Source organism: Chryseobacterium sp. BLS98, from assembly GCF_001045445.1.
Classification (GTDB): Bacteria; Bacteroidota; Bacteroidia; order Flavobacteriales; family Weeksellaceae; genus Chryseobacterium.
This window is the reverse complement of the sequence record NZ_LFNF01000001.1, coordinates 57,672-115,342: the sequence shown is the minus strand read 5'-3', so window position 1 is coordinate 115,342 and position 57,671 is coordinate 57,672. Positions and strand designations below refer to the sequence as shown.

The 57,671-nt window shown below is 38.9% G+C and carries 49 protein-coding genes and 2 riboswitches (2 of these 51 cut by a window edge); of the genes, 31 read left to right on the top strand and 18 right to left on the bottom strand.

Annotated elements, in window-relative coordinates:
• From ccoN to ACM40_RS00480, 3 genes are all read right to left on the bottom strand, one after another.
• Window positions 1-2,227 carry the 5' portion of a cytochrome-c oxidase, cbb3-type subunit I gene (gene ccoN / locus ACM40_RS00490; RefSeq protein WP_048500920.1) on the bottom strand. It extends 35 nt beyond the left edge of the window, so the window shows 2,227 of its 2,262 coding nt (coding positions 1-2,227); the start codon lies at window positions 2,225-2,227; its stop codon lies beyond the left edge, outside the window.
• Between the two features lie 5 nt (window positions 2,228-2,232).
• Window positions 2,233-2,460 carry a cbb3-type cytochrome oxidase assembly protein CcoS gene (gene ccoS, locus ACM40_RS00485; protein ID WP_040999303.1) on the bottom strand — a complete coding sequence of 76 codons (228 nt, stop codon included), beginning with the start codon at window positions 2,458-2,460 and terminating at the stop codon, window positions 2,233-2,235.
• A gap of 109 nt (window positions 2,461-2,569) precedes the next feature.
• The gene (locus ACM40_RS00480; protein ID WP_048501670.1) at window positions 2,570-4,945 is read right to left on the bottom strand and encodes a heavy metal translocating P-type ATPase; all 2,376 of its coding nucleotides are present in this window, start codon (window positions 4,943-4,945) and stop codon (window positions 2,570-2,572) included.
• A gap of 89 nt (window positions 4,946-5,034) precedes the next feature.
• Between ACM40_RS00480 and ACM40_RS00475 the strand changes: the two genes are divergently transcribed.
• The 12 genes from ACM40_RS00475 (at window position 5,035) to ACM40_RS00420 (ending at window position 14,610) form a co-directional block, all read left to right on the top strand.
• The gene (locus ACM40_RS00475; protein ID WP_048500919.1) at window positions 5,035-5,748 is read left to right on the top strand and encodes a Crp/Fnr family transcriptional regulator; all 714 of its coding nucleotides are present in this window, start codon (window positions 5,035-5,037) and stop codon (window positions 5,746-5,748) included.
• Window positions 5,749-5,810: 62 nt separating this feature from the next.
• Window positions 5,811-6,626, top strand: coding sequence for a 3-methyl-2-oxobutanoate hydroxymethyltransferase (gene panB, locus ACM40_RS00470; RefSeq protein WP_040999307.1), 816 nt, complete (start codon window positions 5,811-5,813; stop codon window positions 6,624-6,626).
• Between the two features lie 3 nt (window positions 6,627-6,629).
• Window positions 6,630-6,950 carry a hypothetical protein gene (locus tag ACM40_RS00465; protein ID WP_048500918.1) on the top strand — a complete coding sequence of 107 codons (321 nt, stop codon included), beginning with the start codon at window positions 6,630-6,632 and terminating at the stop codon, window positions 6,948-6,950.
• Window positions 6,951-6,953: 3 nt separating this feature from the next.
• Entirely contained in the window at window positions 6,954-7,631 is a 678-nt protein-coding gene (locus tag ACM40_RS00460; RefSeq protein WP_048500917.1) for an RluA family pseudouridine synthase, read from the top strand.
• Between the two features lie 111 nt (window positions 7,632-7,742).
• Window positions 7,743-7,840: riboswitch (TPP riboswitch) on the top strand.
• 55 nt (window positions 7,841-7,895) lie between these two features.
• Entirely contained in the window at window positions 7,896-8,102 is a 207-nt protein-coding gene (gene thiS, locus ACM40_RS00455) for a sulfur carrier protein ThiS (RefSeq protein ID WP_048500916.1), read from the top strand.
• 24 nt (window positions 8,103-8,126) lie between these two features.
• Window positions 8,127-9,938, top strand: a complete 1,812-nt coding sequence (gene thiC / locus ACM40_RS00450; protein WP_048500915.1) for a phosphomethylpyrimidine synthase ThiC — start codon at window positions 8,127-8,129, stop codon at window positions 9,936-9,938.
• On the top strand, window positions 9,935-10,522 hold the full coding sequence (locus ACM40_RS00445) for a thiamine phosphate synthase (protein WP_048500914.1): 588 nt from the start codon (window positions 9,935-9,937) through the stop codon (window positions 10,520-10,522). The genes thiC and ACM40_RS00445 overlap by 4 nt, the downstream gene beginning before the upstream one ends.
• On the top strand, window positions 10,498-11,247 hold the full coding sequence (locus ACM40_RS00440; protein ID WP_083996756.1) for a hydroxymethylpyrimidine/phosphomethylpyrimidine kinase: 750 nt from the start codon (window positions 10,498-10,500) through the stop codon (window positions 11,245-11,247). The genes ACM40_RS00445 and ACM40_RS00440 overlap by 25 nt, the downstream gene beginning before the upstream one ends.
• A gap of 2 nt (window positions 11,248-11,249) precedes the next feature.
• Window positions 11,250-11,864: a thiamine phosphate synthase gene (locus ACM40_RS00435; protein WP_083996755.1), complete on the top strand. Its 615-nt coding sequence runs from the start codon at window positions 11,250-11,252 to the stop codon at window positions 11,862-11,864.
• Window positions 11,861-12,640, top strand: coding sequence for a thiazole synthase (locus tag ACM40_RS00430; protein ID WP_048500911.1), 780 nt, complete (start codon window positions 11,861-11,863; stop codon window positions 12,638-12,640). Before ACM40_RS00435 ends, ACM40_RS00430 begins: the two co-directional genes overlap by 4 nt.
• A 10-nt stretch (window positions 12,641-12,650) precedes the next feature.
• A complete protein-coding gene (gene thiH / locus ACM40_RS00425) occupies window positions 12,651-13,769 on the top strand; it encodes a 2-iminoacetate synthase ThiH (RefSeq protein ID WP_048501669.1) in 1,119 nt (372 codons plus the stop codon).
• A gap of 133 nt (window positions 13,770-13,902) precedes the next feature.
• Window positions 13,903-14,610 carry a HesA/MoeB/ThiF family protein gene (locus ACM40_RS00420; protein WP_048500910.1) on the top strand — a complete coding sequence of 236 codons (708 nt, stop codon included), beginning with the start codon at window positions 13,903-13,905 and terminating at the stop codon, window positions 14,608-14,610.
• A gap of 75 nt (window positions 14,611-14,685) precedes the next feature.
• Here ACM40_RS00420 and ACM40_RS00415 read toward each other — a convergent pair whose 3' ends face one another.
• The gene (locus ACM40_RS00415) at window positions 14,686-16,902 is read right to left on the bottom strand and encodes an outer membrane beta-barrel protein (protein ID WP_048500909.1); all 2,217 of its coding nucleotides are present in this window, start codon (window positions 16,900-16,902) and stop codon (window positions 14,686-14,688) included.
• Window positions 16,903-17,023: 121 nt separating this feature from the next.
• Window positions 17,024-17,122: riboswitch (SAM-I-IV-variant riboswitch) on the top strand.
• A 288-nt stretch (window positions 17,123-17,410) separates the two neighbouring features.
• Between ACM40_RS00415 and ACM40_RS00410 the strand changes: the two genes are divergently transcribed.
• On the top strand, window positions 17,411-20,149 hold the full coding sequence (locus tag ACM40_RS00410) for a TonB-dependent receptor plug domain-containing protein (RefSeq protein ID WP_048500908.1): 2,739 nt from the start codon (window positions 17,411-17,413) through the stop codon (window positions 20,147-20,149).
• Between the two features lie 66 nt (window positions 20,150-20,215).
• On the opposite strand, the gene ACM40_RS00405 is transcribed toward ACM40_RS00410, so the two are convergent.
• Both ACM40_RS00405 and ACM40_RS00400 read right to left on the bottom strand, forming a co-directional pair.
• Complete coding sequence (locus ACM40_RS00405; RefSeq protein ID WP_048500907.1) at window positions 20,216-22,483, bottom strand: aconitate hydratase; 2,268 nt, start codon at window positions 22,481-22,483, stop codon at window positions 20,216-20,218.
• A 309-nt stretch (window positions 22,484-22,792) separates the two neighbouring features.
• A complete protein-coding gene (locus ACM40_RS00400; protein WP_048500906.1) occupies window positions 22,793-25,573 on the bottom strand; it encodes a bifunctional aconitate hydratase 2/2-methylisocitrate dehydratase in 2,781 nt (926 codons plus the stop codon).
• 369 nt (window positions 25,574-25,942) lie between these two features.
• On the opposite strand from ACM40_RS00400, the gene ACM40_RS00395 reads away from it, so the two are divergent.
• The 8 genes from ACM40_RS00395 to ACM40_RS00360 all read left to right on the top strand — a co-directional run bounded on the left by ACM40_RS00395 (window position 25,943) and on the right by ACM40_RS00360 (window position 35,460).
• On the top strand, window positions 25,943-26,647 hold the full coding sequence (locus ACM40_RS00395; protein ID WP_228376111.1) for a WG repeat-containing protein: 705 nt from the start codon (window positions 25,943-25,945) through the stop codon (window positions 26,645-26,647).
• Window positions 26,648-26,996: 349 nt separating this feature from the next.
• Complete coding sequence (locus tag ACM40_RS00390) at window positions 26,997-29,135, top strand: TonB-dependent receptor (protein ID WP_048500905.1); 2,139 nt, start codon at window positions 26,997-26,999, stop codon at window positions 29,133-29,135.
• 260 nt (window positions 29,136-29,395) lie between these two features.
• Window positions 29,396-30,148: a hypothetical protein gene (locus ACM40_RS00385; RefSeq protein ID WP_048500904.1), complete on the top strand. Its 753-nt coding sequence runs from the start codon at window positions 29,396-29,398 to the stop codon at window positions 30,146-30,148.
• Window positions 30,136-30,687, top strand: coding sequence for an acyl-CoA thioesterase (locus tag ACM40_RS00380; protein WP_048500903.1), 552 nt, complete (start codon window positions 30,136-30,138; stop codon window positions 30,685-30,687). The genes ACM40_RS00385 and ACM40_RS00380 overlap by 13 nt, the downstream gene beginning before the upstream one ends.
• A gap of 120 nt (window positions 30,688-30,807) precedes the next feature.
• Entirely contained in the window at window positions 30,808-31,737 is a 930-nt protein-coding gene (locus tag ACM40_RS00375; protein ID WP_048501667.1) for a 2-hydroxyacid dehydrogenase, read from the top strand.
• A gap of 213 nt (window positions 31,738-31,950) precedes the next feature.
• Complete coding sequence (locus tag ACM40_RS00370) at window positions 31,951-33,213, top strand: serine hydrolase domain-containing protein (protein WP_048500902.1); 1,263 nt, start codon at window positions 31,951-31,953, stop codon at window positions 33,211-33,213.
• A 23-nt stretch (window positions 33,214-33,236) separates the two neighbouring features.
• Window positions 33,237-34,997, top strand: coding sequence for an Ig-like domain-containing protein (locus ACM40_RS00365; RefSeq protein WP_048500901.1), 1,761 nt, complete (start codon window positions 33,237-33,239; stop codon window positions 34,995-34,997).
• Between the two features lie 4 nt (window positions 34,998-35,001).
• Window positions 35,002-35,460: a heme-binding domain-containing protein gene (locus ACM40_RS00360; RefSeq protein WP_048500900.1), complete on the top strand. Its 459-nt coding sequence runs from the start codon at window positions 35,002-35,004 to the stop codon at window positions 35,458-35,460.
• Window positions 35,461-35,497: 37 nt separating this feature from the next.
• On the opposite strand, the gene ACM40_RS00355 is transcribed toward ACM40_RS00360, so the two are convergent.
• The 5 genes from ACM40_RS00355 to ACM40_RS00335 all read right to left on the bottom strand — a co-directional run bounded on the left by ACM40_RS00355 (window position 35,498) and on the right by ACM40_RS00335 (window position 39,799).
• On the bottom strand, window positions 35,498-36,010 hold the full coding sequence (locus tag ACM40_RS00355) for an NUDIX hydrolase (protein WP_048500899.1): 513 nt from the start codon (window positions 36,008-36,010) through the stop codon (window positions 35,498-35,500).
• 40 nt (window positions 36,011-36,050) lie between these two features.
• The gene (gene xerD / locus ACM40_RS00350) at window positions 36,051-36,965 is read right to left on the bottom strand and encodes a site-specific tyrosine recombinase XerD (RefSeq protein WP_048500898.1); all 915 of its coding nucleotides are present in this window, start codon (window positions 36,963-36,965) and stop codon (window positions 36,051-36,053) included.
• A gap of 9 nt (window positions 36,966-36,974) precedes the next feature.
• The gene (locus ACM40_RS00345; protein WP_048500897.1) at window positions 36,975-37,397 is read right to left on the bottom strand and encodes a deoxycytidylate deaminase; all 423 of its coding nucleotides are present in this window, start codon (window positions 37,395-37,397) and stop codon (window positions 36,975-36,977) included.
• Window positions 37,398-37,439: 42 nt separating this feature from the next.
• The gene (locus ACM40_RS00340) at window positions 37,440-38,207 is read right to left on the bottom strand and encodes an enoyl-CoA hydratase-related protein (protein WP_048500896.1); all 768 of its coding nucleotides are present in this window, start codon (window positions 38,205-38,207) and stop codon (window positions 37,440-37,442) included.
• A gap of 104 nt (window positions 38,208-38,311) precedes the next feature.
• Window positions 38,312-39,799 (bottom strand): catalase, encoded by a 1,488-nt coding sequence (locus ACM40_RS00335; protein WP_048500895.1) that lies wholly within the window; start codon window positions 39,797-39,799, stop codon window positions 38,312-38,314.
• Window positions 39,800-39,931: 132 nt separating this feature from the next.
• Here ACM40_RS00335 and ACM40_RS00330 point away from each other — a divergent pair, with 132 nt between their 5' ends.
• From ACM40_RS00330 to ACM40_RS00295, 8 genes are all read left to right on the top strand, one after another.
• Window positions 39,932-40,882, top strand: coding sequence for a LysR substrate-binding domain-containing protein (locus tag ACM40_RS00330; RefSeq protein ID WP_048500894.1), 951 nt, complete (start codon window positions 39,932-39,934; stop codon window positions 40,880-40,882).
• A 230-nt stretch (window positions 40,883-41,112) separates the two neighbouring features.
• A complete protein-coding gene (gene metK / locus ACM40_RS00325) occupies window positions 41,113-42,393 on the top strand; it encodes a methionine adenosyltransferase (RefSeq protein WP_048500893.1) in 1,281 nt (426 codons plus the stop codon).
• An 81-nt stretch (window positions 42,394-42,474) separates the two neighbouring features.
• Entirely contained in the window at window positions 42,475-42,966 is a 492-nt protein-coding gene (locus ACM40_RS00320; RefSeq protein ID WP_048500892.1) for a hypothetical protein, read from the top strand.
• A gap of 198 nt (window positions 42,967-43,164) precedes the next feature.
• Entirely contained in the window at window positions 43,165-43,755 is a 591-nt protein-coding gene (locus ACM40_RS00315; protein WP_034726967.1) for an RNA polymerase sigma factor, read from the top strand.
• 204 nt (window positions 43,756-43,959) lie between these two features.
• On the top strand, window positions 43,960-44,655 hold the full coding sequence (locus ACM40_RS00310; protein WP_048500891.1) for a YjjG family noncanonical pyrimidine nucleotidase: 696 nt from the start codon (window positions 43,960-43,962) through the stop codon (window positions 44,653-44,655).
• A 169-nt stretch (window positions 44,656-44,824) separates the two neighbouring features.
• Complete coding sequence (locus tag ACM40_RS00305; RefSeq protein ID WP_083996753.1) at window positions 44,825-45,274, top strand: PepSY-like domain-containing protein; 450 nt, start codon at window positions 44,825-44,827, stop codon at window positions 45,272-45,274.
• Between the two features lie 329 nt (window positions 45,275-45,603).
• Entirely contained in the window at window positions 45,604-46,275 is a 672-nt protein-coding gene (locus tag ACM40_RS00300) for a response regulator transcription factor (RefSeq protein ID WP_048500890.1), read from the top strand.
• Complete coding sequence (locus ACM40_RS00295; RefSeq protein ID WP_048500889.1) at window positions 46,276-47,562, top strand: sensor histidine kinase; 1,287 nt, start codon at window positions 46,276-46,278, stop codon at window positions 47,560-47,562.
• 9 nt (window positions 47,563-47,571) lie between these two features.
• Here the strand turns inward: ACM40_RS00295 and trpS are convergent, their stop codons facing one another.
• From trpS to ileS, 7 genes are all read right to left on the bottom strand, one after another.
• The gene (gene trpS / locus ACM40_RS00290; RefSeq protein ID WP_048500888.1) at window positions 47,572-48,540 is read right to left on the bottom strand and encodes a tryptophan--tRNA ligase; all 969 of its coding nucleotides are present in this window, start codon (window positions 48,538-48,540) and stop codon (window positions 47,572-47,574) included.
• A 167-nt stretch (window positions 48,541-48,707) separates the two neighbouring features.
• Window positions 48,708-49,352: a vancomycin high temperature exclusion protein gene (locus tag ACM40_RS00285; protein WP_048500887.1), complete on the bottom strand. Its 645-nt coding sequence runs from the start codon at window positions 49,350-49,352 to the stop codon at window positions 48,708-48,710.
• A 16-nt stretch (window positions 49,353-49,368) separates the two neighbouring features.
• Window positions 49,369-50,007 (bottom strand): lipoprotein signal peptidase, encoded by a 639-nt coding sequence (locus ACM40_RS00280; protein WP_048500886.1) that lies wholly within the window; start codon window positions 50,005-50,007, stop codon window positions 49,369-49,371.
• Window positions 50,007-50,192: a DUF2683 family protein gene (locus tag ACM40_RS00275; RefSeq protein WP_048500885.1), complete on the bottom strand. Its 186-nt coding sequence runs from the start codon at window positions 50,190-50,192 to the stop codon at window positions 50,007-50,009. Before ACM40_RS00275 ends, ACM40_RS00280 begins: the two co-directional genes overlap by 1 nt.
• 19 nt (window positions 50,193-50,211) lie before the next feature.
• Complete coding sequence (locus ACM40_RS00270; RefSeq protein ID WP_048500884.1) at window positions 50,212-50,457, bottom strand: DUF6576 domain-containing protein; 246 nt, start codon at window positions 50,455-50,457, stop codon at window positions 50,212-50,214.
• Window positions 50,458-50,537: 80 nt separating this feature from the next.
• Window positions 50,538-50,918, bottom strand: a complete 381-nt coding sequence (locus ACM40_RS00265; protein ID WP_034726982.1) for a TraR/DksA family transcriptional regulator — start codon at window positions 50,916-50,918, stop codon at window positions 50,538-50,540.
• 59 nt (window positions 50,919-50,977) lie between these two features.
• Window positions 50,978-54,367 carry an isoleucine--tRNA ligase gene (ileS, locus tag ACM40_RS00260; protein WP_048500883.1) on the bottom strand — a complete coding sequence of 1,130 codons (3,390 nt, stop codon included), beginning with the start codon at window positions 54,365-54,367 and terminating at the stop codon, window positions 50,978-50,980.
• A 428-nt stretch (window positions 54,368-54,795) separates the two neighbouring features.
• Here ileS and ACM40_RS00255 point away from each other — a divergent pair, with 428 nt between their 5' ends.
• Both ACM40_RS00255 and ACM40_RS00250 read left to right on the top strand, forming a co-directional pair.
• Entirely contained in the window at window positions 54,796-56,484 is a 1,689-nt protein-coding gene (locus ACM40_RS00255; RefSeq protein ID WP_048500882.1) for a M23 family metallopeptidase, read from the top strand.
• Between the two features lie 85 nt (window positions 56,485-56,569).
• Window positions 56,570-57,671, top strand: the 5' portion of a protein-coding gene (locus ACM40_RS00250) for a phenylacetate--CoA ligase family protein (protein WP_048500881.1). The gene runs 191 nt beyond the window's last position; the window shows 1,102 of its 1,293 coding nt (coding positions 1-1,102); the start codon lies at window positions 56,570-56,572; its stop codon lies beyond the right edge, outside the window.

The window sequence follows — 57,671 nt, the reverse complement described above, 5'->3', positions numbered from 1 at the left end:
TGATATCTGTTCCTAATCTCTGAAGGAAAGAAATAAGAGCTACAATCTCTTTTTTCTCAAGCTCTCCCTGAGGTCTCTTAGCGTAGGCCTCTTTAAGGTCATTGGCTTCAGAGAAGATATCTTTTACAATTTTCTTCGATTGGTTGTCTGCCCATGTATTGGCAGAATCTATTTCAGCTTTGGTGTAAGGAACCTCAAATGTGTTCTTCATCAGCTTCATTTTGTCTACCATCTTAGATCTGTCCAGGTTGGTTGCAATTAACCAAGGGTAACGAGGCATGATAGATCCTGCAGAGGTAGATCTTGGGTTATACATGTGCTTGTAATGCCAAGAACTTGGGTTTTTTCCTCCTTCTCTGTGCAAATCCGGTCCTGTTCTTTTAGAACCCCATAAGAAAGGTCTGTCGTAAACGAATTCTCCCGCTTTGGAATACTGTCCGTTCTTACCGTTGAATCTGGTGATCTCATCACGGAAAGGTCTGATCATCTGAGAGTGACAGGCATTACATCCTTCACGGATATAAATATCTCTACCTTCAAGTTCAAGTGGTGAATATGGTTTTACTGCTGAAATCGTAGGTACACTTTTCTTAAGAGATAAGGTAGGGATAATTTCAACTGAACTACCGATGGAAATCGTGAAGAAAGATAGAATACCTAATAGTACAGGCATTCTTTCAAGCCATAAGTGAGTACCTTCCCCTTCTTTACGTTTGTTTCCGATGTTGGCCAATGCAGGTGCTTCAGCAGGAACTTCTTTTTGGAACGAACCTTTTCTTACTGTAGCGATTACGTTAACGATCATCAGGATAGCTCCGGAAATGTAGAATGCACCTCCTAAGAATCTCATTTTGAAGTAAGGAATGATCGCAGTTACCGTATCCAACCAGTTTTTGTACATCAAAGTACCGTCCGGGTTGAATTGCTTCCACATTAAACCTTGTGTAAATCCTGAAATATACATTGGTACTGCATAGAAAATAATTCCTAAAGTCCCTAACCAGAAATGCCAGTTAGCTAATTTTACAGACCAGATTTTTGTTCTCCACATAATGGGTACCAGGTAATAGATAACCCCGAATGCCATGAAACCATTCCATCCAAGAGCTCCTAAATGTACGTGACCGATAACCCAGTCTGTAAAGTGACCAATTTTGTTGATGTTTTTAGTTGCTAAAAGCGGTCCTTCAAATGTTGCCATACCATAGCAGGTAACAGCTACCACGAAGAACTTAAGGATAGGGTTTTCCCTTACTTTATCCCAGGCTCCTCTAAGCGTAAGAAGACCGTTCAACATTCCTCCCCAAGACGGTGCGATAAGCATGATAGAGAAACCGGTTCCCACAGCCTGCGCCCATGCAGGAAGAGCTGTATACTGAAGGTGGTGAGGACCAGCCCAGATATATACGAAAATTAATGACCAGAAGTGAATAATAGACAGTTTATAAGAGAAAACCGGTCTGTCTGCTGCCTTCGGAAGGAAGTAATACATCAAACCAAGAACCGGAGTCGTCAGTACGAATGCCACCGCATTGTGACCGTACCACCACTGTACAATAGCGTCTTTTACCCCTGCATATGCCGAATAGGATTTCCAGCCTGCAAAAGATAAGGGAACTTCTAAGTTGTTGAAAATGTGAAGCATTGCCACCGCAATCCACGTTCCGATGTAGAACCAGATTGCTACATAAAGGTGTCTTACTCTTCTTTTTGCGATCGTCAGGAACATATTTGCTCCGAAAATAATCCAAGAGAATGCAATCAATATGTCGATCGGCCACTCGTGTTCAGCATATTCTTTTGAAGTATTGATCCCCATAAAGAACGTAACGAACGTAGCAACGATCATAAACTGCCAAGTCCAGAAATGTAACCATGATAATGTATCGCTGTACATTCTTGTTTTTAATAATCTCTGCAATGAGTAATAAATACCGGTATAAACGATATTACATACAAATGCCCAGATCACGGTATTGGTATGAAGCATTCTGATTCTACCAAAACCAAATGCACCATGAGTGTTTATTAACCCCTGAATATTGCCTGATGCAAGGCTCTTGATGGTTGTATCATCTGTACCGAATAAAAATTCCGGCAATTCCGGGTAGAAAAGCATTAATGCCGCCGTAAGCCCGAACGTAAATCCTATAAGACCGAAAACTAAGGTCGCATAAAGGAACGCACGGACAATACTGTTGTCATAACTAAACTTTTGTGTTTCCATATCAACTATTCACTTTTTTCTTCAATTTTATTATTCTCTCCTATCTTTTTATCGTCTTTATTTTTGTCGCCGCTTTCCTCCTTTTCCTTGATTTCTCCATTATCAAAAAGGATTCTGACAGCCGGAGATTCATCATCTTCAAACTGTCCTTTTCGGGCATACACTATAAATACGACCAAGAAAATCGCAGCTAAAGAAACACTGCAAAGGATCATTAAATATAGAATATCCATTGGACAACAAAATTAACCTATTTTCGGGGTTCAAATTTAGTGAAAAATAATGACATTCATCAATAAATGCCGATTTCAGCTAATTTAAAATCAGTCTAAATAAGGGCGTTTACGCCTGTTTTTTGAAATATTTCCGGCCCAGAATCCAGGTGGAAAGTGTAGTGAATGTTACTACCGTAATAGAGCTGATTGGCATGAGGATTGCTGCGAAGAGCGGATGCATATGGCCTGTAACTGCGTAACTTAAACCGACGATATTGTATAGAAAACTGATTATGAATGTCATTTTTACAATAGTGATCGAGCCTTTACATACATTCAGGTAATCATTCAGGGTAACCACTTTGTCCCCGTTCATAATGACGTCAGAAGAAGGGGTAAAGCTGTTCGTATCATCTGCAATAGCGATTCCCACATTGCTTTGTTTTAAAGCTCCCGCGTCATTCAGTCCGTCACCAAGCATGGCAACTTTCATATTCTGATCCTGAAGACCTTTGATGTAATTAAGCTTGTCTTCCGGGCTTTGGTTAAATGCCATGCCTTTATAATTCGGGATAAGTTCTTTAAGCTGGCTCTCTTCGGAAGAATTGTCGCCGCTCAGGATGAATATTTTATAATTCGTAAGCTTGGTAAACAGTTCTTTTAATTTCGGACGGTATTCATTCTTAAAGATAAATTTGCCCAAAAATTCTCCATTTCTACTGATGTAAACCGCTGTTTCAAGATTTTTTGGCTCCTGATCATTGTAACGGGCGGAACCGATCTTGTAAACGCTTCCCCGTATGCTTGCCTCATAACCTTTTCCGGAAATTTCCCGGAAATGTTCAACAGGGAAATAATTGTCCGCGACCTCTATGAATTCATAAAGAGATTTCGAAAGCGGGTGGTTGGAGTTTTTTAATAAGGTTTTGATATTCAGTTCATCAAATTCATTTATCTCGTGGCCTTCATACCTGATATTCGATTTTTTTCTATGCGTAATAGTTCCCGTTTTGTCAAAGACAATTGTGTCCAGTTTTGCAATCTTCTCAATCGTTAAAGTATCTTTTACATAAAACTTATTACGGCCCAGTATTCTCATAATATGCCCGAACGTAAACGGTGCAGACAGTGCCAGGGCGCAAGGGCAGGCGATGATAAGAATAGCCGAAATAACCTGGAACATGATTTTCAGATCAATGAAAGCCCAGTAAATCCCCGAAACTAATGCAATGCCTAAAATAATGAATGTGAAATATTTGCTGACATTGTTAGTTAACGTGTCAAGGCCTGTTTCGTGTTTCTTAAAGGCTTCCTTGTTCCAAAGCTGGGTAAGGTAGCTCTGGTCAACATCTTTGATGACCTCCAGTTCCAATGAAGAGCCGATTTGCTTTCCTCCTGCGAATATCTTGTCACCCGGCTGTTTGCTGATGCTTTCACTTTCTCCTGTAATAAAGCTGTTGTCTATATTTCCTTCACCATTGATCAAAATAGCATCCACCGGAATAATTTCCTGGTTTCTTACCAAAATCCTATCTCCAACTTTAATTTCCGAAAGAAGAATGTTATCCTGTTTTCCTTCAAAGTCTACCTTGGTTACTGCAATAGGGTAGAATGATTTGTAATCTCTGTCATAAGATAATGCGCTGTACGTTCTTTTCTGGAAAATTTTCCCCATCAGCATGAAGAAAAGCAGGCCGCATAACGTGTCGAAATATCCAGGTCCGTAATCGGTAACCACTTCATAAATACTTCGCCCAAAAAGAACTAAAATTCCCAGAACAATAGGAACATCAATATTAACGATCTTATTTTTTAACCCGTACCATGCTGATTTATAATAATCTGAAGCAGAATAAAATACCACCGGGCATGCAAGAAGGAACATCAAAGTTCTGAAAAGTCCCTTATAATGCTCCATCCAGTAATCTTCACCTCCTACATATTCAGGGAAGGCAAGAAACATCCCGTTTCCGAATGCGAACCCGGCAATGGCAAATTTGATGAGAAGGGATTTATCGAGGTGATCTACATTTTTATCGGCTGTTTCAAGGCTGATAACAGGTTTATAACCCAGATTGGTTAAGAAATTAGCTAGTTCACTTAATTTAAGATCGTTATGATTGAATGAAATCTGTAAAGTCTTTCTGGTGAAATTGACCTGTGAATAATTGATGTGCTCGTTCAGGGTGTGAAGGCTTTCCATAAGCCAGATACATGAAGAACAGTGAATTACAGGGATTTTAAAAGTAACAAGGCTGGTCTTTCCTTCCGAGAAATCAGTAATTTTTTCGAAGATTTCAGGGGTGTCAAGATATTCAAATTGGGAAGAGCTCTCATCAGGACGAATTCCTGCTCTTTTGTTAAGTTCGTAGAAATTAGTTAAATTATTGATATTCAGAATTTCGTAAACAGACTTGCAGCCGTTGCAACAGAAAGTCTTTTCATCGAATAAAATTCGCTCCTTTTCTATACCTTGACCACAATGAAAACAGTTCTCGCTCACCACCATAAAATATTGAACTACAAAATTATAACAAATTTTTTTGTTTATCGCGTTAAAATGTTCTATTTTTGTGATAAATGTCATATAAAATGTCGCAGGAACAACAGATTGCAATTGAAGAGAGGTTCGCCAGAGTTTTTAATGATAAATCATTTAAGGAAAGACTTTCTAGCACTGATTTTGAAAAATATATTAGCAGTAAGAAAAAATTAAGTTTTCAAAAGCACGACACCATTTTCGAAGACGGGGAAACGCCAAAAGGAGTATACGTTTTAGAAAAAGGAGCCGCCAAGCTTTCAAAGTCCGGAGCTTTTGGAAAAGACCAGATCCTAAGATTTATCAAAGAGGGGGATATTATCGGCTATCGTTCATTACTTTGCGGGGAAAATTTCCAGGCAAAGGCTGAGGCTATGACAGACATTGAATGCATTTTCCTTCCGGCAGATGTTTTCATGTACCTTCTGGAAGTAGATCCGCAGCTTTCTTTTGCCATGCTTCAGAAGATCTCTTACGAATTAGGAGAATCATCCAATACCATTACTTTCCTTGCCCAGAAAACAGTAAGGGAAAGACTGGCGGAAATCCTGATTCTACTGGAACAGAAATTAGGGGTAGATCCTGAAGGCTTTATCAAAATTTCGCTCACCAGGGAAGAAATTGCCAACATTATTGGTACCGCCACCGAGAGTGCCATCCGTTTGATCTCCGAATTCAAACAGGATAGTCTGATAGAAGTGGACGGAAGAAACATCAAAATTCTAAACCACGACAAATTGATGAAACTAGGTCACGTAGTTTTATAACAATCATACAAAATTTAAGTCGGCGAAAGCCGACTTTTTAACTTTTAAAAAATAGATAAATTATGTCTGTTCACTCTGAAATTAAAAAAGTTACGACTGAAACCTTGCGCAAAATGAAATTCGACAAGGAAAAAATAACAATGCTTACTGCATACGATTTTACCACTGCCAAGATGGTGGATGCAGGAGGAGTTGATGCCATTTTGATCGGAGATTCTGCTGCAAATGTTATGGCCGGCTTTGAAACTACGTTGCCCATCACATTAGACCAGATGATTTACCATTCTCAAAGTGTGGTTAGAGGAACTGACAGAGCTCTTGTAGTAGCAGACCTTCCTTTCGGAACTTATCAGAGTAATCCTGAAAAAGCATTGGAGTCTGCAGTGAGAATGATGAAGGAAGGAGGAGCACATGCTGTAAAAATTGAAGGAGGAAAAGAGATTTCTAAATCTATTAAAAAAATCATCAACGCAGGAATTCCGGTTATGGGACATTTAGGATTGACTCCACAGTCGATCTATAAATTCGGAACTTATAAAGTAAGAGCCAAAGATGAAGCGGAAGCTGAGAAATTAATTTCTGATGCTCAGCTTTTAGAAGAATTGGGCTGTTTTGCAGTTGTTCTGGAGAAAATTCCTGCTGACTTGGCTAAAAAAGTATCCGAGAGTATTTCTATTCCCACTATCGGAATTGGAGCAGGCCCTGATTGTGACGGACAGGTCCTTGTATATCACGACATGGTTGGAATGAACAAAGGTTTCAGCCCGAAATTTTTAAGAAGATACCTTGATCTTTACACAGAAATTACAGGAGCTGTTGCCCAATACGTAAAAGATGTAAAAAGTGTGGAGTTCCCTAATGAAAATGAAAGCTATTAATTAATGCAGAATCAACAGACTATTCAGGGGATTTTATCAATTGCAGCACTAGTTTGTCTTGCTGCGGGCTGGTTTAATCTGTTTTCTCCGGAAATTAATATTATTCTGTCAAGAAAAGTTTTTTATTATTTGATAGGAGCCAGCTTTTTTGTTCAGGCCCCTTTACTGACCAATAAAAATTTCACATACGCGATGTACGCGGCGGCATTGCTCTGTATAGTCGGGGCAACTTTACCGGAGGATTCTAAGCTTTCGATTCTTAAAACAATCGGTTTGCTTGGCGGAATCGCACTTTCTTTTACCAGCAGGCCAAAGCGTATATAAGGTATGGAGGAACAGATTGTATATGAAGACAACCATCTTTTGGTGGTCAACAAAAAAGTAGGACAGCTTGTTCAGGGCGATAAAACCGGTGATGAATCTTTGCTGGAGTCCATTAAAAATTTTATAAAAAAAAGAGATGCCAAGCCCGGAAATGTTTTTCTCGGTTTGGTTCACCGTATAGACCGGCCTACTTCAGGGCTGGTTATTTATGCCAAAACTTCCAAAGCACTTTCCCGTCTTACACAGATGGTAAAGAACAGGGAGGTTAAGAAAACGTACTGGGCAGTTGTGGGAAAAGAAATGATCCCCCAGAGCCAGAGGCTTGTTCATTACCTGAAAAAGAATGAAAAGAATAATAAGGCCATTGTTTTTCCTAAAGCAACAGAAGGGGCAAAAGAAGCCATCCTGACTTACCATGTGATTAAAACACTTGATAATTATATGCTTCTTGAAATTGATCTTGAAACCGGAAGACATCACCAGATCCGCGCCCAACTGTCCAAGACCGGGATTCCGATAAAAGGAGACCTGAAATACGGAGCTCCCCGCTCCAATCCGGATGGAGGAATCAATCTTCATGCACGGAAACTGGAATTTATTCATCCCGTCACTAAAGAAAATATTGAAATTATAGCCCCGGTCCCGCAGAATGATGCGATATGGAGAGCTTGTGAAGAATAAAATGATCCTGCAATTTTTTGCAGGATTTTTTATATAAATTTTGATAACAACTCCGGGCCCTTGTTTTTTTGAAACTTAATTTTGCCCATTCTGAAAAAATGTCTAACTTCGTCACAACTTTAGGGGTGTCTGTAGACATACAGACTGAGACTTTACCCTTTGAACCTGATCTGGATTATACCAGCGTAGGGAAAAGTAAATGACTTTTGCTGTACATTCTATTGTACAATAAGAGCCATTCCTAAAGTATATAAAAAATTAGGAATGGAACTTACAATCAACCACACAACGAAAACATTTGAAGTACTTCCGGACAATCTGGAAGCACTGATGGCTATGGAAATACCCGGAAAGAAAAAAGGCATTGCTGTAGCTCTCAACAATCGTATTATTCCACTGTCCGCCTGGGCAGAAACTCTCCTTAAAGACAAAGATTCAGTTTTAATCATTACGGCCACTCAGGGTGGATAATTCTTACTAATAAAACAAAAACTTATGGCTCATTCAATCACCTGTTCGCCATTTCCGAACGCCAGGAAAATTTACGTTGAAGGAAAAATACATCCTGTCAGCGTAGCAATGCGTGAGATTTATCTCAGTCCTACTAAGCTTAGCAATGGAACTTTGGAAGATAATCCTCCGGTAACCATTTATGATACTTCGGGCCCCTACACGGATGAAAATGCATCCATTGACATCATGAAAGGACTCCCGAGAATCAGGGAGCAATGGATCCTGGACAGAAAAGATGTGGATATTCTGAACGGAATCACCTCAGAATACGGGAAAGCCCGCCTCGCAGATTCACGTCTTGATGACCTGCGTTTTGCCTACGATCACAAACCGAAAGTAGCAAAAAAAGGTTTCGAACTTACCCAGCTCTATTACGCAAAACAGGGAATCGTTACTGCTGAAATGGAATATGTAGCGATCAGGGAAAACCAGAGGATTGAGCAGCTGGAATCCGTTTCCAGTGAAATGGCATGCCAACATCCCGGAAACAGTTTTGGAGCCAATACCCCCAAAAGTAAAATCACCCCGGAATTTGTAAGGGATGAAATTGCTGCCGGAAGAGCGATCATTCCGAATAATATCAACCACCCGGAAAGTGAACCGATGATCATCGGACGTAATTTTCTGGTTAAAATTAATGCCAATATCGGGAACAGTGCCGTTTCATCCAGTATCGAAGAAGAGGTGGAAAAAGCAGTTTGGGCATGCCGTTGGGGTGCAGATACTATCATGGATCTTTCCACAGGAAAAAATATCCACGAAACAAGAGAGTGGATCATCAGGAATAGTCCGGTTCCTATTGGTACCGTTCCTATTTACCAGGCATTGGAAAAGGTAAAAGGAGTTCCGGAAGATCTTACCTGGGAAGTTTTTAAAGATACCTTAATTGAACAGGCAGAACAGGGTGTATCCTATTTTACTATTCATGCCGGAGTTTTATTAAGATACATTCACCTTACGGCTAAAAGAGTAACAGGAATAGTTTCAAGAGGAGGTTCTATCATGGCAAAATGGTGTCTTTATCACCATAAAGAAAACTTTCTGTACACCCATTTCGAAGAAATCTGCGAAATCATGAAGAAATATGATGTGGCCTTTTCTCTGGGAGACGGTCTACGTCCGGGATCTATTGCCGATGCCAATGATGCCGCACAGTTTGCAGAACTGGAAACTTTAGGTGAGCTAACGAAAATTGCATGGAAACATAATGTACAGGTGATGATTGAAGGTCCCGGACACGTACCTATGCATATGATCAAGGAAAATATGGATAAGCAGCTGGAAGTATGCCAGGAAGCACCGTTTTACACTTTAGGACCTTTAACAACAGATATTGCACCGGGCTACGACCATATTACTTCCGGAATAGGAGCTGCAATGATCGGCTGGTTCGGATGTGCAATGCTTTGCTATGTAACCCCGAAAGAACATTTGGGCCTTCCCAACAAAGAAGATGTAAAAGTAGGTGTTATCACTTACAAATTAGCTGCCCATGCTGCAGATCTGGCAAAAGGTCATCCCGGGGCACAATACAGGGACAATGCTTTAAGTAAGGCCAGGTTTGAGTTCCGTTGGGAAGACCAGTTCAATCTTTCATTAGATCCGGATACGGCCAGAGCTTATCATGACGAAACGCTTCCGGCAGAAGGTGCTAAAATTGCCCATTTCTGTTCTATGTGTGGTCCGAAATTCTGCTCTATGAAAATCACTCAGGAGATTCGCGATTCTGCAGAAAAAGGAATGCTGGATAAATCCCAGGAATTTATTGAAAAAGGTAAAGAGATTTATATATGATCCTGGTGATCACTCCTGAAACAATGGTTCAAAACGAGACAGAGGTCATCAACCAAATGTTTAGGGAAGGATTGAATCTGCTTCATATAAGAAAGCCTAAGATAAACCGGGAAGAAATGAAAAATTTCCTGTGCCGTATTGATGAGGAATTTTATCCTCAATTGGTACTGCACGGATATTATGATTTAGGGAAGGATCATCATATTTCCCGGTTTCATTTCAGAGAAGCAGACCGGAATGCCGGCATTTATAAGTCTTATGCCGGGAAAAATATTCTTTCCACTTCGGTTCACGATATGGAAACGTATAATGAGCTGGAAAAAGAATGGGAATATTCATTTTTCAGTCCGGTTTTTCCAAGTATTTCTAAAAGAGGCTATGGGAAAGATTCATCTTTAATGGAAGAACTGAAATATAGAAATAACCAAAGAGTAAAATTAATTGCGTTGGGAGGAATTAACGAAAACAATATCTGTAAAGTGTTCGAAAACAGAGCAGACGGGGCGGCACTGTTAGGCGCAGTTTGGAATAGCAATCAGCCATTAAATACATTTAAAAAATGCAGACAGAACGTCCTTTTGTGATGAGCATTGCGGGATTTGATCCTTCAGGTGGTGCAGGTGTTTTGGCTGATATAAAAACATTTGAACAGCTTGATGTGATGGGACTGGGCGTTTGCACGGCGATGACTGTTCAGACGGAATCCCGGTGTTTAAGCATAGAGTGGCGGCCTTTGGACGAAATCATAACGGCTATAGATATTTTGATGAAAGATTACCCTGTTGAAGCCGTAAAAATCGGAATAGTAAAAGATACATTATTCCTGGAAAAGATTGTAGAAAAAATACGATCGCATCATGCAGAAATAAAGATCATTTGGGATCCGGTATTAAAAAGTACTTCAGAGTTTTCTTTTTTTGACCTGGAAAGCTTACCGCTTTTAACAGATGTTTTAAAGCAGATTGACCTTATTACACCTAATTATAATGAGTATAATGTTTTACAGCAACATGACCTTTTCAATACATCAGGGAATTCCTGTGCTGTGCTGGTTAAAGGAGGTCATAGAAATGATAAAACAGGTACGGATATCCTGATCTGCCGGGGAAAAGAAATCTCGCTGGAACCAGGTCAGAAAGATTCTTCCGGCTTTTATCCCAAACACGGTTCAGGATGTGTGCTCTCTTCTGCCATTACAGCTCACCTTGCTAAAGGAGAAAACCTTGAAGCAGCCTGCAGGAAAGGAAAATTATACATAGAGAAATTTTTAAAAAGTAACCCTTCTTTACTGGGTTTTCATTCAACTTAATCATGGAAAAATTACAATACATATCTCAGGGACAGACAAAAGAAGAGCAGGAAAATAACATCCGTAAAGCTTTGGACCATGGCATACAGTGGGTGCAGGTCCGTTGGAAAAATGCTGATGAAGCCGAATTTTTTCACCTCTGTGAAATTTCAAAGCAGCTTTGCTCAGAATATCAGGCCGTTTGCATTATTAATGATCATGTACAGATGGCAAAAGATATGGATGCGGACGGAGTTCATTTAGGATTAAAAGATACATCCATTGAAACGACGAGACTCATTCTGGGGAACCATAAAATCATCGGAGGAACAGCTAATACCATTTCAGATGTCCTGCAAAGAATAAATGAACCCTGTGATTATATTGGTTTAGGGCCTTTGAGATTCACTTCCACCAAGGAGCAGCTGAGCCCGATTTTGGGTTTTGAGGGCTATCGAGATATCATTGGAAGTTTAAAAGCACAATCAATAGACATTCCAAAAATATACGCAATAGGAGGCGTTGTACTTGAGGATATTGAACTTCTTCGGCAAATTGGAATATATGGAGCTGCGGTTTCGGGAGAAATTACCAGCCGCCCGGCTGTCATCAGTGAATTTAAAAAAGCAATGATATGAATAATCAGAAATTAATAATAGCAGACCGGATTTTTGAATCCAGATTATTTTTAGGAACGGGAAAATTCGGAAGCCTTTCAGAAATGACCGATTCCATTATCGCTTCAGGAAGTGAAATGGTGACCATGGCCTTAAAAAGAATAGATTCGGGATCTTCGGAAGATGGTTTGCTGGAAGCCATAAAACCCGCAAAAGTTCATCTTTTGCCCAATACTTCAGGAGCAAGAACAGCCAAAGAAGCTGTATTGGCAGCGCAGCTTGCGAGAGAAGCCCTGGAAACAAACTGGGTCAAGCTCGAGATTCATCCCGATCCGAAATACCTTCTTCCGGACCCTATTGAAACTTTATATGCAACGGAAGAATTAGCCAAACTCGGATTTATTGTGATGCCATACATCCATGCCGATCCTGTTCTGTGCAAGCGCCTTGAAGATGCCGGAACCGCTGTTGTAATGCCTTTGGGAGCACCGATTGGAACCAATAAAGGCTTAAGAACTCTGGACTTCCTGGAAATTATTATCAGCCAAAGTAAAGTTCCCGTAGTGGTGGATGCCGGAATAGGGGCACCTTCAGACGCTGCAAAAGCGATGGAAATGGGAGCAGATGCTGTACTGGTTAATACCGCCATTGCCGTAGCACACAATCCTGTGAATATGGCTTTAGCCTTTAAAGAAGGAGTTATTGCAGGAAGAAGAGCATATGAATCCGGTTTGGGCGCAATTGCCGATCATGCCGAAGCATCAAGCCCTTTGACCTCCTTTTTATTTGAATCATAAAACAGAAGTAATGAACGGCTTTAAAGATATTTTTGAACGCTATCATTGGGAAGATATAAAAACCCGGCTGGAGAAAGTGACCCACTCCGAAGTGCTGAACAGTCTTCAGAAAAAACATAAAACCCTGGACGACTTCCTGAACCTGATTTCCCCTGCCGCAGCAAAAGAACTTGAACTGATGGCCAAAATGGCCCGCCAGCTTACCCAGAAACGCTTTGGGAAAACCATCCAGCTGTATGCACCGATGTATCTCAGCAATGAATGCCAGAATATCTGTACCTACTGCGGCTTCAGTCTCGATAATAATGTGAAAAGGAAAACTCTTTCTGATACAGAGCTGATGATTGAAGCTTCGGTTTTAAAATCAATGGGAGTCAATCATGTACTTTTGGTGAGCGGAGAAGCCCATAAAACAGTGGGAATTTCTTACTTTTTAAATGCTGTCCGCCTGCTGAGACCTCATTTTGCCAATATTTCAATCGAAGTACAGCCCTTATCCGAAGAAGAATATCTGCAACTGCATCAGGAAGGGGTTTATTCTGTTTTGGTTTACCAGGAAACCTATCATCAGGAAGTTTATAAAGAATATCATCCAAAAGGAAAAAAATCAAACTTCCATTTCAGACTGGATACCCCGGACAGAATAGGAAGGGCCGGAATTCATAAAATAGGATTGGGTGTTTTGCTGGGACTTGAAGACTGGCGCGTAGACAGTTTCTTTAATGCCCTTCACATCGATTATCTTCAAAAGCAATACTGGAAAAGCAAATTTTCAGTTTCCTTTCCACGGCTGAGGCCGGCAGAAGGAATCATTGAGCCTAATTTTATTATGGAAGACAAAGACCTTCTTCAATTGATCTGTGCTTACAGAATCTGGAATGAAGATCTCGAAATCTCAATTTCTACCAGGGAAAATGAAAAATTCAGAGACCATATCATATCATTGGGTGCCACAACGATGAGTGCGGCTTCCAAAACAAATCCAGGTGGTTATGCTGTAGATATTGAATCTCTGGAACAGTTTGAAACCAGTGACGAACGCAGCATGGAAGAAGTGAAGAATATCATCAGAAAGGCAGGCTATGATCCGGTGATGAAAGATTGGGACTCAGCCTATAGCGGAATTTAAAAATTAAAACCATTAAGAAAGTTGAAGTTATTAAGGTTAGTTAAGAAAAATCAATAGATTTTAAATCTTAAAGCAAAGCTCACCTTAATCCTCTTAACATCTTAAAAAATCTTAATGGTTAAAAAATTACAAGATGAGCAAAGATATTTTTGCAAGATACAGCAGGCAGATTTTTATTGAGGAAATTGGTTTGGAAGGCCAGCGGAAAATCATAAATTCCAAAGTTCTTGTGATCGGAGCAGGAGGCCTGGGAAGTCCGGTTATCCAATACCTTGCGGCTGCAGGCGTTGGGAATTTGGGCGTTGCCGATTTTGATGAGGTTGAACTTCACAATCTCAACCGCCAGATTATTCACACTGAAAATACAGTGGGAATCTCAAAAGTAAAAAGCGCGGAACTTTTTGTAAAAAACCTCAACCGTCAGGTGAATTTTACGGGAATTGACGAAAAAATTACCCATTCCAATGCAGAAGAAATCCTTTCGAAGTACGATATTATTGTAGACGGGTCTGATAACTTTACAGCCAGATATTTAATCAACGACACCTGTGTGAATATAGGAAAACCACTGATCTACGGAAGTATACTTGGTTTTTCAGGACAGGTTGCTATTTTTAATTATAAAGGAAGTAAAAACCTCAGGGACCTTTTCCCCGAACCGCCTTCCGATGAAGATGTCCCGGATTGTGACAGCTTAGGGGTTTTGGGAGCACTGCCGGGCATTGTAGGAAGCATGATGGCTCTACAGGTTTTAAAGATCATCACAAAACTTCCTGTACAAGCAAACCAGCTAACCCTTATTGATACCCTGGACTGGAGATTCCAGACTATAGATTTTTAAATTATATTGTTTTTAAATAAATAAGGCAGTAAAATTTCTTTACTGCCTTATTTTATGATTTTTGATTCTAAAAAATTACTGTGCCTGCTGCATAACGCCGCTGTCCTCCTTCTTAGTCTGGTTCAGGATGTTTGGATCTTCCTTGGCCAGTTTATTCTTCGTAGGAATTTTATAATTGATAGAAATTCCAAAGTTTCTCGTATCATACTTACTTCTGATCATTACAGGCTGTCCTTCAGGCGGGTTGGAATACACCTGCATCACCTGTCCGTTGAAAATATCGTTCGCGAAAACAGAAAGGGTAAGGCGGTTGTTCATGAATTTTTTCGTCAACGTAATATCCAGGTTATTATTAAACGGTTTATCTGCTGTGAAATAGAAATACCCGGCTTTTGGCGTCAAATAACTGTAATTGGCCGTCAGCTTGATATCTTTCGGCAGAAGCAACTGGGTCATGATATTAAAGATCCAGAAGCCTTTGTTGTTTAAATTATCAATATCATGCTTCTGGTAACCAGCATACAGATACATGAAATTAATCTTGTCAGGATTAAAATTAAATTTCATGATCTCACTCATCGGCTTGCTGAAAATCATAAAAGGGATAGGAAGCCCTACATTAAAATTGTGAATTTTCATATTCGAGATATTCACCTGCTTATTGTAAAGGTTCTTGCCGTTTTTCATGATGATCTGCGCTACCTGATCTTTGGCAGAACTTACATTGTATCCGATAAAAGCATAATCGAATGCCGAAATTTTCAATTCATAATTATCAAAAATCGTTGGCTGAAGATCCGGATTACCGGTAACTTCCGTATTCGGGCTGGCAAAGATGACATTATTCGGGTTCAGGGCAGAAATGCTTGGCAGTGTGATCTTTTTATTGTAATTCGCTGCAACATACACCTGATTCATCAGGCTATACTGTACGCTTGCATTCGGGAAAAGCTTGAACTTATTAAAAGTGGTTAAATCTCTTTCTATAACAGCATTATCCTTTATAATTCTTGTGATCCCGTAAATATCATAGTTTTCTGCTCTTGCCCCTAAGGTGAAATCAAACTTTTTCAGTTTTGCCTGGAATTCAAGGTAGGTGGAAGCTGTCTGCCTATGATACTCAAGATTGGTAAGGCCTTTACTTTCCGTGTCATAATCCTGTCTTTCATACAAACCACCTAAACTTACTTTTCCACCGTCCAGAAGTTTGATCGGCTGCGAATAATCTATCTTGAAGTTGGCTACCCGCATATCCGACTTATTGTCAAGCACATTTTCTCCGCCTACATTCAGGAAAGGCTGCCAGATATCTGTATAAAAGCCTCTCTGGAAGAAATTGTCCTGGGAGAATTTAGAAGTGGCTTTGGTATATCCGAACTGGAAATCCAGTTTTTGAGATTTGTCACTGAAACGCTTTTGATATGTTACAACTGCTTCTTGCCTCAGGTTATTGGTGTGAGCAACATCAGATGCTTCATAATCGGCTTCCCGGTACTGGATAGGATTTAAGCTTACGGGAATGTCGGCAAGGCCTCTGCTGGCAGTATAGTTGTCATTATTGTTGTGGTAAATATCGTAGTTCAGCAATAATCTGTCCTGTCCAAGGTCAAAAGTCAATCCTGATTTTGCAAAATATCCGCGTCCTATTCTGTCTGTATTGTTATGCAGCAGCACATCCTGATCACCATTCAGCATACTTTCGCGATAATTCTGGCCTACATTCAGCTGCCATCCGAAAAGTTTATTTCTTGCATTCAGATTTAAGGAATTAGTGGTTCTGCTCCTGAATTTGTCGTAATTGGAAAACGAGTAATTTCCCGAATAGGTTGCGGTTAAATACTTATTGGCATTCTTATTTGTAATAATATTCATGATGGCACCTCCTGAGGTAGCCGGATATTCTGCTCCCGGCTGGGTGATCACTTCTATTCTGTCTACCGAGTTGGCTGGCATCCCTTCAAGAAAAGAATTCAGTTCGTTTGAAGTAATGTTTAAAGGTCTTCCGTTCAAGTAAACATCCAGGATTTTTCCCTGGTACATCATTCCGGCGATATCGGTGGAAACCAGTCCCGGAAGCTTTTTGATACCCTCCAGAACATTCCCGTTATTCAGCTGCGGCTGTTCAGAAAAGTCAAAAATAGTACGGTCTGCTTTCTGTTCAACGGCTTTTTTAGTTTTGGTAATGACTACGCCTTCAATCTGTTTCTCCTTGTCTGGGCTGGTATTGGTTTTTTCCTGTGAATAGGCAAAAAAAGACGCCAGCAAAGACAGCGTGAATATAGTTTTTTTCATAATGTTTTTTACTACTATTCAGTTAGACGTAAAAAAAGCTCATTTGTTACGGTGAAATTTGCGAAAAGTTAAAATTTTGGGCATTTATTTTTTTATTTCCGGAATAATTATATCTTTGCCAAGTAATTATCAAGAATCTCATAGATGGGATAGCAACCTGCAAAAACAAGCAAGGTGCTGAAATAGATAAGCCGGTATGCCCGGAAAAAATGTTTATTCTCTATTTTCTTCCCATCTTGACATTTTTGTTTTAAAAATAAAATCAATGTTTAAAGACAAGGGAAACCACAAGACCCATTTAAAATTTCGTTTCTCAGATCATGAAGTGCCACTTCGTTATTCTGACCTGTTTTCATGCCATACTCACATGCGCATGTGTTGTTGTTTCTAGACTTCTTTAAAAAATAATTCAATCATTCAGGCTTTTAACCGTAACCTTAAATAAAGGTTGCAGGAATTCTATTGCCTGAAATTAACCCACAATCAGTAATCAAAAAATAAAAAACACATGTACAATTTTAACAAAAAAACAATTATAGCATCAGCTACTTTTATTTCAGCATTTTATTTCGGGCAGACGGATTCCGTATCTTCCAAGAAGATCGATGATGTGGTGATCCTTGGGTCCAGAGGGGCAGGAAGGTCACTTACAGAAACTCCGGTTCCGGTAGATATCATCAATATTTCTAAAATTCTGAGACAAAGTCCTGTGAATAACATAAGCCAGGCGCTTAACTACGTAGTGCCTTCATTTTCTTCCACATCGCATACGGTGAATGACGGAACCGATTTTGTGGATCCTGCCCTTCTAAGAGGACTTGGCCCGGACCAGGTGCTGGTATTGCTTAACGGGAAAAGAAGATACCAGTCCTCGCTGATCAATGTTACCCTGACTCCGGGAAGAGGTTCGGTAGGAACGGATCTTAACGCAATTCCGGCTTTTGCTTTAGAGAAAATAGAGGTTCTGAGAGACGGAGCTTCTGCTCAATATGGTTCTGACGCTATTGCAGGAGTCGTGAATTTAGGTTTAAAGAAAAGGCTTGGTCTTTCAGGACAGGTGTTTTTAGGAGGATATGCTTCACCGGTTGCCAATAATTTCTCAGGAGGAGTAGATGGGCAGACGATTTCTGCAGATCTTAACTATGGGGCAAAGATCGGGGAGAAAGGATTTATTAATGTAACAGGTTCCGTACAGTATAGAGATCCTTATTCAAGAGCTGGTGTCCGTCAGGGCGATATTTTTAATGCCTATAATGCTATTAATTACAGGGCATTGCAGAATGGAGTCAATATTGATGGACTGTATAAGAATATTACCAATACTCCTAATACCCAGCAAATTATCAATACGGTTAGGCAGTATGCCTCACAGGTTGGCTATTTTTCACAGGATTTCAAGGATCAGATATCAGGAGCTAACAGTATAGCAGCATTACAAGGTTTGCTGAGAAGAGATTTTACTGATCAGGAGCTTACATACAGGGGTTTGGAAAGAAAGGATTTCAGTTTAAGAGCAGGACAGTCTAAGCTGCAGTCCGCACAGCTATTTTTCAACTCTGAAATTCCGGTGAATGAAGACTGGAAAGTATACTCATTCGGAGGCTACAGTTACCGATTAGGAAATGCAGGAGGATTTTACCGTCTGCCAAACACAGAAAGAAATATCAATGCTGTTACCTCTAATGGGTATCTTCCGCAAATTGAAGCCAGTGTGAATGATTATTCCTTAGCCGGAGGGATCAAAGGAAAATGGAACGGCTGGAATGTGGATCTGAGCAATACTTTCGGAAAGAATGCCTTTAATTTTGGGGTGGTGAATACATTTAATGCCTCCTTGGTCGAGAATTCCCCAAGAACATTTGAAGCAGGAGGCTCAGAATTTTTACAAAATACTCTGAATCTTGATTTCTCAAAAAAATATGATGTACTTCATGGTCTGAACATAGCCTTTGGAGGGGAATACCGTTATGAAAACTATAAAGTAAATGCTGGTAATGAAAACTCCTATGTTTCCTATGATATCTTTGGCCGTGTGGTAACTGCCGCAACACCAGACAATGAAAAGGTAACGGACTTCTTTGGTGTTGTAAGGCCTGCCGGATCACAGGTTTTTCCAGGATTTAGTCCTGATAATGCGGTTTCCGGAAGCAGAAACAGTGTCGCAGCATATGCCGATGTTGAAATTGAACCAACGGATTGGTGGCTGTTGGAAGGAGCGGTACGTTTCGAGAATTATTCAGATTTCGGTTCTACCTTCAATTATAAGCTGGCCACCAATGTGAAGCTGGCTAAAAACTTCAATTTGAGAGGAGCGGTTTCTACAGGATTCAGAGCACCTTCTTTGGCTCAGATTTACTATAGTTCTACGTCTACACTGATTCAGAAGGGGCAAACAACACAGGTAGGAACTTTCAGGAATAATTCCGAAGCAGCCCAGGCATTAGGAATTCCAAAACTGAAGCAGGAAACTTCACAATCTTACAGCACAGGAATTACCTGGAAGATTCCGTCTTTGAGCTTGGTGTTTACAGCAGATGCTTATCTTATAAAGATCAAGGACAGAGTAGTGCTTACGGATTTATTCTACCGTCCGGAAACAGTTAATACTCCTGATGATCAGGTGCTGCAAAGTGCCTTTGACCTTGCAAGAGCCAGTGCTGCCAATTTCTTTGCCAATGCAGTGGATTCACAGACAAAAGGATTAGATATTACGATTTCCCAGAATTCAAGGATCTCAGAAGGGATATCCCTGGAAAATAATCTGGGACTTAATCTTAACCAAACCAGAAGGATCGGGGATATTCATGCTTCACCTAAACTGGTGAGCCAGATTAATAATTATTTTTCCGAACCCAACAGAGTCTACTTTGAAGAAGCTGTACCCCGCATAAAAGCTACACTTGCCAATACCCTGAGGCTTGCCGCGCTTACAGTTTCCCTTAGAAATTCCTATTTCGGAAAAGTGACGGATGCTGATGTGCTGGATGCCAACTTTGACGGAGTTACTGAAAACAGAGAGCATTTTATATTGAATGAACGTTTTGTAACGGACCTTTCCGTAGGTTATGATTTTAATAAAAATATCTCAGCAACAGTAGGAAGTAATAATATCTTCAATATTCTTCCGTCGAAAAGTCCGAATATCAGCTCTTTGACCGCGGATAATCAGTTTGTGTATTCCAGACAGGTTTCCCAGTATGGGATTGGTGGGCGTTTCCTTTTTGCAAGGATAGAGTTTAAATTTTAGAAACAGGCTAAAATAAAAAGCGGCTTCCGAAGGAAGCCGCTTTTCTATGATTAATTATTCTAACAATTAATTCTGTTGTTTTTTAATCAGGTTAAGGGCAGAACCAGCCTTAAACCAATCGATCTGCTGATCGTTGTAAGTATGATTGGCCATAATGATGTCTTTAGTTCCGTCAGCATGAACGAATTCTAAAGTCAGTTGTTTTCCCGGTGCAAACTGGTCAAGATCTAAGAAATTAACGGTGTCATCTTCCTGGATTTTATCATAATCAGCTTCATTAGCGAAAGTGATTCCCAACATTCCTTGTTTTTTAAGGTTGGTTTCGTGGATTCTCGCGAATGATTTTACCAATACTGCTTTTACACCTAAATGTCTTGGTTCCATTGCTGCATGCTCTCTTGAAGAACCTTCACCATAATTCTGGTCTCCAACAACGATGGTAGGAATTCCTGCGGCTTTATAAGCTCTCTGTACAGCCGGAACTTCACCATATTCACCCGTTAATTCATTTTTAACGCGGTTGGTTTCCATGTTGTAGGCATTGACAGCTCCAATCAGCATGTTGTTTGAAATATTGTCAAGATGACCTCTATATTTCAGCCATGGTCCCGCCATAGAAATATGGTCGGTAGTACATTTTCCGAAGGCCTTGATCAGTACCTTAGCGCCTTCAATGTTCTTACCGTCCCATGCAGGGAATTCTTCCAGTAACTGAAGTCTGTCCGAAGTGGGACTTACCTTCACAACAACAGAAGAACCGTCCTCAGATGGTGCCTGGTATCCGTTATCATCAACTGCGAAACCTCTTGCAGGAAGTTCAGAGCCTTTAGGTTCGTCTAATTTTACCTGCTCACCATTTTCGGCAGTTAAAGTATCTGTAATCGGATTGAAATCCAATCTTCCTGAAATTGCTACTGCAGCTACCATTTCCGGAGATGCTACGAATGCGTGTGTATTCGGGTTACCGTCAGCTCTTTTGGCAAAGTTTCTGTTGAAAGAGTGAATGATAGAGTTTTTCTCTCCTTTGTCCGCTCCTTCTCTGTCCCATTGTCCGATACAAGGTCCGCAGGCATTGGTAAAGATTCTGGCATTTTCAAATTTTCTGAAAGAATTTAAGAATCCGTCTCTTTCTGCTGTGAATTTTACCTGTTCTGAACCAGGGTTAATTCCTAAAATTGCTTTTGGCTTCACGCCCTTTGCCACTGCATCTTCAACGATGGAAGCGGCTCTTGATAAATCTTCATAAGAAGAGTTGGTACAAGACCCGATCAATGCCCATTCCACCTCAAGCGGCCATCCGTTGGCTTCAGCTTTAGCTCTGAATTCTGCTACAGGGGTAGCAAGGTCCGGAGTAAAAGGTCCGTTTAAGTGAGGAGTCAGTTCAGAAAGGTTGATTTCTATTAACTGATCAAAATATTGTTCAGGATTTGCATATACTTCAGCATCACCTGTCAGGTGTTCTGCGATTTTATCGGCAGCATCTACTACATCCTGTCTTCCTGTTGCAGCGAGGTATCTTCTCATGGAATCATCGTATCCGAAAGTAGAAGTGGTTGCCCCGATTTCAGCACCCATGTTGCAGATGGTTCCTTTACCTGTTGCTGAAAGAGATTCTGCTCCTTCACCGAAATATTCCACGATACATCCTGTTCCGCCTTTTACGGTAAGGATTCCTGCCACTTTCAGGATGACGTCTTTTGCAGAAGTCCATCCGTTCATTTTACCGGTTAATTTTACCCCGATAAGCTTTGGCATTTTAAGCTCCCATGCCATTCCGGCCATTACATCTACGGCATCAGCACCACCAACACCGATAGCTACCATTCCCAGACCACCTGCGTTTACGGTATGAGAGTCGGTACCAATCATCATACCTCCCGGGAATGCATAGTTCTCCAGTACAACCTGGTGAATGATTCCGGCTCCTGGTTTCCAGAAACCGATTCCATATTTATCACAAACAGAACTCAGAAAGTTGAATACTTCCGAGTTTTTGTTGATACCTTCCTGTAAATCTGCTTCAGCACCTACTCTTGCCTGGATCAGGTGATCGGCGTGAGCGGTGGACGGAACAGCTACTTTAGCTTTTCCTGCCTGCATGAACTGTAAAAGCGCCATTTGCGCAGTAGCATCCTGCATGGCCACTCTGTCCGGTGCGAAATCTACGTAAGAGTTTCCTCTCTCATGTGCCTGTGTAGCATTTCCTTCCCACAGGTGAGTGTAAAGGATTTTTTCTGAAAGTGTAAGCGGTTTTCCCACGACTTGTCTTGCCGCAGCAATTCTTTCCGGGTAACGCTCGTACACTTTTTTGATCATATCAATATCAAAAGTCATATCTTAATTTAATTTTTCTTCTTTTAAATATACTTTCCTCTTTTTCCGGAAAAATAGACCTTTACATTTCATCAAATTCTGTTCCTTCAATCTATTAAAGGGATTGTTCTGAACAATGGTCAGGATATTTTCCGTCTATCAAGTTAAGAAAAAATTGGAATTTGTTTTATTTCTTTTATCTTAAATAATTCTTAACCAGCCTTAAATGGAAAGATTCTAAACAAAAATTGAAAGATTTTAAATTCCGCAGGACTAAAATCTTTCAATTATATAATTTAAAATAGTCCGAGGACTTATCTTTAAGCTCTGTTAATGACCAACCTGAACCAATTCTTTAATAGGAGGAGCAAATTTAGTAAGGTCAATGCCTTCAACCGCAGCTTTGTATTCATCTATATTAGGAATTCTTCCAATAATGGCAGATAGTACAACAACAGGAGTTGAAGCCAGTAAAGATTCTCCTTTTTTACGTTCGGAATCTTCAACAACTCTTCCCTGGAAAAGACGGGTTGAGGTAGCCAGTACAGTGTCTCCTTTTGCCGCTTTTTCCTGGTTACCCATACAAAGGTTGCAGCCGGGGCGCTCCAGGTACATCATGTTTTTGTATTCAACACGCGCTTCACCTTTAGGAGCATTATCGTCAAATTCGAAACCTGAATATTTTTCTAAAAATTCCCAGTCTCCTTCAGCTTTTAACTCATCAATGATATTATAAGTTGGAGCCGCTACTACAAGAGGAGCGTTGAATTCAACTTTACCTTGTTGTTTTTCAATGTTTTTAAGCATCTGGGAAACAATCTTTAAATCTCCTTTGTGAACCATACAAGATCCGACAAATCCAAGATCTACTTTTTTCTCACCTGCATAATAAGAAAGGTCTCTGATGGTATCATGGGTATATCTTTTGGAAACGTCTTCGTTGTTTACATCCGGGTCAGCAATCATCGGTTCAACGATGGCATCAAGATCAACGACTACTTCTGCATAATATTTCGCGTTTGAATCCGGAGTTAAAGCCGGCTTTTCACCAGACCTGATCTCTGCAATTCTCTTATTAGCTTTATCGATTAATCCCTGAAGAACCTGATTGTGGTTATCCATACCTTTATCAATCATGATCTGGATTCTGCTTTTGGCAATTTCCAAAGATTCAATTAATGTATTGTCTTCAGAAATATTGATAGAAGCTTTAGCCTTCATTTCTGCCGTCCAGTCTGTAAAGGTAAATGCCTGGTCAGCCGGAAGTGTTCCAATGTGAACCTCAATGATTCTTCCCTGGAATACGTTTTCTCCTCCGAACTGCTTAAGCATCTGAGCCTGTGTAGCATGAACAACATCACGGAAATCCATGTGTTCTTTCATATTCCCTTTGAAGGTTACTTTTACAGATTCAGGAATAGGCATAGATGCTTCACCTGTAGCCAATGCCAGGGCAACGGTTCCGGAGTCAGCTCCAAAAGCAACTCCTTTTGACATTCTTGTATGGGAGTCACCGCCAATGATGATGGCCCACTCGTCTATAGTGATATCATTAAGAACTTTGTGAATTACGTCGGTCATAGCATGATATTCACCTTTCGGGTCACGGGCTGTAATCAAGCCGAACTCATTCATGAATTTCATCAGCTTAGGAATGTTTGCCTGTGCTTTTTTATCCCATACTGAAGCGGTGTGACATCCTGATTGGTATGCGCCGTCAACGATCGGAGAAATTACGGTTGCAGCCATAGATTCAAGTTCCTGAGCAGTCATCAGTCCTGTTGTATCCTGAGATCCAACAATATTTACCTGTACACGAACGTCTGAACCGGCATGTAGAACTTTTCCAGGTGTTGTTCCAACAGCATTTTTGTTGAATATTTTTTCCACAGCTGTAAGTCCCTGACCTTCGTGGGAAATTTCTTTTGAAGGGGCAAAAACAGCAGGAGTTTCAATTCCTAAAAGTTTTGCTGCAAATGTCTGCAGTTTTTTACCAAATACAATGGCATAAGATCCGCCGGCTTTGATGAATTCCATTTTCTGAGGAGTGAATGCCTTTGAAATATCAATCAGCTCCTGGTCGCCGTTATATAGTTTTTTTGTTTTTGTATTAATGGTTAGAACGGTTCCGGTAGCTACAGAATATGCTTCTTCAAGAACGATATCGCCATTTTCATTACGAAGAGGATTGCCGTTTTCGTCAAGCTTTTTAACCCAGTTTTTAAGGTCAATACCAATACCTCCGGTTACGTCTACTGTAGTAAGGAAAATCGGAGAGATACCGTTGGTTCCTCCAACGATCGGAGCAATGTTTACAAACGGAATATACGGGCTTGCCTGCTTTCCTGTCCAAAGAGCCACGTTGTTTACTCCTGACATTCTGGATGAACCTACTCCCATTGTACCTTTCTCTGCAATCAGCATTACACTTTTGTCAGGATGCTGTGCCTGAAGCGCTTTGATTTCTTCCTGTGCCTGAGGCGTGATCATACATTTACCATGAAGCTCACGGTCTGATCTTGAGTGGGCCTGGTTACCCGGGGAAAGTAAATCTGTTGAGATGTCTCCTTCCCCTGCAATGAATGTAACTACTTTAATTTCTTCTGCAATATCCGGCAGTTTAGTGAAAAATTCTGCTTTTGCGTAGCTTTCAATAATATCTTTTGCGATTTCGTTACCGCTGTTGAATACTTCTTTCAGACGGTTGGTATCGGCTTCGTAAAGGAAAACCTGAGTTTTAAGGACATTAGCCGCTTCTTTGGCAATTGAGATATCGTTACCTAAAGCCAGATCTAGCAATACTCTGATAGAAGGACCTCCTTTCATGTGAGACAATAGTTCAAAGGCATATGCCGGTGATATTTCTTCTACTTTGGATTCACCAAGAATGATCTCTTTTAAAAATTCAGCTTTTACGCCTGCAGCGCTTGTAGTTCCGGGTAGTGTGTTGTAAATGAAAAATTTAAGAGAGTCCGGTCGGTCTGCATTACCAGAGTCTTTAATCTGCGTAATAATTTCGCTTAATAATTCAGCACTGTCAATTGGCTTTGGATGAAGCCCCTGGTTTTTTCTTTCTTCAATCTCTTTGATGTAATCCTTATAAATACTCATAATAATAGAAATCTTTCAATTTAAAATGTAGATTAATAAAATGTTTTGTTAGCACTGTGTCTTTATCAGCCTGTTACAATACGATAATGCTATTTTCGAAAGCAATTAAGAGGAGTAAAGTCAGTATAATCTACCCCTTTTTTTGTTAGTGTGAGATAATATTCGTTAATTATCAAACAATTAAAAAGGTTCCCAAAAGTACGAAAATTTAGTATTTTATAAGATGAAATTATTTAGATTCTTTATAAATATGAATTTGATAATTTCTATTTTTGGCCGTAATTTTGCAGGCAAATGATGAATATGAAAAATGTACTGAATTTTTTAGGTGTATTTATTTCGTTTTTCGTTTTTTCACAGACGAAATCTATGAAGAAACTACCTATAAAAAATGTGACGAAAACTACTGTAAAAAAGGCATCTCCCGAAGTTAAGCCTAATCCGGATCTTGTGGTGATCCATCAGGAACTTCCGGTGCTGATTCCCAAAAAGGAAGATGGGAAATTCGGATATGTCAATCAGAACGGAAAATTTATTATCAAGCCTGAATATCATATTGCTGTCTTTTTTTATGAAGACTGTAATCTTTTGAATTCTCCCAACGAGAAAGTAAGAAAATTCGGGACAGATGAATATGCTACTGTAGAAAAAGATATGATTTCTTACCGGATCAATAAGGCTGGAAAAAGAGTTTATCAGTTCAAAGATTCAGACCTTGGGAAGTGTAAGTCTGATAATTATAAGCAGCAGCTTTACCAGGCTTATGTCCTGAACGGGTTTTATGGGATTATTGAAAAATCCAGATTTGTAAATGCGGCAGATTACAGGGATTATCAGATTTATCCGCAATATCAGTATTTATATATTATGGAGGGTGATGATGTGGCAAATCCAATGATTGTAGCTTCTCATAATGACAGATTCGGGGTCATTGATGTCAACAACAAAGTGATCGTTCCTTTTGAGTATTCCAATATAAAAAGAAACTTTACCTGGAAACTGGGAAGAATGTTTGAAGTAACAAAAGACGGAAAGAACTACTATTATATTGATGCAAGAAATAAGACTTATTAAAGGCTGTAGGCTATAAGCAGTAAGCTTAAAACTTAATGGAGAGGTTTTTAAAACTGCTTATTTATATTTAATTGTTATAAAAATATCTAACACCCCACAACTAAGTACCCCGAAACCTAAAATCCCCATGTCACATTTTTTTCGTAATTTTGCGGCTGAAATAAAGGGGTGCTTTAACAGGCTGAGATTATACCCAATGAACCTGGAACGGATAATGCTGTTTAGGGAAATTAAAAATGAGCAATAGGTAATGAGAGATGAGTAATTCTCAAAATATTACTTATTACCATTTACTGATAACTCATCATAATCTGCCCCTTTTATTCATTAAATTTTAAAGATTTATAGAATGAAAGGATTATTTTTTTTAGGGCTTACCGTAGGCGCTACAGCCTTCATCCAGGCCCAAAACAAGGATTCTCTGAAAATCAGGGAAATTGAAGCGGTCAATTTTACCAAAAGATTGCCCGTTGCCAAGGAAATTATCAATGTACAGAAAGATGTGGACAGCAGGAATCTGGGACAGGACCTTCCGATACTTTTGAAAAATCAAACGTCAATTATTTCTACGTCTGATGCCGGAAACGGTGTTGGATATACAGGATTCAGGATCCGTGGAGTGGAAGGGAAAGGGATCAATGTGATGATGAATGGTGTTCCATATAACGATTCTGAAAGTCAGGGGACTTTTTTTGTAAATGTTCCGGATCTTACGAGTTCTGCCTCCCAGATCGTAATTCAAAGAGGAGTTGGTACATCTAATAATGGGGTTTCTGCGTTCGGGGCAAGTATTAATGTAATCTCCAAAGAGCCGGAAGAGAAAATGTACTTTAAGACGGACGACAGCTACGGTTCATTTAATACCTATAAATATTCAGCGGAAGCAGGTTCCGGAAAGTTCTGGAAAGACAGGCTTTCGGTGATGGGAAGGTATACCCGTATTCATTCCGACGGATATATCGACCGGGCTTCCTCAAAACTGGATTCTTATAACTTCACTGCATTATTTGAAGAAGGTAAAACAAGACTTCGTCTGATGGCTTTTGGGGGAAGAGAAAAAACATACCAGGCATGGAATGGGATCGACAGACCAACCTGGGAAACCAATCCGAAATTCAACTATTCAGGACAATATACAGATTTGGTTACCGGAGAAGAGAAGTTTTATGATAATGAGACGGATAATTACCGGCAGAATCATTACCAGCTTTTATGGGAACAGAGATTCAGTGATAACTGGAACCTGGAAACAACCCTTCATTACACAAAAGGAAAAGGCTATTACGAAAACTATACAAGAGTGGATGAAACCGATGCGGATGCTACCCATTACTCCAATTATAATCTGCCGATTCAGATTGTAAACGGATCTCCTGTAGATATAACCGATTTTATCAGGAAAAAATGGTTGAATAATGATTTTTACGGTGCAGTTTCCACCCTTTACGGAAAACTGGAACAGGTTGATCTTAATTTCGGTGTCGTGGCCAACCAGTATTACGGAAGACATTTTGGAAATGTTACTGGAGTGTATTTTCCCCAGATCAACGAATATGAATACTACAGAAACCGCTCTGTAAAAACTGAGCTTGCAGGTTTTGCAAAAGCTTTGTGGCGAACCGGGGATCATTTCGAATTTTTCGGGGATCTCCAGATCAGAAATATTGACTATGATACTAAGATCCTGACTGCAGGAGACGGAGAAGGCGGAAATCTTGATAAAAACTGGCTTTTCTTTAATCCAAAGGCAGGGGTGAATTATAAAATCGGAAATGGTAAGGTTTTCCTTTCGTATGCCCACGCCCACCGTGAGCCGAACAGGGACGACCTCATGAGTGATAATGAGGTAAAAGCTGAAAAGCTTCATGACTTTGAAGCCGGAATAGAAAAACAGTTCGGAATTTTTGCAGTAACCGCTAATGTATATTATATGTACTATGTTAATCAGCTGGTATTAAATGGGGAGCTGAATAATGTAGGGGCATTTATCCGGACAAACTCTGGAAAAAGCTACAGAAGAGGGATTGAAATCGGAGCGTTGGCAAAACTTTCAAAACAATGGGAATTGAATGGGAATGTCAGCCTAAGCCAGAACAGAAATCTTGATTTTAAGGTTAAAAATAACGGAGCCCTTCAGAATCTGGGTGATACCGATATTTCATTCTCTCCGAATGTCATTGCCAATCTGGGGCTGAAGTTTAATCCTTCCAAAAGTTTCCTGTTTGCTTTAACGAATCAGTATGTTGGGAAACAGTATCTGAATAACACAGGTGATAAGAATCTCCAACTGAAGGATTACTTCCTGACGGATTTCAATGCCCAGTATCAGTTTACCATTGCCCATAATGATATCGCTTTAAAATTACTGGTGAATAACCTCTTTAATAAAAAGTATGTCAACAACGGAGCGGTTTACGGTGGAGATCCATATTATTTTTCACAGGCGGGAACTAATTTCATGTTTGGGATCAGCTGGAAAATCCAATAAATGCTAAGATGGCAAAAAGACTAAAAAGTGAAAAGGCAAATTTGCTAAAAGGTAGAAGAATAAATTCATTAGCTTAATTTACTTTCTCAGCTTTCTTTGCTTATGCAGTTTGGCTATTTAGTCTTTTCGCCTTTTCGCCAAAGTTTAAATAATACTATTCCTGTTTTAGTGTGGAATAATCAAAAGACTGTTCCGGCAGTCTTTTTTATATCCGATAAATGTCTCCAAAAGTCACGAAAAAATTATAAATTTGCTGCCAAATGAATATTTCAGCTTACATTTTAGAATATCTGAAACAATTTGGAACTGTGACGGTTCCGGGCTTCGGTGTGTTTTCGCTTAAAAATTCCAAAGCAATTATCAATTCCGAGAACGGAAGCATCCTTCCGCCTGCAAGTGAAATTGTTTTTGCTGTGGATTATGAAATACAGTCTGATGATCTGGCAGCTTTTATAGCAGGAGAAAAGCAGATGTCTTTAGAGGCTTCCAGAAGCGATCTGAAAATTCAGACCGATTTTTGGAAAAAGAAGCTTCAGGCAGATCAGTTTCTGGAAATTCAGAATCTTGGGACAGTTCATATTGAAGATGATAAAACCCATTTTAAAGGGAAAAGAATAGAGTCAGGACATCCGGATTTCTATGGGCTTGAAGAGATCAGGCTCTCGGATATCAATAACGGTGAAAAGGTTAGCGCTACAGAAAGCAGGGAGAAAGATTATAAGTTAAAAAAATCTGTTCTTTGGATTTTCCTTCTCGTTATTCCTGTTTTGGGAATTCTGTATCTGGCGTTTACCCAAAAAGAGCTTTTATTCGGAAAGAAATCTTTTGATAATGTTTCTGTGCAGACTTCAACACACCGAATTGTAAAAGACACCATAAAAGTAATGGTTCACAACCCGGAAGAAGCTGTTTCCGATTCCCTGAAAAAAGATTCCCTGTCAAAACCGGCCGCAAAAGACATTAAATCCGCTCCGGCAGTTCAAAACAACACTAAGACTCAATGGCAAAAGTAAAAAAAGCGTCAGAATCCCTGACCATTATGACTAATATTGTTCTTCCGAACGAAACCAACTCATTAAGAAACCTTTTCGGAGGTGAACTTCTGGCAAAAATGGACCGTTGTGCTTCCATTTCTGCGGCCAGACACTGTGAAAGAAGAGTAGTAACAGCATCTGTAAATCACGTTTCTTTCAATCATCCGATCCCTGAAGGTGGAGTGGTAGTTCTGGAGTCCAAAGTTTCAAGAGCATTTTCTACATCAATGGAAGTATATGTAGATGTATGGCTGGATGATCCCATCAACCAGAAAAAAGTTCATACCAACGAAGGAATTTATACTTTCGTGGCGGTAGACGAATTCAACCGTCCTATTCCGATCCCGGATATGATCCCGGAAACAGAGGAAGAAAAGCTGAGACATGCTGCTGCTTTCAGAAGAAAAGAGCTGTCACTGATCCTTTCGGGAAGAATGAAGCCTCTTGAATCGGTAGAACTTAAAAAATTATTCCAGGAGCCGGAGGAGACAAAGGAATCCAAGAAAGACAAAAAATAAATCGATTCGCCTTTGCTAAACGTTAGTGCCTTTGTGATCCTAAAAACAGCAGGTATTTAAGTAAATCTTTGCGTTTTTTGCGTTAAAGAATATATATCGGTATCATTAGTGTTAAAAAAAATGAAAATTCTCCTTTTAGATAAAAACCATCCTCTCATTACAGAACAGCTTTTGGCTAAAAATTTTGTACTGGAAGAGGATTTTACATCTTCCTACGATGAGGTTTGCCAAAAAATTCAACACTATGACGGAATTATCATCAGAAGCAGGATTCCTTTGGATAAAAACTTTCTGGAGAAAGGGAAAAATCTCAAATTTATTGCAAGAGTAGGAGCAGGAATGGAAAATATTGATATTCCTGTTGCTGAGCAGCTGGGAATTCAGTTGATTAATTCTCCTGAAGGCAACAGGGATTCAGTAGCAGAACATGTGGTAGGAATGCTGTTGATCCTCATGAACCGTCTTTTTATAGCTTCACAGGAAGTGAAAAACGGAATTTGGCTTCGTGAAGAAAATAGAGGAGATGAACTTCTGGGAAAAACAGTTGGCCTTATAGGATATGGTAACATGGGAAAGGCTACGGCGAAAAGATTTTCAGGATTTGGCTGTAAAGTTATTTTTCATGATATTCTTCCCGGAATTTCCGATGAATATGCTGCGCAGGTTAGCCTGGACGATTTGAAGCGGTCTGCGGATATCCTAAGCTTACATATTCCGCTCACTTCCGAAACCCATTATCTTATAGATGAAAAGTTTATTTCAGATATGAAAAAAGACTTTTACTTTGTGAATACAGCAAGAGGAAAAAATGTTGAAACTAAATCTTTAGTTGAGGCTTTGAAGTCAGGAAAAGTAAAAGCAGCATGTCTTGACGTCCTGGAATATGAAAAATCTTCTTTCGAAAATCTGGAAACAGAAAATGAAGATCTGAAATACCTCCTGGAATCCGATAAAGCAATCGTAACGCCGCATATTGCCGGATGGACCCATCAAAGTAAAGAAAAACTGGCACAGGTGATTGTAGATAAAATAATAGACTCATACTGTTAACGAGGCAAAAAGATAAAAGGGCAAAATAGCGGAGCAGCTTATTGCCCTTTAGTTTTTACTAACTTCTCAGTCTTTACCTTTTCGCGATTTTGCCTTTTCGTCCACCCATTATTTTCCATTTCCACTTTTTTATGTTAAATAATTCATAATGTAAGCTTCGGACTGAGAATTTATTTTGAGTTTTATTAAATTGCCACTCATTTTTTGATACTCATGACGACGCGTAATTTTATACTTATTGTAACTGTTTTTTTATCCCTGATTTCCTGTAAAAAAAATGCTGATGGTAAACAAGTGTCAGCTGAAAACCCAACCAATCTTCCGAATTATGGAAACGTAGATCTGAGCAATGTTTTTACCAAGGAAGACAGCCAGCTTGGAGATAAAGGAATACTCACAGGATACATTGATCAATATTATAAAAAGATCTGGGAAGGAGGCGACCTTAGCGGAGGAATTCTTGTTGCAAAAGGAGATGAAATCCTGTACGAAAACTACAGAGGTTTCGGTAGAGAAGGAAACCAGATGCAGATTGATAAAAATACACCGCTGCATGTAGCTTCCGTTTCGAAAACATTGACGGCAATGGCCATGATGAAATTGGTAGAAGCCGGAAAGATTAAACTGACCGACCATCTTACCCAGTATTTTCCGGGATTTCCATATCCGAATGTTACTGTACAGACCCTACTTGACCAGAGAAGCGGTCTTCCGAAATACGAATATTTTATCGCTAAAATACAACCGGCCCCGGCAGAGCTTTCAAAGGCTTTTATTACCAATCAGGATATTCTGAATATGATCATCAAATATAAACCTGAGCTGGCAAGAGATACGGACACCGGTTTTATGTATTGCAATACCAACTTTGCGATGTTAGCTTTACTCATAGAGAAGATCACGAAAACCCCGTTTCCGCAGGCCATGCAGGAGATGGTGTTCAAACCTTTAAAAATGGAACATACCTATATTTTCCAGGAAAAAGATATACCTACAGCTGCCCAGTCTTTTTATTACGGCGGAAACAGGCTGTATCCTCTGGACAGGCTTGATCTTATTTATGGAGATAAAAATGTATATACTACGCCGAGAGATCTTTATAATTTCTCAAAGGCTATGTTTTCAAAAGAATTTTTAAAGCCTGATCTCATGCAGATGGTTTTCACACCTTACAGCAATGAAAAAGCAGGAATGAATAATTACGGACTTGGTTTCAGGATGAAAATCTTTGACAACGGGGAGAAGCTTACTTATCACAACGGCTGGTGGCACGGATCCAATTCAGTTTTTGCCCATCTTCTGAAGTCTAAAGTAACAATCGTAGCCATTGGAAATAAATATTCAGGTAAAGTATATACAGCCCTTGCTTTATCAGGGTTATTCGAGGATTTTCCTGCTCAGAAAGATAAACTGCACAGTGTAATGAACGACAATAAAGATACTTTGAATGCCGGACATGAAGTTTTTGGAGAATAATGTTTAATTTTGCTTAAACATCTATGAAAAGACTTCTTCTATTATTCGTCATCTGTTTTCTTGCCCATTCATGCGCAAGAGTAGGAGCCCCTGTCGGTGGTCCTAAAGACACCATCGCTCCAAAATTTTTAAGCTCGAATATCGATACCACAAGAGTTAACGTGAAAAGAGATATCCGTGAGCTCAGATTGGATTTTGACGAATATATTACCTTAAAGGATATTAATAAGAACCTGATCATATCTCCGCCTATCAAAAATATAAAGCGGATTCTTCCTTCCAATATTGCTAATAAGTATGTAATGATTCAATGGGAAGATACCCTTCAGGCGAATACTACTTACAATTTCAATTTTGGGAATTCCATTGCTGATAATAATGAATCTAATATTCTGCGTTATTTCAATTTTGCGTTTTCAACAGGAGATAAGCTGGATGACCTTTATATAAGCGGTGAAATATCAGATGCGGTAGCCATTAAAAAGAAAGAAGGAGAAAATAAACTGGTTGTGGGTCTCTACCAGATAAAGGATACCATTAACTACAAGCAGAAGCCTTACTATATTACAAAAGTGGATGAGGATGGCTATTACGAGCTTAATTACCTTACCCCCGGAAAGTACAAAATTATTGCCTTTGAAGATGAGAACGGTAATTCCATCTATGATCCGGGAAAAGAAAAAATAGGATTTCAAAAAGAACCTGTAGATGTTGAAAAGTCTGTTTCGGGATTAAACCTCAAAGTATATCCTTCCAAAAAGCCTTTGAAGTATGTTGAAATGAAAGAAAGTCCGGGAGGAGTTATCATGACATTTGAAGGCAATCCTGAGAATGTAAAAGTGGCATCCATCAACGAAAAGCTTCAGGACATCAAAGTGACTCACCGTCCCAAATCCGATACCGTAAAGATATGGTTTGATCCTGTGAAAAGCGATGTAGGGCAGACTGTGACTGAAAATCTTAAATTCAGTTATGATACCGGCAGCAAGCAGGATACGGTTTCCGTTTTCTATAAATACAATAAGAAAAATGCAATGGATCTTGAAAATGATAATGGTGGACCTCTACTGGCTCCCAATTCTGATTTTAAGATAAGATCCGGATATATTATCGATAAGATCAGTCCTGAGAAATGGACTTTAAAAAGCGATAGCTTAACAACACAGGAATTTACCGCAAAAATATCTGAAACAGATCCTTATCAGATTCAGATTCATTCAGATTTTGTAGCGGGTAAAAAATACCAGCTTACAGTTCCGAAAGAAACAGTATCATCCTACTATACTAAAAATGTACAGTCAAAACGTTTTGATTTTGAGGTAGAGAAGGTAGAGCAGTTCGGAAGCCTTGCCTTTACCATTCAAAATGCGCCGGAAACCAATTACTGGATCCAGCTTCTGGATGCTTCGGATAAAGTTATTTATTCAAGATATACCAAAGGAAACAGCATAAAATTTGATATTCTGAAACCGAACGAATATATCGTGCGGATCCTTGTGGATAACAACGGTAATAAATTCTGGGACGAGGCTGATTTTGAAAAAGAAACCTATGCCGAAGATTCCTATGTTTTCTACAAAAAAGCTATTGTACGGCCACTATGGGAAACCAAGGAAGACTGGGACCTGAAAGATACCAGAACCCTCGACAATCCTAAAGGAAATGTTCCTAAACCTGCGGAAGTTCCTATTGCCGGGGAAACGCCAAAAGAAACCGTACAGAAGGAAGTAAGTAAAGAAGTGAAGTCGGAATCCGGAAATGCAGTACTGACCCCGGTAAAATAGTGGTATGAAGACGTTGAAAAAAGTATTATTCTGGACGTTGGTCGCTTTTGCAATGATCCAGTTTATTCCCATTGACAGGGTAAATAAACCTGTCGATACAGCCGTCAACTTTGTTGATACAAAAAAGACCCCGGAAAAGATTAAAGTACTGATAAAAGGAGCCTGCTACGACTGTCATTCCAATGAAACGGTTTATCCTAAATATGCTTACTTTGCGCCAATTTCCTGGTCTGTAAAAAGCCATATTAACGAAGGCAGGGAACACCTCAATTTTTCTGCCTGGGGAACTTATAATAAGGAGCTGAAAGAGAGTATGCTGAGCAAATCTATCCAGACCATTCAAAACAAGACGATGCCAATGCCCGGTTACATTGTCTATCACAAAGAAGCCAATCTCTCTGATGCAGAAAGAACATTGCTGATTCAGTATTTTGAAGCAATGCTGAAATCAAAAACCTATTAAAAAACTCCCACAAAGTCTGCGGGAGTTTAAACAAAAATTATTTCCTGATATATTCCTTAAAAAATCTCTGCTGAGACTTGAAAGCAATATCATTAAGGTTTAGTTCATTCAAAGGAATCCAGACTGCCTCTGATATTTCAGAAAGCTCAAGACTCACATCAAATTTTTCCGGAACATTATACTCATAAAAGAGATCAATTGTATTATAATCAATTTCTTTATATTGGTAAATGTTTGGAAGACTTTTCAGATACTTTAAATTTGAAATATCCACATCAAGCTGAAGTTCTTCAAAAAGTTCTCTTTTACATGTTTCCTCAGCGCTTTCCTTTGGATCTACAAAGCCTCCTGCCAGGTCCAGTTTCCCTTTTTTAGGATCACGGTTTCTTCTGGTAAGGTAGATTTCGTCACCACATCGGATAACAACGGCTACCGCGCCGGCAACATTATTATAGAGGGTAAAACCACATTCAGGACAGCTCCATTTTTTTTCGCCGTCCCAATGCAGGGTTTCTTTGCCACAGCTTGGGCAGTATTTCAATAATTTCATCTGTTCTAATTATTTTTCAAAAGTCAGATGGAACTCCGTTTCATTGAGCAATATTAATATTCCTCGGATGGTAACTCAAAATTACATCCCGAAGCTCTTCTGTCTTCAGATGGGTATAGATCTCCGTAGTGGTAATGCTGGAATGTCCAAGCATTTCCTGTATATAGCGAAGGTCCGCACCATTCTGTAAAAGGTGTGTTGCAAAAGAATGTCTGAAAGTATGTGGAGATATTTTTTTGCTTACTCCTGCTTTGTCTGTAAGTTCTTTAATGATCAGAAATACGATCACTCTGGACATAGATGTGCCGCGGCTATTCAGAAACAAAGTGTCTTCGTATTTTTTATTAATCTTGTTTTTCGAACGTACTTCTTTAATGTAAGTTTCCAAAAGTTCAGCAGTATAATCGGCCAAAGGAACGAAACGTGTTTTGTTGCCCTTTCCGTTTACTTTAATGTACTGTTCTTTGAAATTAATGTTCGAAATTTTAAGGTCAATAAGTTCCGAAACACGTAATCCGCATCCGTAAAGAACCTCAATAATACAATGATTTCTCTTTCCGAGGTCAGAATCTGCCTCAATGGCTGCAATAATCTTATTGATATCCTGCAGGCTTAGAGTGTCAGGAAGATATAATCCCAGTTTTGGACCTTCAAGCAGTGAAGCAGGGTTGTCTTCCCGGTACTCATCTTCAAGAAGAAACTTGAAGAAAGCTTTTATGGAAGAAATCCATCTTGCCTGAGATCTTTCACTGAACTTCTGTTTGGAAAGATTGAAGATATATTCCTGTAAATTTTCGTAGCCGATAGAGTCCGGACCGACATTTTCCAGATCCACTTCGGCGTAATCTTTTAATTTTTTGATGTCTCGAATATAGGCATCGAGAGTGTTTTCTGAAAAATTTCTTTCGAAGCGAAGAAATATTTCAAAATCTTTGATCTTTTCATCCCAAGTCATATTTGTGCTTTATTTTTTTAGTTCACAGTCCGATATTTGTTCTATTTCAATACCATGATTCCTCAAGAACGCTATTCCATCGTCGTCTGAATACTCATTAATATACACAAGTCTTGTAATTCCTGCCTGTAAAATAAGCTTGCTGCATTCTTTGCATGGCGACAGCGTTAAATATAACGTTGCGCCTTCCGCAGACTGCGTGGAAGCGGCCAGCTTTAATATCGCATTGGCTTCCGCATGAAGTACATACCAGTGTGTTTTGCCCTCTTCATCTTCACAGCAGTTTTCAAATCCCGAAGGAGTTCCGTTGTAACCATCTGAAATAATCATCCTATCTTTTACGATAAGAGCTCCAACCTGTTTTCTCTTACAGTAGGAGAGTTTTGCCCACTCCTGGGCCATTTTTAGATAAGCTTTATCAAACTTATTCATACCGCAGCATTAGTTTTTTCGAAATAATTTGGATTAAAAGTCTTAGAAGTTAGGCTTTCTTTTCTCTAAAAAAGCGGAAACTCCTTCTTTCTTGTCGTTCAGTTCAAAAAGTTCCCCGAAATACTTGATTTCAGATTCAAAACCTTTATCCGTGTCCGATAAGTTTACGGCCTGTATTGCCTTTGATATAGCCATTGGTGAGTTACCGGCTATAATACTCGCTAATTCTTTTGTTTTGGTTAATAATTCTTCAATAGGGTATACTTCATTCACCAGTCCGATTTCCTTTGCTTTCTGAGCAGGAATCATCTTGGCAGAGAAGATCATTTCGTTGGCGATGCCTTTTCCTACAAGTTTAGGAAGTCTTTGCGTTCCTCCGTATCCCGGGATTAACCCCAGGGTAACTTCCGGAAGCCCCAGTCTGGCATTCTCTGATGCATATCTGATATGACACGCCATGGCAAGCTCTAAACCTCCTCCTAAAGCAAAACCATTAACGGCTGCAATAACAGGTTTAGATGTATTTTCAATTTTGTTGAACAGGGTATTGTGCCCGTTTCTGGCCAGTTCTTCGGCTTTTTCCTGTCCAAAATCACTGAATTCTTTAATATCAGCTCCCGCTACAAACGATTTTTCACCACTTCCTGTAATGATAATTACCCTGCAGGATTCATCAGCATTAAGTTCGTCCATTGCTGAACTGATCTCCTGAATCGTTTTTGCATTCAAAGCATTTAAGCTTTGGGGACGGTTTATTGTAACAACAGCTAATTGGTCTTCCTTCTCTAATAATATATTTTCGTAACTCATTTTTCCACTATAAAATATTATTTTTCGCAAATTATGAATTTTTTGCAAAAAAAAGGAAAAAATAATACTTTTTTTTCCTTTTAATTGACAAATCCTTCAAAATACTATTTTGAGTGATTCATCATATTTGCATCTATATTGATGTTAAGCTGAGATGCCACTTTCATGCCAAGCTCAATATTAGCCCTGAAAAAGTGGCATAACTGACGGTTGATAATCTCATCTTTTTTCGGTCCGGTAATGCCTCTCATGCTTCCTACTATGTTACTGATTAGATGTTCTCTATCCTCAACGTTCATTGCTTTTGTATACAGAAGCCCGGGTTGTGTGTAATGGTCATCATCATTTTCATTCCTATTGTAACTGGCAACATGGGCACTGTCCAGTTCATATTCATAACTCTTATAGGACAGGTCCGGTTTGATATCATCAAAACTGTTCGGATGATAATTCGGTTTATCCTGATATCCGCTTGAATCTGCCATAAAACCATCTCTCTGATAGTTGTTGACAGCGAAAGGACATCGGTTCACTTCCAGTTGGTGAGCATTTACTCCAACCCTGTATCTGTGAGCATCCGGATAAGAGAATAGCCTTCCCTGAAGCATTTTATCCGGAGAAAAACTTATTCCGTTAATCAGGCTGCTTGGCGAAAATGCGGATTGCTCCACATGGGCAAAATAATTGACCGGAACCTCGTTGAGCTCCATTTCTCCCACTTCAATTAATGGGAAATCACTTTGAAACCATACTTTGGTAATATCAAAAGGATTCCATCTGAAATCTTTAGCCTGCTCTTCAGTCATTACCTGGATATACATCGTCCATTTCGGAAAGTTTCCGTTTTCAATGGCGTCGCAAAGGTCTTCCTGGGCGAAATCCGGGTTTTCTCCGGCCATCTTTACGGCTTCTGCATCCGTAAAGTTTTTGATTCCCTGTTTTGTTTTAAAATGGAACTTTACCCAAACTCTTTCATTCTGATCATTGATCATTGAGAAAGTATGGGAACCGAATCCGTGCATGTGTCTGTAGCCGTAAGGAGTTCCTCTGTCTGACATTAAAATAAGAACCTGGTGAAGGGATTCCGGATTATGGCTCCAGAAGTCCCACATCATTGTGGCGCTTTTCAGATTGGTTTTCGGGACTCTTTTCTGGGTGTGGATAAAATCCGGGAATTTTTTAGCATCTTTAATAAAGAATACAGGTGTATTGTTCCCTACAAGATCCCAGTTTCCGTCTTCAGTATAAAATTTCAAAGCAAAGCCTCTCGGGTCTCTTGCTGTATCTGCACTTCCTTTTTCTCCGCCTACGGTAGAAAACCGGGCAAACATTCTGCATGAGTTCCCTACCTTTGAGAATAATTTGGCTTTTGTATACTTGCTGATGTCATGGGTTACGGTAAATGTTCCGTATGCACCGGTTCCCTTGGCGTGTACAATCCTTTCAGGAATTCTTTCCCTGACGAAGTGCGCAAGGTTTTCCTGAAGGATAAAATCCTGCAGAAGGACAGGTCCTCTCGGGCCTACGGTCTGTGAGTCCTGATGTTCAAAATAAGGAGCGCCATTGCTGAGCGTTAATTTTTTAGAATCCATATAGTTATGATTTGTATGGTTGATTTCCCTTGTAAGCTGTCTTATGCAGACGTATTAAATATCAAATTTACTTGAATTTTTGATTACAAATGGCAAAAACATTTTATCTTTGTAATAGATAATATTAATCAGATGAACATTCAGCAACTGGAGTATCTTATCGCTGTAGATAAGTACAAACATTTTGGTAAAGCAGCTCAGGCATGCTTTATTACGCAGCCTACACTAAGTGCGATGATACAAAAATTTGAGGATGAACTGGATGTGAAGGTATTTGACAGAACTACACACCCGATCCGTACTACAGATGTGGGACTTCAGATCATTGATCAGGCAAAGGTAATTATAGAATCTGTCAATGAGCTGAAAAATAAAGCCAATCTTTTGAATAATATTTTGGGAGGAACCATCAATTTAGGAATCATTCCTACGGTTTCTTCTTTCATTTTGCCGACAGAAATCTTTAAATTTTTGGAAGAAAATCCGAAAATCCAGATGAATGTAAAGGAAATGACCACTGATAATATTATTAAAGCTTTAAAAGCCGGCGAACTTGATGCGGGAATTATTTCCACACCGTATGACTCTGCTGATGAGTTTTACCAGGATTTCCTTTTCAATGAAGAGCTGATGATCTACAGTTCCAATACGGAAGCCAATAAAAAGAACTCTTATGTAGTTCCTGAAGAATTGAATGTAGAAAAGGTGTGGCTCCTTGAAGAGGGAAACTGCTTAAGAAACCAGTTCGAAAATATCTGCCACTTAAAAGAAAATACTTTAAAGCCTAAGAATTTAGATTTCCTGGCCTCCAATATTCAGACCTTGGTGCATATGGTGGATAAAGTAGGCGGTATCAGTATTCTTCCCGAATTGGCATTGAGTCAGCTTTCAGAGGAACAGAAGGATAATGTTTTCAGATTCAAAAAACCTTTCCCTTACAGAGAGATCAGTATCATCTATTATAAGCCGACGTTTAAGCAGAAAATTATTGATGAATTGTCACATTCCATCAAGAACTCTTTAGAGCTTAAACTTAACTATCATGCCAATCCAAAGGAATTTGTAAGCATCAAGCCGCAATGAACTAAGAAGGCTGTAAAGTGATATAAATCATTAATTTTAAGAAAATTATAATTAGTAAGCAAAATCCTTTAGTATTAAAAAAATAGTACTTAAATTTGCGGACGTTTATTAACGAGGAAAAATTTGACCTGATTGCAACCTCTCTAAAAATATGCTAAAACAGTATTCTTTTTCTGGGCAATTATTCTTATTTTTCTTCACTTATTTTAATCTAAAAAACAAAGAATAATATGTCTTATCTATTTACATCTGAATCTGTTTCAGAAGGACATCCGGATAAAATTGCCGATCAGATCTCCGATGCATTAATCGATCACTTCTTAGCATACGATAAAAACTCTAAAGTAGCTTGTGAAACTCTGGTCACTACAGGGCAGGTAGTGCTTGCAGGAGAAGTGAAGTCTGACGCATATCTTGATGTACAGACTATTGCAAGAGATGTAATCAACGGAATTGGTTATACTAAAGGAGAATATATGTTCAACGGGGATTCCTGCGGGGTAATCTCAGCCATCCATGAGCAGTCTCCGGATATTAACCAAGGGGTAGACAGAGCTGTAAATGACGGATCTTTCGAAGCTAAAGCCAATGCACAGGGTGCCGGTGACCAGGGAATGATGTTCGGGTATGCAACCAACGAGACGGCTAATTATATGCCTCTTGCTTTAGACCTTGCCCACACTATCCTTAAAGAGCTCTCTGCATTAAGAAGAGAAGGTAACGAAATTGCTTACCTGCGTCCGGATGCAAAAAGCCAGGTAACCATTGAGTACTCTGATGATCATAAACCGGTAAGAATTGATTCTATTGTGGTTTCTACTCAGCATGATGACTTTGGAACTGAAGAGGAAATGCTGAATAAGATCCGTGAAGACATCAAAAATATCCTTGTACCAAGAGTGGTGGCTCAGCAAACTGAAGAGATCAAAGCGTTATTCAACGATCAGATCAAATATCACATCAACCCTACAGGTAAATTTGTAATCGGAGGTCCTCACGGGGATACAGGTCTTACAGGAAGAAAAATCATTGTAGATACTTACGGAGGAAAAGGAGCTCACGGTGGTGGTGCTTTCTCAGGAAAAGACCCTTCAAAAGTAGACAGAAGTGCGGCTTACGCTACCAGACACATTGCTAAAAACCTGGTAGCTGCAGGAGTAGCGGACGAAGTTTTGGTACAGGTTTCTTATGCAATCGGTGTTGCTGAACCTTGTGGTCTATACATCAATACTTACGGAACTGCAAAAGTAAATCTTCATGATGGGGATATTGCTAAAAAGGTTTCTTCCATCTTCGATCTAAGACCTTACGCTATTGAGCAGAACCTGAAATTAAGAAACCCGATCTACCAGGAAACGGCTTCTTACGGACATATGGGGAAAGAACATTATACAGCTGACAAAACCTTCAATAAAGGTCAGAAAAATGAAATTACCCTTACAGGACTTGAGTTCTTTACATGGGAAAAGCTTGACAAAGTAGATGAAATTAAAGTCGCTTTTGGGATTTAATTTTCTTAAACAATAATAAATAGGCTGCTTTATCTTTGGATAAGGCAGTTTTTTTTAATTTTACACCTTAAATAATTAGAGATGATGAATTTTAGATCGGCAATTACCGTACTTTTTATATGTTTCCTGAGCATGGCGGCAAAGGCACAGTACACCATGCACAAAATGGTTACTGTGGGATACACTTACCAGAATCAAAGCTTTGGAGAATTGGGAGGTAAGCTGCTTTTTCTGAAGAATGATGATGTGATTTACAGGCTGGGAGGGTCTGCTCTCATGGGTTCCACCAATTCCAAATTTGCCATCATGCCCAAATTGCAGGCAGATGTGCTTCTTAACTTTGAAAAAAATGTGGATTTTTACCACTCTTATTATCTTCTGTTGGGCGCAGAAGGAACCAATAAATACATTGCACCGAAAATAGGAGTTACACTTTTCGGGCTTTTGGATCTTACCGGCGGGTATGCATTTCCTATCGGAGACGCCCGTTTGAATGGAAAAGAGCTGAAAGGGTTAAATGTTAATTTAACATTAAATATTCCTACTGTCTTTATTCATGATATGTTTAAGTGATGTTTATTAAATTTTCTTGTAAAAATTTAATAATAGGTTAACAGTTATTAAAAAATTATTATATTTACACCATATAATAATTGTACTGCCTATTGATTTTACTTTACTCTAAAAAACTGTTTTGTATTTACAGCTAGGGCCAGATATAATATCTGGAGAATTGCTGGTCTGCAAATTTTTTTATTATTGAGAAGAGTTATGAAATCAAAAACGGACAGCCTACTAATTTCCCTTTACCAGAAAGGAGACGAAGAAGCCCTATCAGCCCTTATTCATCGTCATCAGCGAGAACTGTTTACATTCATTTTTTACAAAATTAATGATGAAGACCTGGCCAATGATGTTTTTCAGGATACATTTATGAAGATCATCCTGATGCTGAAAGAAGGGCGGTATAACGAAGAAGGTAAATTTATTCTTTGGGCAAAAAGAATCGCACACAACCTTATCATTGATCATTTCAGACTGAAAGCGAAAAACGTGAAAGTTTCAGAAACCACTTTTGAAACAGACGAATATTCTATTTTTGATTTGATCAGAGAACCATCGGAGAATATTGAAGATCAGCTGGTAACCCTGCAGATCCAGGAAGATCTTCTGAGAATGCTTCAGTTTCTGCCACAGAACCAGCAGGAGGTCATTAAACTAAGGTTTTTTGACGGTCTGAGTTTCAAAGAAATTGCAGATCATACCAATATGAGTATCAATACCACATTGGGCAGAGTGCGCTATGCATTGATCAACCTGAGAAAAATCATGGATGAAAATAATATTGTATTGACACGATAGGATAATATTTTTAAAAAATTCACGTTTATAGGAAAACATACTTTCGCCTATGAAAAAAAATGATTCCTTAAAAGTGAAAACTTTGAAACCTAAGAAACAAACAATTGATTTTTTATTGAATTACTCAAAAAGTCTTGAACTGGTAAAAACCAAGAGCAAGAATTTTCCGCTTTCCAAAAATTAAAATAAGTAATTTTGTGCTGTATGAAAATTCAGCACATTTTTTTTGATCTGGACAATACGCTCTGGGATCACCGTAAGAACGCCTATCTTACCATTAAAGATCTTTTTGAAAAGCAGGAAATTACCTTGCGTTATAATATAGATTTCGAAGAGTTTCATTCTGCTTATCATGAAATTAATGAAAGCCTGTGGGAAAAAATCAGGGACGGGATTATTGGTAAGGAATATCTGAGAAAACACCGTTTCTATGATACATTCAAGCGTTTCGGAGTGGATGATGAAGAGCTGTCAGAATATTTTGAAGAACATTTTCTGGATAAGATCCTTAACCACAACGAGCTGGTAGAAGGTGCGGAATACATTCTGGAATACCTGAAATCCAAACATTATACGATGCACGTTATTTCCAACGGTTTCCAGGAAGTAACAGAAAGGAAATGCATCCTCTCCGGAATAGATAAATATTTTAAAACCATTACCAGCGCTGATTCCGTAGGGGTAAGAAAACCCAATCCAAAGATTTTCGAATATTCCTTAGGACTTGCGGAAGCAGGTAAAGAAGAAAGCATTCTGATCGGTGACGACTGGATTGCGGATGTCGTAGGTGCCCAAAACTATGGATTGGATGTGATCTTCTTTGATATTTATAAGGAAAATAAGCAGGAAGAAGGCTTAAAAGCAATTACACACCTTCTGCAGATCAAAGAATACCTATAGTATATACTTTTTACAATCCCGTTTTTTGAATCATTAAGATTAATTAATCTTAATGATTCAATATTTTCATTCTACATTCTACATTTTTCATTATTCTGTCTGTTCCTAATTCTTTCCTAAATTGATTCTGAACTTTGCTCCATAATAAAGACAGAAAAAATTTAGCATTATGAAAAATTTTAGAAAGATCACCGGAGCATTTGTTTTGATTTTCTTATTAACGGGTGGATTTATTTTTGCTCAGGACAGAGCAATTAATCCCAACCAATTACCTAAAACAGCTAAAAATTTTCTTGCCACCCATTTTAAAGGTGTCACTGTAGGATCGGCTATTGAAGACCGTGAAATTTATGGTGTGGATGAATACCAGGTGTATTTGGCTAATGGGATAAAGGTAGAATTTGATAGCAGAGGTAACTGGAAAGAAGTAGACGGAAAACATCATAAATTGCCTCAAGGATTCATACCGGCTTCTATCAGGAACTATGCAGCCAAAAATTTCCCTAATACCTATATCGTTAAGATAGAAAAAGAAAGATGGTCTTATAAAGCCGAGCTTTCCAACGGACTTGATCTTGAATTTGACAGACAAGGAAATTTCAAAAAAATTGATGATTAATCAAATTAAAATATATATAAACCTTAAATCTTGATATCATGGTCAACTGGAATATAATTAGCAACAGAGAGGGAAATAGATCTTCCCAAAGTGTAAGAAAAAGTATGGTTTCTTTTTTAACCAGGCATTATCCATGCAGTGTGGTAGATTTAATTGAAAAGAAATACAACGCTTATAAAATATATCTGATGAGTGGTGTATGCCTCATTTTTGATACAGATGGAAGGCATGTAAAAACACACTAAAAAAGGCTAAGGGTGGAAGATGAGAGCTATTATCTTCCACTTTTTCTGCCTATTTTCATATATTTGATTAGCTAATACTGCGGAATGAAGATATTAATCATAGAAGATGAACCGGAACTGAAAGATACTGTGCAGACTTTTCTGGAGGCAGAGCATTTCGTCGTAGAGTTTGCTCTTACGTACAATGCCGGGCTGGAAAAGATCATTTCGTATGAGTATGACTGTATTCTTCTGGATATTATGCTACCAGACGGAAATGGGATTGAGTTGCTGAAAGAAATCAAGAAGCTTCATAAAAAAGATCCTGTAATTATTTTGTCTGCTAAGGATTCTGTAGATGATAAAGTAGCAGGATTAGAAATAGGGGCAGATGATTATCTGGCAAAACCGTTCCATCTTGCTGAGCTTATGGCGAGAATCCGGTCTGTGATCCGGAGAAAGAATCAGGATGGGGAAAATACAATCACCTATAAAAATATCAGAATTGATCCGGAGAGCAGAACCGTTAAAGTTGATAATGAAGATCTGGTTCTTAACCGTAAAGAGTATGATCTTCTTTATTATTTTGTGATCCAGCCGGAAAAAACACTCCAGAAAACGACTTTAGCTGAAGCCATTTGGGGAGATTATATTGATCAGGCAGACAGTCTGAATTTTATCTACTCACAAATAAAAAATCTTCGTAAAAAGCTGAAAAGCCTCAATGCAGAAGCTGATTTCCAGGCCGTTTATGGGATTGGTTATAAATTTGTTTAGATGAAAGTTTCGTTAAAATACTATACTATCAAATATATGATCGTTATCCTGCTGCTAATTATCGCAGTCTGGGCAGCACTCTTTTATGCCTACATTCTGGATGAAGTGTATGATAATGTAGATGATGGATTGAAAGACAGGAAGATACAGATCATTAAAGCAGTATATCACGATCCTAAGCTATTAAACAGTAAAGATTTCGGATTTAATGAATTTAAGATCAAACCTATTTCTGAATCTGAGTATCAGGCCAAAAACAGACTCTATAACAAGATGTTCTACATGGAATACGATGATAAGGACCAGCCTTACCGGATGCTTGAAACGGATTTCATAGATCAGTTCAGTAAACGCCAAAGACTTGAGATAAGGACATCTACCGTAGAGCAGGATGAATTGGTATATGATCTTACTACAGCTTTAATTGTATTATATATTTTGCTTGTAATCAGTATTGTTGCTGTTAACGGCTACTTATTGAATAAAGCGATGCTTCCCTTCTATGCTATTTTAGATAAGCTTAAAAAATATCAGTTCGGAATTGCCTCCTCGCAGGAACCGCAGAATTATTCCATCAAAGAATTTGAAGAGCTCAATTTGGAAATCGAAGAAATGATTGAGCGTAACGAGCTTGTTTTCCATCAGCAGAAACAGTTTATTGAAAATGCTTCCCATGAGCTTCAGACTCCACTCGCTATTGTGATCAACAAGATTGATTTAATGATTCAGAATGATGATCTTGACAGAAAGAATATGAACTTCCTTACCGAAGTGAAAGGGGACCTCAGAAGAATGGCGGGACTGAACAAATCCCTTCTGATGCTTTCAAAAATAGAAAATAGTCAGTTTAACAAAACTTCTAAAGTTGATTTTAATGAATTAATTTCTGAACTCGTTAAAAGCTATGAAGATTTTATTGAGTTTAAGAAAACTCATGTCAGCATTACCGAAAAAGGATTTTTTGGAGCAGATTTTAACCCTGATCTGGCAGATATTTTACTTTCCAATCTTCTTACAAATGCAGTTAAATATAGCAATGAAAAGGGAATTGTAAATATCATCATAGAAGACAATTTGCTGGTCTTTCAAAATACGGGTCGTGGTATTCCACTGGATGAAGAACAGATCTTCAACCGTTTTTACAAACAGGGTTCAGACCACAGTTCTGCAGGATTGGGGCTGTCTATCATTAGGACCATAATAAAACAATATCCCGGTTGGGATATTGTCTATAAGTTTGAAGATAATATGCATTGCTTTATCCTTTCAAAGAATAATGCTTTGTGATCTATTATTTTAAAGCCCTAAGCTTGCTCTTACTCTTTTCATGGTTTCCGTAGCAACTACTCTTGTTTTTGCCGCACCTTCCTGAAGTTTAGCTTCCAATTCGTCCAGATTGTTCATATAGTAAGCAAACATTTCTCTTTCTTTTGCAAAACGAGTTAAGATCAGATTCAGCAGCTCTAATTTAGCATGTCCGTAACCGAAGTTTCCAGCCAGGTATTTAGCTCTTAGTTCCTCCGTCTGTTGAGGAGTTGCGATCAGCTCATAAATGGCAAAAACCTTATCTGTTGCAGGGTCTTTCGGCTCTTCCAAGGCCTTAGAATCGGTTTCGATGCTCATTACCTGCTTTTTCAGTTCCTTTTCAGGCAAGAAAATATTAATGATGTTCCCCATGGATTTAGACATTTTACGGCCATCTGTTCCGGGAACATATTTTGTGTCTTCCTGAAGTTCAGACTGAGGGAGTACAAAAACTTCTCCCATCTGATTATTAAACCTTGAAGCAACATCGCGGGCAATTTCCAGATGCTGAAGCTGATCCTTTCCTACGGGAACAATCTCTGCATCATATAATAAAATATCGGCAGCCATTAAAATAGGATAGGTAAACAGCCCGGCATTTACATCCTGAAGCCTGTCTGCCTTATCTTTAAATGAATGGGCCAGTGTTAATCTCTGATAAGGAAAAAAACATGATAAATGCCAAGAAAGTTCACAGGTTTCAGGGATATCACTCTGTCTGTAAAAATATGTTTTTTCCGTATCCAGTCCACAAGCAAGCCAAGCCGCAGCAATCTCGTAGGTATTCTGTCTCAGAACCTGTGCATCTTTAATCTGGGTTAAAGAATGAAGGTTCGCAATAAATAAAAATGATTCATTTCCTTCCTGCTTGGAAAGTTCGATAGCAGGAATAATTGCCCCAAGAAGGTTTCCAAGATGGGGGGTTCCGGTGGCTTGAATGCCGGTAAGAATTCTTGACATTTGTTTAAATTATTTATAAAATTAATGAATTGCAAATTTAAATTAATTCTCCCACAGAATACATAGATGTTTGCTTAAAATTAAAATCCGGAAAAGTTTTGGCTAAAAAAGACTTAGAAATCTTTTTGAATCATCATATTAAATCTGCTTTATCAGCAAGAAAAAAATTAAGGAATCAAAATCTTTTCTCCTCCGAATTTCGGCTGTACTCCGAAAAGCAGGTCCCAGTATACTTTTGTCTTTGCCAGGTATTCTCTCAGGTTGGTCTTTAAGCCTGCGTATTTATTGACATCATTGGCGTTATATCCGAAAGCTTCGATTCCGTTTTTTTTAGCCAGAAAAACGGCCCTTTCATTATGAAATTTCTGTGAAATAATTACCAGCTTATTCTGCCCGAAGATCTCTTTGGCCCTGACAACGGAATCCAGGGTTCTGAAGCCGGCGTGATCCATCACAATCCTGTCTTTTGGAATGCCGTATTTCATTAAAGTAAGCTGCATGTCTTCAGGCTCATTGTAATCTTTAGTGCTGTTGTCACCGCTTACGATAATGTATCTGATTTTTCCGCTTTTATAAAGATCTATAGCGGCCTGTATTCTGTTGTAGAAATAAGCATTGGGCATGCCGTTGTTCAGATTCTTCCCGGTCCCAAGCAGCAAGGCGACTTTGGTTTCCGGAACATCGGAAATATTGTAAGAAACAAAAGCGCTGCTTTCTTTTCTGATGCTGTAGTTGGCCCATGCTATAAAAAGAATTCCTGCTACAAGAAGAAGCAGGAAAATTTTAAAAATATTTTTAATAACTTTTTTCATCCGGAATACTGCTTTTTTAAAACTCAAGTCCGTTAGGGAAAGCTTTTTTTCTGAATATTAATAGTAAAGCGGCTCCTACTGTAATAGCAGAATCGGCTACATTGAAAATATATTTGAAGAACTCAATATGCTTTCCTCCGATTATAGGCCAATTGTCGGGAACGTACCAGTCTACTAAAGGAAAATGAAGCATATCTACCACACAGCCTTTCATGAAAGCAGAATAACCCTGGCCGACCGGAACAAATTTGGAAATTCCTCCATATCCGATCCATCGATCAATGCTTGGGTCGTAGACTGTTCCGCTGTCGAAGATCAGTCCGTAGAACATTCCGTCGATAAGATTTCCGATAGCACCGGCAAAAATAACAGCCATTGGGATCAGAAGATAATTGGATGCTCCCTGCTGCAGCCATTTCTTGAACATATACACCATTCCGCCGATTAAGAAAAGCCTCAGGATTACCAGGAAGTATTTCCCGATAATTCCTCCGAAATGAAGGCCGTAAGCCATTCCCGGATTCTCTACGAAAGTCAGTTTGAATCCCGGAAGAACGTTGACGCTGTCATCAAGGTTGAAATGGGTCTTGATATAAATTTTTGAAGCCTGATCAATTAACAATACTAAAAATGTTATAGCTAAGATCTTTTTCATTACAGTCCTTTTGGTTTAGAAGGTTTTTCCGGGTTTTTCTTGTCGAAAATTTTCTTCGCCACTTTTTCCGAATGGAAAGTATTTTTGGTGTGAGCCTTTTCAAATTTAATGTTCATTTCCTTTAAGACGCTTTTCAGTGCGCTCAGTTCCATAGGATTTTTAGGATGTACTATGATAGATTCCATTTCTTTTCTGTTTTATATATTACATTTTGGACAGCTCGTCAAGTCTTTTTCTGTCTTTTGCAGAAAGATCATTGATTCCGTTTTTGCCCATCTTACTCAAAAGTCTGTCGATTTCCTTTTCCCTTTCGCGTTTGTCGGAGTTAAACTGATCATCAATGGTGTAGTTTTTATGTCTGTCGGGGAAAAATCTTTTTTTGATCCATTCCCTATTGAAAAACACTAAAACTGCAGCAACAATAATTGCTAAGATCAATACTTGGCTCATGGGTATACATTAAAAATTAGGTTTATAAAGTATCCTCGAATACGATATAAACCCAATATTATTTTTACAAACCTTACGGCTTATTTCTGCATATTTTTCGCTTCAATGCTCAGCGTAGCATGAGGAACGGCTAAAAGTCTTTCCTTAGGAATCAGCTTTCCGGTTACTCTGCATACACCATAGGTTTTATTTTCGATTCGGATCAAAGCATTTTTAAGATCACGGACGAATTTTTCCTGACGTCCGGCCAGAATAGAGTTCTGCTCCTTGCTTAACGTCTCTGCACCTTCTTCAAAAGCTTTGAATGTAGGAGAAGTATCATCGGTTCCATTATTCTGGTCATTGATAAAGCTCTCTCTGATCAGCTGAAGATCTCTTTCTGCTTTTTCTATTTTTTCTTTTATAATTGCCTTAAATTCCTGTAAATCAGCGTCGCTGTATCTAACTCTTTCGTCTGACATATTCTTTTCTCTTTTTTAATAAAATTATGAAATGGAATTTGAAATACATTAACTATATGTTAATTTTTTTCAACATTAACCTTAAAATTAACCTCATCTATTTCGATTTCGTTAAAATTTGAAAGTGAAGATACAATTTCTATTTTATTTGACAAGACCTCTGAGGAAATATATTCCTCATTTTTCTTAACATCTTCAAGGAAAGGAGAATTCTCTTCGATGGAGATCTTAATTCTGTCTGTCAGTTCAAAGTCTTTATCTTTTCGCAGGTTCTGAATTCTGTTGATGAACTCTCTTGCGATACCCTCAGATTTTAATTCTTCAGTTAACGTCAAATCTAATGCCACAGTTGTTTTTCCGTCGGAAGTTACCGTCCATCCCGGAATATCTTTTGTAGAGATTTCAACATCATCAGGGGTGATTTCATAACCCTGGATATCTATTTTTCCTTCTTTTTCAAGGCTTGCAATTTGTTCCGCATTCATCTCAGCAATTGCTCCGCCTACGGTTTTCATATCTTTTCCTAACTTAGGCCCAAGAGCTTTGAAATTTGGTTTGATCTGTTTTACAATTAAATGTGATGCTTCTTCCGCATTGATTAACTGTAATTCTTTAACATTCACTTCCTGCTTGATCAGATCTGCAACGGCCAGAATCTGCTCTTCCGTTTTAGAATCAAGAACCGGTACCAATACTTTCTGCAATGGCTGGCGAACTTTTACATTTTCTTTCTTTCTTAAAGAGAAAACCATACTTGTGATGTTCTGTGCCAGATGCGTTTTTTCTACAAGATCCTGATCGATCAGACTTTCGTCTGCAACAGGGAAATCTGTTAAATGTACAGACTCACCTTTATCTTTTCCTGTTACTTTATTTAAATCCTGATATAGCTGATCCATAAAGAATGGAGCAATGGGTGCGGATAATTTCGCAACAGTTTCAAGACACGTATATAAAGTCTGGTAAGCAGAGATTTTATCATCAGAATAATCTCCCTTCCAGAAACGTCTTCTGCACAGTCTTACATACCAGTTGCTCAGGTTGTCATTCACAAAGGTGCTGATGGCTCTGGCTACTCTTGTCGGTTCGTAATCTTCGTAGAATGCTTTTACTTCTTTGATTAAAAGGTTCAGCTCGGAAAGGATCCATCGGTCGATTTCCGGACGGTTTTCCACTTCTCTTTCAGAATAATTGAATCCGTCTACATTAGCATATAGTGCAAAGAATGAATAGGTGTTGTAAAGTGTTCCGAAGAACTTTCTTCTCACCTCATCAATTCCTTCGATATCAAATTTCAGATTTTCCCAAGGATTTGCATTCGAGATCATATACCATCTTGTAGCATCCGGACCGTATACTGAAAGTGTTTCAAACGGATCTACCGCATTTCCTAAACGTTTTGACATTTTCTGACCGTTCTTATCCAGAACAAGCCCGTTACTCATAACATTTTTATAAGCTACAGAATCAAAAACAGCTGTTCCGATCGCATGAAGCGTATAGAACCAACCACGAGTCTGGTCAACACCTTCTGCGATAAAGTCAGCAGGGAATGCCTTGTTATTATCGATCATTTCCTTATTCTCAAACGGATAATGCAGCTGAGCGTAAGGCATAGATCCTGAATCGAACCAAACGTCGATCAGATCACTTTCACGGTTCATTGCTTTACCTGAATCTGAAACAAGAACTACTTTATCCACTACATTTTTGTGAAGGTCAACCAGTTCATAGTTCTGCTCAGACATATTTCCGATCACAAAACCTTTGAACGGATTTTCTTTCATTAATCCCGCAGCAACCGATTTTTCAATCTCATTGTAAAGTTCCTCTACAGATCCTATAATTTTTTCTTCCTTAAGATCCTCAGTTCTCCAGATCGGTAATGGGATACCCCAATATCTTGAACGGGAAAGATTCCAGTCGTTTACATTTTCAAGCCAGTTGGCAAAACGTCCTTCTCCGGTAGCTTTTGGCTTCCAGTTGATTTCTTTGTTTAAATTAACCAGTCTGTCTTTTACAGCTGTCATTTTCACAAACCATGAATCCAAAGGATAGTACAATACAGGTTTGTCAGTTCTCCAGCAGTGTGGGTAACTGTGAACGTATTTTTCAACCTTGAAGGCTTTATTTTCAGTTTTTAAAACAATGGCGAGTTCCACATCCCATGACTTCTCAGGAGCAGTTCCGTCATCGTAATATTCGTTCTTAATGTACTTTCCTGAAAATACTTCAGGTACATTTTCTCCTTTGATGAATTTACCCTGCAGGTCTACAAGAGGAACAAGGTTGTCATTCTCATCTTTTACCAACATTGGCGGAATTCCGTTTTCTTTTCCAACTCTGGCATCATCTGCACCAAAGGTAGGAGCGATGTGAACGATACCTGTACCGTCCTCAGTGGTTACGAAATCCCCGATGATCACTCTGAATGCTTTTTCAGGTGAATCGTTAGGAGTAAACCATGGGATCAGCTGCTCATATTGAGTCCCAGCCAATTTTTCTCCGGTGAATTCTTTGATTACTTTGAAAGGAATAGCTTTAGTTTCCGCAGTATAACCTGCGAAATCTTCGTCAGTTCCTTCAGCGTATTTTTTACCGAATACTTTAGGTAAAAGAACTCTGGATAAAACAATCGTTATTGGCTCAAATGTGTATTGATTGAATGTTTTAACTAAAACATACTCAATATCTCTTCCTACTGCCAAAGCTGTGTTGGAAGGTAAAGTCCATGGAGTAGTGGTCCATGCTAAAACATGCACATCTCCATCCACATCATTAAACAGTTCAGACGTTTCTTTTTTCGCTTTAAACTGTGCCACAACCGTTGTATCCGAAACATCACGGTACGTTCCCGGCTGGTTCAGCTCATGGGAAGAAAGTCCGGTTCCTGCTTTTGGAGAATAAGGTTGGATCGTGTAGCCTTTGTACAATAATTCTTTATCATACAATTGCTTCAGCAGCCACCAAACCGTCTCCATGTATTTTGACTTGTAGGTGATATACGGATCATCAAGGTCTACCCAGTATCCGATCTTTTCCGTAAGGTTATTCCATACGTCTGTATATCGCATAACCGCTTCACGGCAGGCTTTGTTGTAGTCTTCAATAGAGATTTTTTTGCCAATATCTTCTTTAGTAATTCCTAATTCCTTTTCTACGCCCAGTTCCACAGGAAGTCCGTGTGTATCCCAGCCTGCTTTACGGAAAACCTGCTTCCCGTTCTGCGTCTGGAAACGACAGAAAATATCCTTTAATGCTCTGGCCATAACGTGGTGAATTCCGGGCATACCGTTTGCTGAAGGTGGACCTTCATAAAAAACAAACTCGGCATTACCCTCGCGAATCTCAACACTTTTACCGAACGTTTTATTCTGTTTCCAAAACTCCGATACATTCTCGGCTATGTCAATAAGGTTGAGGTTTTTGTATTCTTTAAATTGGCTCATTGTAAATATCTCAATATCGTTGATTAATTAAGTCTGCAAATTTAGTGATTTTTGTCGGTTTATAATATATGTTTTATTTAGCTTATATCTATTAAAAAGTTCAATTTCAGAAATATAAATACGGAATGGAGTTTAAAGGTGAATGATGAAGAGTGAATAAGTGAATTTTTCTTGCGGTTTACCCTGTTTTTCATGATTGTTTTATTCAATAGAAATAGGCTTTAGCCCGCTTAAAAAATGTATTACATTCATCAGGCTTCAGCAAAATTTAAAATAAAACTCCATGGTTTTTCACAAATGGCATATTTTTCACAGCATCATATGTGTAAATCCGTGTAATCTGCGGTTAAAAAGATTAAACCGTAAAATTTCTATTCGCGATACTATAAAATTTTGTAATTTCAATAGATCCCAAAACCAAATGTCGTATGAAAATTTTCTGCAAACTCATCTACGTTGTTTATTTTCTCAATTATTTTGTAACATCGGCACAGAATAATTATCCACAAAATTATTTCCGCAACCCGCTGAACATCCCCATGCAGCTGGTTGCCAATTTTGGAGCTGTCCGGGCTAATCATTTTCATATGGGATTAGATTTGCGGACCAACAGTCAGGAGAATTTGACAGTTGTTGCAGCTGCAGACGGATATGTAAGCAGGATAAAAATAGAGCGCTACGGTTTTGGAAATGCAGTGTATATTACTCATCCCAATGGTTACACCACAGTTTATGCCCATCTTAATAAATATTTCGATCAACTGGATGAGTATGTAAAAGAAAGACAGTATAAAGACGAAAAATGGGAGCAGGATATCACATTTTCTCCAGGGCAGTTTCCTGTAAGCAAAGGCCAAACTATTGCTTTGAGCGGAAATACCGGAGGTTCAGCGGGACCACATTTACACTTTGAAATCAGGGATACTAAAACGGAAGAATGCATCAATCCTTTGCTTTTTGACTTTAATATCCCGGATCGCGTTGTTCCTACGATCAGCGGATTGTATTGGTATGACCGCCGTTTCAGTACCTATGAGCCGGGAGCAAATGGAATCCCGGTTAAAAAAGCCGGAAATGGGTATACAACAGATATTATCCAGGTTACTTCACCGGAAATAAGCTTTGCAGTTAAAGCTGTGGATAAAGCCAATCAGGGATTTAATCTTGGAATTTATCATGCAGAACTGTTGATGGATGGCCAGCTGATCTATAGCTTTTCTATTGATAAAGTGAGCTATGATGATACCCGTTATCTCAATGGATGTATAGATTACACAAAATTTTCAAGAGATAAAATGAGCATCCAGCATTTATCTGAATTGCCGGGAATGAAACTGAAAAATTACAATTCATCCGGTAAAACAGGAATTATTCATCTTGAGGATGACAGTGTTCACAGTATTGAAATTATTTTAAAGGACGTTAACGGAAATACAAGCAAGCTGGTTACTAAAGTTCGTTATGCTGTGAATTCGCAGCAGGTAACTCCTTCGGATCAATTGGTGAAACCGGATGAAGCAAAAACAGTAAATACCGAAAATGCGACAGTAAATCTTAGTAAAAATGCAGTATATGATGCGGTGAACTTTAAAATGTATGAAAAGCCGGCTTCCTATCCGGCCGCGATTTCCAATACTGTTGTTCTGGAGACACCATACATTCCGGTTCATGATTATTTTACACTGAAAATAAAGCCCAACAGGAAATTATCAAATGAAGAAAAGAATAAACTGGTCATGCTGTTTGATTACGGAAGTGATATGGATGCCGTAAAAGCAAAATGGAACGGAGACCGTGCGGAGGCAGAATTTAACAGACTCGGTACGGCAGTTCTGCTGCTGGATGAAAGTTTGCCTTCTGTTTCTGCGAATTGGAAAGAAGGAGTCCTTATAAACAGTAGCTCTTTACGGTTGAAAGGAACAGCTAAAGTGGGTGACATTGCTTCATTCCGGGCCGAGCTGGATGGGAAATGGCTCCGTTTTGCCCGTGTAAAAGACGATTTTGTTTATGTTTTTGATGAAAAATGTCCAAAAGGTTCAGGATTGCATACTTTAAAGGTTATTATAACCAATACGGCAGGAAATACTAACACACAAACTTTTACTTTCCAGCGGTAAAATGATAACGGTCAGTAATTGTTAAATCTTTTAATCATTCAATCTTTTAATTTTAAATAAATTTGTCTTTTAAAAATTACAATCATTGGAATTCTATCCGGCCATCGAAAAATCAGGTATCCAGGAAATAAAAAAGTTTCAGGAGCAAAAGCTTCAGGAGCTTCTGGCTTATCTTGAGAATCATTCACCCTTTTATCAGAAATTATTCAAAGAAAATAATATCAATCCTGCAGATATCCGGACATTGGAAGATCTGCAGAAGATTCCGACCACTACAAAGAATGATCTGCAGCAATACAATCAGGATTTTTTCTGTATTTCACAGGACAAAATTGTAGACTACAGTACCACTTCAGGAACTTTGGGCGATCCGGTCACTTTCGGATTGTCTGACAATGACCTTGAAAGGCTGGCCTACAACGAGGCTATTTCTTTTGCGTGCGCAGGTATTCAAAAAGGAGACGTTGTTCAGATGATCACTACTATCGACAAAAGATTTATGGCAGGTCTGGCTTATTTTTTAGGACTAAGAAAAATGGGAGCCAGTGTGGTAAGAATGGGCCCCGGCATTCCCGAGCTTCAGTGGGACTCTATTTTCAGATATCAACCCAAATACCTGATCACAGTGCCGTCTTTTCTTCTTAAAATGATAGATTATGCTGAAAAAAACGGGCTGGATTATAAAAATTCAAGTGTTTACGGAGCCGTATGTATTGGGGAAAGTATCAAGAATCAGGATTTTACCGACAATATTCTTTCGCAGAAGATCAAAGAAAAATGGAACATTAAATTATTTTCAACCTATGCCTCCACAGAAATGAGTACCGCCTTCACGGAATGTGAGTTTCAGATTGGAGGCCATCATCATCCTGAGCTTATTATCACTGAAATTTTAGATGATAATGAAATTCCGGTAGAAGAAGGAGAAAATGGAGAATTAACAATCACTACATTGGGAGTGGAAGCTATTCCTTTGCTTCGTTTTAAGACTGGAGACATTGTAAAAGCCCATTATGAGCTGTGTCAATGTGGAAGAAACACCATGAGACTTGGCCCTGTTGTCGGAAGAAAACAGCAGATGATTAAATATAAGGGGACGACACTTTATCCACCTGCGATGAATGATATTTTAAATGATTTCAATACTATTTTATGTTATCAGATCGTGATTCAGTCTAATGAAATAG

What these genes read in the sequence shown, in the direction of transcription:
- ccoS (WP_040999303.1), bottom strand. Translation starts at nt 2,460, where the DNA reads ATGGATATTCTATATTTAATGATCCTTTGCAGTGTTTCTTTAGCTGCG.
- ACM40_RS00475 (WP_048500919.1), top strand. Translation starts at nt 5,035, where the DNA reads ATGTCGCAGGAACAACAGATTGCAATTGAAGAGAGGTTCGCCAGAGTT.
- panB (WP_040999307.1), top strand. Translation starts at nt 5,811, where the DNA reads ATGTCTGTTCACTCTGAAATTAAAAAAGTTACGACTGAAACCTTGCGC.
- ACM40_RS00465 (WP_048500918.1), top strand. Translation starts at nt 6,630, where the DNA reads ATGCAGAATCAACAGACTATTCAGGGGATTTTATCAATTGCAGCACTA.
- ACM40_RS00460 (WP_048500917.1), top strand. Translation starts at nt 6,954, where the DNA reads ATGGAGGAACAGATTGTATATGAAGACAACCATCTTTTGGTGGTCAAC.
- thiS (WP_048500916.1), top strand. Translation starts at nt 7,896, where the DNA reads ATGGAACTTACAATCAACCACACAACGAAAACATTTGAAGTACTTCCG.
- thiC (WP_048500915.1), top strand. Translation starts at nt 8,127, where the DNA reads ATGGCTCATTCAATCACCTGTTCGCCATTTCCGAACGCCAGGAAAATT.
- ACM40_RS00445 (WP_048500914.1), top strand. Translation starts at nt 9,935, where the DNA reads ATGATCCTGGTGATCACTCCTGAAACAATGGTTCAAAACGAGACAGAG.
- ACM40_RS00440 (WP_083996756.1), top strand. Translation starts at nt 10,498, where the DNA reads ATGCAGACAGAACGTCCTTTTGTGATGAGCATTGCGGGATTTGATCCT.
- ACM40_RS00435 (WP_083996755.1), top strand. Translation starts at nt 11,250, where the DNA reads ATGGAAAAATTACAATACATATCTCAGGGACAGACAAAAGAAGAGCAG.
- ACM40_RS00430 (WP_048500911.1), top strand. Translation starts at nt 11,861, where the DNA reads ATGAATAATCAGAAATTAATAATAGCAGACCGGATTTTTGAATCCAGA.
- thiH (WP_048501669.1), top strand. Translation starts at nt 12,651, where the DNA reads ATGAACGGCTTTAAAGATATTTTTGAACGCTATCATTGGGAAGATATA.
- ACM40_RS00420 (WP_048500910.1), top strand. Translation starts at nt 13,903, where the DNA reads ATGAGCAAAGATATTTTTGCAAGATACAGCAGGCAGATTTTTATTGAG.
- ACM40_RS00415 (WP_048500909.1), bottom strand. Translation starts at nt 16,902, where the DNA reads ATGAAAAAAACTATATTCACGCTGTCTTTGCTGGCGTCTTTTTTTGCC.
- ACM40_RS00410 (WP_048500908.1), top strand. Translation starts at nt 17,411, where the DNA reads ATGTACAATTTTAACAAAAAAACAATTATAGCATCAGCTACTTTTATT.
- ACM40_RS00405 (WP_048500907.1), bottom strand. Translation starts at nt 22,483, where the DNA reads ATGACTTTTGATATTGATATGATCAAAAAAGTGTACGAGCGTTACCCG.
- ACM40_RS00400 (WP_048500906.1), bottom strand. Translation starts at nt 25,573, where the DNA reads ATGAGTATTTATAAGGATTACATCAAAGAGATTGAAGAAAGAAAAAAC.
- ACM40_RS00395 (WP_228376111.1), top strand. Translation starts at nt 25,943, where the DNA reads ATGAAGAAACTACCTATAAAAAATGTGACGAAAACTACTGTAAAAAAG.
- ACM40_RS00390 (WP_048500905.1), top strand. Translation starts at nt 26,997, where the DNA reads ATGAAAGGATTATTTTTTTTAGGGCTTACCGTAGGCGCTACAGCCTTC.
- ACM40_RS00385 (WP_048500904.1), top strand. Translation starts at nt 29,396, where the DNA reads ATGAATATTTCAGCTTACATTTTAGAATATCTGAAACAATTTGGAACT.
- ACM40_RS00380 (WP_048500903.1), top strand. Translation starts at nt 30,136, where the DNA reads ATGGCAAAAGTAAAAAAAGCGTCAGAATCCCTGACCATTATGACTAAT.
- ACM40_RS00375 (WP_048501667.1), top strand. Translation starts at nt 30,808, where the DNA reads ATGAAAATTCTCCTTTTAGATAAAAACCATCCTCTCATTACAGAACAG.
- ACM40_RS00370 (WP_048500902.1), top strand. Translation starts at nt 31,951, where the DNA reads ATGACGACGCGTAATTTTATACTTATTGTAACTGTTTTTTTATCCCTG.
- ACM40_RS00365 (WP_048500901.1), top strand. Translation starts at nt 33,237, where the DNA reads ATGAAAAGACTTCTTCTATTATTCGTCATCTGTTTTCTTGCCCATTCA.
- ACM40_RS00360 (WP_048500900.1), top strand. Translation starts at nt 35,002, where the DNA reads ATGAAGACGTTGAAAAAAGTATTATTCTGGACGTTGGTCGCTTTTGCA.
- ACM40_RS00355 (WP_048500899.1), bottom strand. Translation starts at nt 36,010, where the DNA reads ATGAAATTATTGAAATACTGCCCAAGCTGTGGCAAAGAAACCCTGCAT.
- xerD (WP_048500898.1), bottom strand. Translation starts at nt 36,965, where the DNA reads ATGACTTGGGATGAAAAGATCAAAGATTTTGAAATATTTCTTCGCTTC.
- ACM40_RS00345 (WP_048500897.1), bottom strand. Translation starts at nt 37,397, where the DNA reads ATGAATAAGTTTGATAAAGCTTATCTAAAAATGGCCCAGGAGTGGGCA.
- ACM40_RS00340 (WP_048500896.1), bottom strand. Translation starts at nt 38,207, where the DNA reads ATGAGTTACGAAAATATATTATTAGAGAAGGAAGACCAATTAGCTGTT.
- ACM40_RS00335 (WP_048500895.1), bottom strand. Translation starts at nt 39,799, where the DNA reads ATGGATTCTAAAAAATTAACGCTCAGCAATGGCGCTCCTTATTTTGAA.
- ACM40_RS00330 (WP_048500894.1), top strand. Translation starts at nt 39,932, where the DNA reads ATGAACATTCAGCAACTGGAGTATCTTATCGCTGTAGATAAGTACAAA.
- metK (WP_048500893.1), top strand. Translation starts at nt 41,113, where the DNA reads ATGTCTTATCTATTTACATCTGAATCTGTTTCAGAAGGACATCCGGAT.
- ACM40_RS00320 (WP_048500892.1), top strand. Translation starts at nt 42,475, where the DNA reads ATGATGAATTTTAGATCGGCAATTACCGTACTTTTTATATGTTTCCTG.
- ACM40_RS00315 (WP_034726967.1), top strand. Translation starts at nt 43,165, where the DNA reads ATGAAATCAAAAACGGACAGCCTACTAATTTCCCTTTACCAGAAAGGA.
- ACM40_RS00310 (WP_048500891.1), top strand. Translation starts at nt 43,960, where the DNA reads ATGAAAATTCAGCACATTTTTTTTGATCTGGACAATACGCTCTGGGAT.
- ACM40_RS00305 (WP_083996753.1), top strand. Translation starts at nt 44,825, where the DNA reads ATGAAAAATTTTAGAAAGATCACCGGAGCATTTGTTTTGATTTTCTTA.
- ACM40_RS00300 (WP_048500890.1), top strand. Translation starts at nt 45,604, where the DNA reads ATGAAGATATTAATCATAGAAGATGAACCGGAACTGAAAGATACTGTG.
- ACM40_RS00295 (WP_048500889.1), top strand. Translation starts at nt 46,276, where the DNA reads ATGAAAGTTTCGTTAAAATACTATACTATCAAATATATGATCGTTATC.
- trpS (WP_048500888.1), bottom strand. Translation starts at nt 48,540, where the DNA reads ATGTCAAGAATTCTTACCGGCATTCAAGCCACCGGAACCCCCCATCTT.
- ACM40_RS00285 (WP_048500887.1), bottom strand. Translation starts at nt 49,352, where the DNA reads ATGAAAAAAGTTATTAAAAATATTTTTAAAATTTTCCTGCTTCTTCTT.
- ACM40_RS00280 (WP_048500886.1), bottom strand. Translation starts at nt 50,007, where the DNA reads ATGAAAAAGATCTTAGCTATAACATTTTTAGTATTGTTAATTGATCAG.
- ACM40_RS00275 (WP_048500885.1), bottom strand. Translation starts at nt 50,192, where the DNA reads ATGGAATCTATCATAGTACATCCTAAAAATCCTATGGAACTGAGCGCA.
- ACM40_RS00270 (WP_048500884.1), bottom strand. Translation starts at nt 50,457, where the DNA reads ATGAGCCAAGTATTGATCTTAGCAATTATTGTTGCTGCAGTTTTAGTG.
- ACM40_RS00265 (WP_034726982.1), bottom strand. Translation starts at nt 50,918, where the DNA reads ATGTCAGACGAAAGAGTTAGATACAGCGACGCTGATTTACAGGAATTT.
- ileS (WP_048500883.1), bottom strand. Translation starts at nt 54,367, where the DNA reads ATGAGCCAATTTAAAGAATACAAAAACCTCAACCTTATTGACATAGCC.
- ACM40_RS00255 (WP_048500882.1), top strand. Translation starts at nt 54,796, where the DNA reads ATGAAAATTTTCTGCAAACTCATCTACGTTGTTTATTTTCTCAATTAT.